The organism is Pseudomonas sp. MOIL14HWK12:I2 (assembly GCF_000510745.1).
GTDB lineage: Bacteria > Pseudomonadota > Gammaproteobacteria > Pseudomonadales > Pseudomonadaceae > Chryseomonas > Chryseomonas oryzihabitans.
Map to the genome: position 1 here is coordinate 157,086 of NZ_KI783314.1, position 55,380 is coordinate 212,465.

Below are 55,380 nucleotides of genomic sequence, written 5' to 3' on the forward strand. Positions count from 1 at the left end.
CCGCTTCCCGTAGGAGCGGCCCATGGCCGCGATCCAGCCGATGTCTGGCGTAGCGTGGAAAACCGCGCAGCGTTTTCCGCTGGGCGAACCTTCCCGCCATTCGTGGATAAGGCTACGCCGTTATCCACCCTACGCCTCCCAACCGCCCCCTCTCCCTCCGGGAGAGGGCTGGGGTGAGGGATGATCCGCTCGGACGCTGACCTCAGGTCCCTTCGATCAGATCGCGGATGCGCACCGCCAGGGCGTCCATGGCGAAGGGCTTGGTCATCACGTGCATGCCGGGCTCCAGGTGGCCATTGCCGACCACGGCGTTCTCGGCGTAGCCGGTGATGAACAGCACCTTGAGGCCCGGGCGGCGCTGGCGGGCGGCGTCGGCCATCTGGCGGCCGTTCATGCCGCCGGGCAGGCCGACGTCGCTGATCAGCAGGTCGATGCGCACGTCGGATTCCAGCAGGCGCAAGCCGGAGCTGGCATCCGCCGCTTCCAGGGCGGCGTAGCCCAGTTCCTCCAGCACCTCCACCACCAGCATCCGTACCGTGGGTTCGTCATCCACCACCAGCACCGTCTCGCCGTGGCCCTGGCGCGGCAGGCTCGGCTGGCTGGCGGCGAGGTCGACGCCGGTGGCCGCTTCGCGATGGCGTGGCAGGAAGAGGGTGACGCTGGTGCCCTGATCGACCTGGGAATGGATGCGCGCCTGGCCGCCGGACTGGCGCACGAAACCGTAGATCATCGACAGGCCCAGCCCCGTGCCCACCCCGATCGGCTTGGTGGTGAAGAAGGGATCGAAGGCCTTGGCGATCACCTCGGGCGGCATGCCGCAGCCGTTGTCGGTCACCGAGAGGGCGATGTATTCGCCCGCTTCCAGGTCGCGGACCCGGGCCATGCGCGCATCCAGCGCCCGGTTGGCGGTCTCGATGAAGATGCGACCGCCCTCGGGCATGGCGTCGCGGGCATTGATGCAGAGGTTGAGCAGGGCGTTTTCCAGTTGCGGCGGATCGACCAGGGTCGACCACAGCTCGCTGCTGGCCACCACCTCGATCTGGATCGCCGGACCCACCGTGCGGCGGATCAGGTCTTCCATGCCGGCCACCAGGCGATTGACGTCGGTGGGCTTGGGATCCAGCGTCTGGCGGCGGGAAAAGGCCAGCAGCCGGTGGGTCAGGGCGGCGGCGCGGATGGCGGCGCCCTGGGCGGCGGTGGTGTAGCGCTCGAGATTGTTCAGCCTGCCCTGGCCGATCCGTACCGTGAGCAGATCCAGACTGCCGACGATGCCGGCGAGCAGGTTGTTGAAATCATGGGCCAGGCCGCCGGTGAGCTGGCCGACCGCTTCCATCTTCTGCGACTGGCGCAACTGCTCTTCAAGCAGCGCCTGGGTCTCCGCGGCGTCCCGTTCCCGGGTGATGTCGCGCCCGGCGCCGGTGAGGCGATCCTGTTCGGTGTCCATCGACAGCGTCCAGGACAGCCAGCGCCAGCTGCCGTCCGCCGCCAGGACGCGGTTTTCCACCCGCGCCGGCAGGCCGCTGCGGCGCAGTTCGTCCAGCGCCACCAGCACCCCCGGCAGATCGTCGGGATGGATGAGTTCCCGGTAGGGGCGGCTGAGCAGCTCGGCTTCGGAATAGCCCAGGCCGCGCGACCAGGACGGACTCACCCGCAGGAGCTGTCCGTTGAAGTCTGCGGTCAGCAGCAGGTCTTCGCTGAGCGCCCAGAGCCGGTCGCGCTCGGCGGTGCGCGCCTGGACCTCCTGGCTGAGGCTGAGATTCTGCGCCTGGATCAGCGTCTGGGCGTCGCGCTGGGCGGTGACGTCCTGGGCGAAGACATAGAAGCCGTCCACCGCCCCGCGCGCATCGCGCCGCGGACGATAGTGGATGTCGGCGATGCGTCGGCGGCCGTCCGGCCAGGCCCAGGGCAGGTCCAGCCGCGCCGGGGTGCCGTCCAGGGCGGCCTGGATGGCCGGACGCCGAGCCGCGAACAGCTCCGGGGCGAAGACCTCGGCCATGCTGCGACCCAGGATGCTTTCCGGGGCGTCCTTGAACCACTTGGGCGCCTCGATGTTGGCGAAGCGATAGATCAGCTCGCGATCGACGAAGGCGATCAGGCAGGGCAGGGTGTCGGCCACCAGCCGCAGATTGAGTTCGCTGTCGCGCAGGGCCCGCTCCGCGGTCAGCCGCGCCGTCGCCGAGCGGGTGCGATTGGCGACCTCGCGGATGAATTGCACTTCGGCCGGCGTCCAGCACCGCGCTTGGCTGGCGCTGACATAGAGCAGGGCGATGAAATGGCCGTGCTCGAACAGCGGGGTGCTGACGAAGGCGCGGGTGTCCAGCCGTTGCATGGCGGCGAGGTTGTGGCAGGTGCGGGCATCCTCGCGCACATCCTCGATGGCCACGGTCTCGCCGCGCTTGAAGTCCTCGATGCAGCTGCCATAGTCGCGGAAATTCAGGGTGCCCATCAGGCTGCACCCGCCCGGGATCGTCCAGTCGTGCTCCACGCTGATGGTCTCGGCGTCGGCGTCCACCAGGCCGTAGCCCACCCGCTGGGCGTCCAGCAGGGTGCCCAGCACTGTGCAGGCCAGCTCGGTGACCGCCTCGATGTCGTTGAGATGGCTGAAGCCTTCGCCCAGCTCTGCCAGGGCGCGGCGATAGCGCTCTTCGTCGCGGGTCGCCTGGGCGGCCTGCTCGCGTTCGGTGACATCCAGGAACAGCACCAGGAAGCTCTCCGCGCCGGCCTTGTGCGCATGACCTTCGTACCAGCGCCCGTTGGCCTGGAATTGCCGCACGTAGCTGAACGACTGGCCGGTATCCACCACCCGGGTGAAATCCTCCACCCAGAGGTCTTCGAGTTCGGGAAACAGGGTCCGGGCGGTCTGGCCGATCGCCTGCTCCGCGCTCAGGCCGAAGTGCATGCACCAGGCTCGGTTGACCTGGTCATAGCGCCAGTCGCAGCCGCGACCTTGCTCATCGCGCAGAATGGTGCCGAGGATGAAGCCCTCGTCCAGTTGCTCGAACAGACCGCGCCAATAGCGCTCGCTTTCCGCCAGTTTCTGCTGCACCTCGCCCACGTGGCGCTGGCTGTCACGCAGGGCCTGGCCGGCCAGATGCTGGGGCGTACGGTCGCGCAGGATCTTGACGAAGCCGGTATGGCGGCCGGCGTCGTCGTGCAGCGGATGCATCTCGCCGCTGGCCCAGAAGCGGGTGCCGTCACGTCGCAGGTGCCAGCGTTCGTCTTCGGCGCGACCGTCCTGCAGCGCCAGCCGCATTTCCAGCGCGGCCCGGCCGATCTGGTTGTCTTCGGGGGTGAAGAAGCGCTCGACCGGCGCGCCGCGAATCTCTGCGGCGGTCCAGCCCAGCAGGCGTTCGGCGCCGCTGTTCCAGTCGGTGATCACCCCGGCCGGATCGAGCACGATCATGGCGAAATCGATGGCACCATCAAAGATCGCCAGACGCCGCTGGGCGTCCTGGGGCGGCAGCGCGGTGCACTGGTCGAGCGCGGCGCGGAGGCGACGGACTTCGGCCTGGAGTTCAGCGTGGGAGAGAGCGGATTCAGCCATGGGGTCGTTCGAACGCGTGAGCAGCGGAAGCGGACGGCGGTGACGTCCGGCGAGAGCCTTAGAGTAAGAGAGTCGGGCGATGGCTAGCGATCTGCCAGCACCTTTTTCCGACAGACAGGGAATTAAGTAGCCGTTACGGCATCAGACAAGTGCCGGCACCCGGCTGCCAGCCGCCCATCCGAGCCTTGTGATCCAATTCGAGAAATTTCGGTCTATTTAGTCGTACTAATGAAGTAGCGTTGCCATGACCGATGTAGTTTCTTCCGCTGCTGTTACCACCGTGCTGGTCGTCGAAGACGATCCGGTGCTGAGATCGCTGGCGACGGAGGTATTCGAGATGGAAGGTTATGCCGTCCAGTCCTTCGATACCGCCGACGCCGCCTGGGGTTGGCTCGAGTCCGATCCCTTACCGCCCGATCTCCTGTTCACCGACGTGCGCATGCCGGGTCGGCTGGACGGACTCGCCCTGGCCAAGCAGGTGCGTCAGCGCTTTCCACAATTGCCGATCCTGGTGTCCTCCGGCTATACCGGCCAGCAGTACGCCGAGCGCGAGGAGCGGGCGCTGTTCCTGCCCAAGCCCTGGACCATCGACCAGTTGCTCAAGGCCTGCGGCCAGCTGGGTGTCTAGCCCGCCGCCTGGCGCGCCCGTGCCAGGCGTACCGCCGAATCCACCTCGTCCAGCGTCCAGGGCTTCTGCAGGAAGATCACCTGCTCGGGCAGCGCCGTGGTGATCTCGTAGCCGTAGCCCGAGGTGATCACCATGGGCAGCGCGGGCCAGCGCTGCAACAGCATCTCCGCCAGTTCGCCGCCACGCAGCTGACCGGGCATCAGGTGGTCGGTGATCACCAGCCCGGGGCTTTGCTGCTGCTGGAGCAGATGCACCAGGGCGTCGTCGGCGTTGTCGAAGCGAACACAGGTCCAGCCCAGTCGCTCTTCGAGGTGATTGCTCAGCAGTTCGGCGAGCAGCCCGTTGTCTTCGATGACGACGAGATAGGGGAGGGGATCAGGCGAGGTCATCGGGACTTCCGGAACGCGATGAGACGATTCCGGAAGTCTAGCAGAGGCCTGCTGGGCTCAGTCTGGCTTTCGTCTGACCATTATCAGAACTCCAGGACGATCTTGCCGAAATGGCTGCCGTCCTTCTGGAAGGCGAAGGCCGCGGCGATCTCGTTCAGCGGGTGGCTGCGATCGATGACCGGCCTAATCCCGGTGCTTTCCAGGGCGCGGATCATCTCCTGCTGATGGCGACGACTGCCGACGATCAAACCCTGCAGTCGCTGGTGGCGGCGCATCAGGTTGGCGGTGGGGACCTGGCCCTCGACGCCGGTGAGCACCCCGATCAGCGCCAGGTGCCCATGGATGCGCGCGGCCTGGATGGACTGCGCCAGGGTCGCCGGACCGCCCACCTCCACCACGATGTCGACGCCACGCCCGCCGGTGATGGCCTGCACCTTGGCGCCCCATTCCGGCTCTTCACGGTAGTTGATCAGGTGATCGGCGCCCAGGGCATAGGCGCGCTGCAGCTTTTCGTCCGAGGACGAGGTGACGATCACCGTGGCGCCCATGGCCTTGGCCATCTGCAGGGCGAAGATGGAGACGCCGCCGGTCCCCATGACCAGCACGCTGTCACCGGCCTTGAGGCCACCGTCCACCACCAGGGCGCGCCAGGCCGTCAGCCCGGCGGTGGTCAGGGTCGCCGCCTCGGCATGGCTGTAGCCCTTGGGCGCGCGGGTGAAGGCGGTGGCTGGACGTACCACCACCTCGCAGGCGAAACCGTCGACGCCATCGCCGGGCGTGGTGGAAAAGTCATCGATGGGCGGCTCGCCGTCCAGCCAGTGGGGAAAGAAGGTCGAGACCACGTGATCGCCCACGGCGAATTCGCTGACCCCCGCGCCCACCGCCTCGACCACCCCGGCGCCATCGGACATGGGAATGCGCCCATCGGCGGTCGGCATCTTGCCCAGCACCACGCCCAGGTCATGGAAATTCAGCGAACTGGCCTTGATCCGCACCCGGATCTCGCCAGCCCCCGGCTGCCCGGGATCGGGCAGTTCGCAGGGCTCCAGCTGGTCCAGACCACCGGGTTTGCGTAGGCGTATGGCGTGCATGAGAAATCCTCCGGACTGTGGCGAGCAGGACGCTCGCGGGTCAGTAGAGGACCACGGCAAGGGGCGCAGGATTCCCGCCAAGGGACCTGCGCCCTGGACCTTACTTGATCGCCTTCTGCAGTTGCTGCAGCTGCTGGGTGCGGGTGTTCAGGCGGGCTTCGCCGCGTTCGGCGTCGACCTTTTTCAGCTCGGCTTCGGCCATGCGCAGCTTGATGGTCTGCATGGCGGTCTGGATGCGTTGCTGGGTCAGGTAGGCCAGCTGGTCGACGGTGCGCTCGTTCTCGCCGTCCTTGTAGGCCTTGTCGGCCTTGGCCAGCCAGGTGCCGGCGTCCTTGGTTTCCAACGCCGCCAGCTGGGTGGCCTGGGGCTGGGATTCGAGGGCGGCGTAGTCGTTGCGCGCCTTTTCCAGGTTGGGGTTGGGCGGGGTGGCGCAGGCGGCCAGGGTGAGGGTCAGCGCCGACATCAGCGGGAGCAGAAAACGTTTACGCATGGTTTCGTCCTTCAAGAGAGCGGGCAGCCTTACTGCTGCACCTTTTTCTGTAGATTCTGTTGCAGCTGGAGGTTGATCTGACCTTCCTCACGGATCTGCTGGATGCTGTTCTGGGCATCCTGCAGCGCCGCCTGGGCCTTGGCGGCCTGGGTCTTGCGGGTCGCCAGGCGGGCATCCCACTCGGCCTGCTCGGCCAGGCGCTTGGCCTCGTCGTACTTCTCGTTGGACAGGGCGGCCTGGGCCTGGGTCCACTTGTCCTGGGCCGACTTGGTCTCGATAGGGGCGAACTGGTTGCCGCCGCCGCTCACGGCTTCGTTGACGGCGGACTGGGTCACGGCCATCTGCGCGGTCGGCGGGTTGCCGGCGCAGCCCGCGAGCAGCAGACCGCCGCCCAGGACCAGGCTGGCGAGCAGCGCACGAGGCGCGGAGAACGAAGAGGCACGAGCGGGACCGGTTTTCATCCGAACATTCCTGGCAGGTCGCCCGGAATGGGCGACAGTGCCTTTGAGACGACGAAAACGCGGCGAGGTTCGCTGCAGAACCCCAGCCGAGGGCGGCTCGCTGCGGTCAGGCCCGTACCGCCTGGTACAGCGCGCGGATCAGATCCGACTGGGTGATGATGCCGACCAGACGGCGCGAGCCGTCGATGATGGGGATGTGGCGGTGGCCGTTCTCGGAAAACACCGGCACCAGATCGATCAGCAGGCGGTCGGCGCTGGCCACCCGCACGGTGCGGGTCATGATGTGGCCGACGCTGTTTTCCTCCTGGCGCGTGCGCGGGCGGACCAGCGATCTCAGGCGCCAGCCGAGGCCTTCGTGGACATCCAGATCGATCTGCCGCATGAAGTCGGCGACGGTGACGATACCCAGCAGATGGCCCTGGCGATCCACCACCGGCAGCGCCTTGATGCGCCGGGCGCGCATCAGCGCCCAGGCTTGCTGCAGCGGCATCTCGGCGCGGGCCGTCACCGGTTCGTGGCTCATGACGTCGGCGCAGCGCAACTCGCCCATCTTGCGCTGGTAGGCGCGCGCCTCCACCTGTTCGAGCAATTCGGCGAGGTCGTCGCGGCTGATGTCCAGCACTTGGTTGTAGCGTGCCAGCACGGCGTCGAGGTCGGCGCGCTGCAGGCGCGTCTCGCCACTCGGCTCGGCCGGGCGCGGCACATGGGGCCAGGGGCGGCGGGTCAGGTTGTTGTAGAGCAGGCCGGCGCTCACCAGCAGCAGCGAATCCAGCGCCACCGGACTCCAGGCGTAGCTGAAGTCCTGGGCGCCCATCAGCACCATCAGCAGCGCCGAGGCGCCACCCGGCGGGTGCAGGCAGCGCAGGGTGAACATGGCGGCGATGGCCAGGGCGACCGCCACGGCGGCGGCCAGGTTGGCCTCGGGAATCCACAGGGCGCAGGCGATGCCGATCAGCGCCGACAGGGTGTTGCCGCCCACCACCGACCAGGGCTGCGCCAGCGGGCTGGAGGGCAGGGCGAACACCAGTACGGCGCTGGCGCCCAGCGGCGCCACCAGCGCCAGTGCCAGGGCGCCGTGCTGATGCACCGGCTGGCCTTCCAGCCACCAGGCGGCGAGCAGGGCCGCGAGCAGGATGCCGAGGCCGGCACCGAGGCTGGCGCGCAGCCGCTCGCGTCCGTCGATGGGCAGCGGCGCCGGCCAGAAGGCGCGCAGGCCCTGGACCAGGCGGGCGAAGAGAGACGGCGAAGGCGAGGGCGTAAGGGGTTCCTGGGACATGGGAGAGGCAGCTGCTGGGCAGAACGAGGGCGCTGATGGTCCCTCCTGGACGCAGCCCTGGCAAGACCGGCGCGGCGCGCTCGGCGCCCGGGTCGACGGCCAGGCGGCGACCCAGAGCGGCTGCCGTCTCCAGGCGATTTTCTGCTGCGACCGCCGGGGCTGCCGTAGTAGGATCATCGGCTGGGTGTCGCCGCAGCCACGCGGTAGGACAGGTTGAATCGAGCGCAGGTCGGGCCGCCGCGCGGAGTACGGCTGCCCATGAACTCTCCCTTTTCTCCGGCCAGGGCCCTGGCCTATCTCAATCGCTTCGTCGCGGCCGAAGCGGCCGGTGGTGTCGTGCTGATGGTGGCCGCCGCCATCGCCCTGATCGTCGCCAACTCGCCGCTGGCCGAGGGTTATTTCGCCAGTCTGCACTGGTACGTCGGTGGCCTTTCGCTCGGTCACTGGATCAACGACGGCCTGATGGCCATCTTCTTCCTGCTGGTGGGGCTGGAGATCAAGCGCGAGATGGCGGTCGGCCAACTCGCCAGCTGGGGCGATCGCGCCCTGCCGGGGCTCGCCGCCCTGGGCGGCATGCTGGTGCCGGCACTGCTCTATGCCCTGGTCAATCGCCACGATCCCCAGACCCTCTCGGGTTGGGCGATTCCCGCCGCCACCGACATCGCCTTCGCCCTGGGCGTGCTGTCGCTGCTGGGTTCGCGGGTGCCGGTGTCGCTCAAGGTGTTTCTCTCCGCCCTGGCGATCCTCGATGACCTCGGCGCCGTGCTGATCATCGCGCTGTTCTACACCAGCGACCTCTCCAGCAGCATGCTGCTGGCCGCGGCCGGTCTGGTGGCGGTGCTGTTCGTGCTCAATCGCCTCAAAGTCACCGCCCTGTTGCCCTATCTGCTGGTGGGGGCGCTGCTATGGTTCTGCATGCTGCGTTCGGGCATCCATGCGACCCTGGCCGGGGTGATCCTGGCGCTGTTCATTCCCCTGGGCGATACCGAGGCCGACGACGCCTCGCCGCTGCTCAGGCTGGAGTCCGCGCTGCATCCCTGGGTGGCCTTCCTGATCGTGCCGCTGTTCGGCTTCGCCAATGCCGGGGTCTCCCTGGCCGGGATGTCGCCGGCCAATCTGCTGGATCCGGTGCCCCTGGGCGTGACCCTGGGGCTGTTCCTTGGCAAGCAGATCGGGATTTCCCTGATGGCGGTGCTGGCCATCCGCAGCGGTCTGGCGCGGCTGCCCGAGGGTGCCAGCTGGCTGCAGCTCTATGGCGTGGCGCTGCTCTGCGGCATCGGCTTTACCATGAGCCTGTTCATCGGCGCCCTGGCCTTTCCGGGAGCGCCCTTCCTGGTCGACGAGGTCAAGATCGGCGTGCTGCTGGGGTCGCTGCTGTCGGCCCTGGCGGGCGTTGCCGTCCTGCTCCTCGCCGCCCCTCGCCGTTGAGAGGAGTCTGAGATGCCCTATGCGCTGTTCGCGGTGATGTTTGGCGGTGCCCTCGGCAGCGCCTGTCGCTGGTGGGTCGGTCTGCGGCTGAATGCGCTGTTTCCGCTGCTGCCCCTGGGCACGCTGCTGGTCAATCTGGTCGGTGGCTTCGTGATCGGCCTGGCGCTGGGGCTGTTCTCCCGTTATCCGGGGCTGGAAGCCCAGTGGCGCCTGCTGCTGGTGACCGGCTTCTGTGGCGGCTTCACCACCTTCTCGACCTTTTCCGCCGAGGTGGTGGGATTGCTGCAGAGCGGCCGCCTGGGCTGGGCGGCGCTCACCGTGACCATCCATGTGCTGGGCTCGCTGCTGCTGACCCTGGCCGGTTTCGCCCTGGCCGGTCGCCTCGGCTGAGACGCCCGGCCAGCTGGCCTCAGGCCGGCGCCACCGGGGCCTGGCGCCGCGGCTTGAATCTCAGCGCCGGCGCCTCGATCAGGTGCCAGGAGAGCACCGCGAACCCCAGGGTCAGGACATAGCTCACCAGCAGGAAACCGGGCAGCGAGAAGCTGTCGGGAAACCAGTGCATGAGCAGTTGCTGGACCGGGAAGTTGAACAGGTAGAGGCCGTAGGAATAGTCGCCGAAGCGGCCGAAGCCATGCAGCACCGGTACCTGCACCTGGGCCAGGTAGATGATCACATAGGCCAGCGACACCAGGTGGATCACCGGCAGGACATGCCAGACGATGGCCGCCAGCGACAGCAGGCAGAGCGCCAGGGCGATCTCCAGGCGCCAGGGGATGCGCGGTCCCGCGAGTTGCAGCAGGGCGCCGGCGAAAAAGAACATGCCCAGGCTGAACACCTTGTGCAGCACGAAGCTGGCGATGCCCATCTGCGGCAGCAGCAGGAAGTTGCCCAGCACCAGCACCACCAGGGTGGCCATGACCACCGAGCGGGTCAGCAGCCCCAGCACGCCGATGATCAGCAGCGACAGGTACATGAACACCTCGTAGGGCAGGGTCCAGTAGCTGCCGTTCACCGTGTCCGGAAAGGGATTGCCGGTGAAGACGCCGGGCAGTTCGAAGCGCGTCATCAAGAGGATGTTCTTGAAGAAGCCCAGGGTCTGACGATCGCTGAAGTAGGCGCTCGTTTCCCGGCTGGTGGCCAGCCAGCCCACCACCAGCACCGAGAACAGCACCGAGACGATCAGCGCCGGAAAGATCCGCAGGGCGCGCTTGAGCAGAAAGTCCAGGGGATTGCGACTGCGCTGGAAGGACGCCGTGATCAGGAAGCCGCTGATCACGAAGAACACATAGACGGCGATGTTGGCCGCGTCGGTGAAGCCGGTGAAGTTGAGGATCGGCTCGGCGCCGATATGCCCCGAGAGCCAGAAGCCGTGGCCGATCACCACGGTGGAGGCCGCGGCGAATCTCAGGAAATCGAAGTTGTTGCGTCCCTGGGGGACGTGGGCGGTAGTCATGTCTGCTCCTCGCAGCCGTGGCCCATGCCGCGGCCACCCTCCGGGAGCGGACTCCGGCTGGACGGCGACGCGAACGGCATCGGCAGAGACGCCCGTCATAAGACGCGCGCAGGCAAAGGCCGCTGCCGGCTGGGCCGGCAACGAAAGGACGACAGCCGACACGATCAGCGAGATCGGCCGGCCGGCGAGGGCAGGGGTGCTATGGGGGGCTGAGCGGCGCGAAAGCGGGCGTCATGCGCCAGGACTCCGGAAAAGCGGTACCGCACGCGGGAACGGGGGCGGCGAGACGCGCGCAGGCGAACGGGGTCTGGGGCCTCCCGGCCGCCCCGGTCATTGCGTGCGCCTCGCTCATCAGGCGCTGGCCTGCAGCGGCTGGTCGTGCACGTCTTGCGACTGTTCCAGGGCGAAGGGTTCCTGGGCGAAGTAGAGGGCGGCGCTCTGGCGGGCGTGATCGCCGAATTCATGGGGATGGCGCATGACGATCCGCTCGAAGGCGCCCGGCTCCAGGCCGTCTTCATAGAAGCCGTTGTGGCACTGCAGGATGCCCGAGGCGCAGACGCTGCGCTCGACCGCGGCGATCAGGCCGCCGGCCCTGAGGCTCTTGACGATGTTGTGCGGCAGCCGCTGGCGGCGGCGCAGACTGGCGGCGGTGTCGCTGAGGGTATCGAGGATCTCGCTCTCGGCGGGCGTCAGCTTGCGTACGTCCAGCTTGGACTTCTGCACCAGGTAGCGACGGGAGAGCAGGCGGGCCTGGTCATTGAGGGCCTTGAGCACCGCGCCGCTGAGTTCACCCCGGGTGAACAGGCCGGTTTCCAGGGCGATCAGATAGGACCAATCGTTGATGAGCGGAATCTTGCTGATGTCACGTTCCATGTGAGTGCCTGCGTCCATTTAAGTTGGCTAATTGAGGATAGGACACCCTCAATGGTTCCAGATGGCCAGTATAAGGTGACGAGTGGCATGGAATTTGACGCTCCTGACAAGAATTGTCGGTTTTTTGTCGAAGTGGGTCACGCCTTGGGGATGCAACCTCAACGTTGCGCTTGGGGTCCCTTGCTGGAGACCTGGCGCGAGTCGGGTAACCCTTCACAACGTCAGGTGATGAGATGAGTGACCCTGCAGCCGCTACGACCCCCGCCGATCTCGAGTGCGATGTCGCCGTGATCGGGGCCGGAACCGCCGGCCTCGCCGCCGAACGCGCCGCCCGCCGCCAGGGCGCGCGCACCCTGCTGATCGACGACCGCTGGGCCGGCACCACCTGTGCCTCCGTGGGCTGCATGCCCTCCAAGCTGCTGATCGTCGCCGGGGAGGCTCATCATGCCGTCCGCCGCGCCGGCACCTTCGGCATCGAGGTGGGCAGCGTCAGCGTCGATGGCGCGGCGGTCATGGCGCGGGTGCGGCGCGAGCGCGATCATTTCGTCGCCGCCACCAAGGAGGGTTTCGCCAAGTTGCCCGAGGGCGTGGCCCAGCGCGCGACGGCGCGCTTCGTGGCGCCGGATCGCCTGCAGCTCAGCAATGGTAAGACGATCAGCGCGCGCAGCGTGATCATCGCCACCGGCTCCTACCCCCTGGTGCCGGAACCCTTCGACGCCCTCGGCGAGCGGGCGCTGACCAACGAGACGATCTTCGAACTCCCCGATCTGCCGCGCTCCCTGGCCGTGATCGGCACCGGTCCGGTGGGCCTGGAACTGGCCCAGGCCATGGCCCGCCTCGGTGTGGCCGTCACCCTGTTCGGCCAGGACGATGGCCTGGGCGCGCTGGAGGACCTGGAGGTCAAGGCCGAGTTGCGCAAGATCCTGGAACAGGATCTGACCCTGTACCTAAATGTGGAGGTGGATGCCCGGCGGGAGGGCGAAGGCGTGCGGCTGTCCTGGTCCGGCGCGGCGAGCGGCGGGGGCGAATTCGACTACGTGCTGGTGGCCGCCGGGCGACCATCGCGGCTGAAGGGCCTGGGGCTGGAGACCACCGGCATCGAGCTGGACGACCATGGCACCCCGGTCTACGACCCCGAGACGATGCAGTGCGGCGCCTCGTCGATCTTTATCGCTGGCGATGCCGACCATGACCGGCCGATCCTCCACGAGGCCTCCGACGAGGGCGCCATCGCCGGGCACAATGCCGCCTGCTATCCCGAGGTCCGACCGACCCCGAGATCGCCGCTGTTTTCGCTGATCTTCACCGATCCGCCGGTGGCGGTGCTGGGCAGTCCGCCCGATAAGGGCAGTCTGATCGGCACCTCTTCCTACCACGACCAGGGCCGCGCCCGGGTCGAGGCGCGCAACCAGGGCATCGCCCGCTTCTATGCCGAACCGGGTACCGGCAAGCTGACCGGCGCGGCCATGGTCGGACCGGGCATGGACCATATCGGCCATCTGCTGGTGCTGGCGCTGATCCACGGCGAGACCGCCAGCTCGCTGCTGGACATGCCCTTCTACCACCCTACCCTCGAAGAAGGCCTCAAGAGCGGCCTGCGCGAGATCTGCAAGGCTGCCCACAGCAACCTGCGCGGCGATCGCGACCAGGGTTTGCCGTCCGGGGCTTGAAGGGGGGGTCGATCCGCCAGTGGAAAAGGCTGCGCCGTTTTCTACGCTACGGTTTGGCTCAAGGCATCCTCACCCCAACCCTCTCCCAGAGGGAGAGGGAGCTGTCCTGCGCAGCGGGGAGGTTCAACGTCCGTAGGGTGGATAACGGCGCAGCCTTATCCACGCGTCCCGGAATCCCGGCCAACAAAAAGCCCCGGGGGATCACCCGCGGGGCTTCTGCTACCGCCAAACAGTCATCAGGCCTTGAAGCGCCGCACCAGGCCGTCCAGTTCGCCCGACAGTTGCGACAGCCGCGAGGAGTCGCGGGTAGTGGACTGAGCCAGGCCTTCCACCTGCTGGGCATCGTCGTGGATCTGGGCGATGTGGCGGTTGATGTCCTCGGCCACCTGGTGCTGTTCCTCGGCCGCCGCGGCGATCTGCAGGGCCTGGTCGCGGATCTCGTCCACCGACTGGCGGATGCCTTCGAAGCTGCCACGCGCCTCGCTGATGGAGGCCACGCTGGTCTGCGACAGCTCCAGGCTGGTCTCGATCTGGCGGGTGACCTCCTGGGTGCGCCGCGCCAGGCTGCCAAGCAGGCCGTCGATCTCGCCGGTGGAGTCGGCGGTGCGCTTGGCCAGGGCCCGCACCTCGTCGGCCACCACGGCGAAGCCACGCCCCTGCTCACCGGCCCGCGCCGCTTCGATGGCGGCGTTGAGCGCCAGCAGGTTGGTCTGTTCGGCGATGCCGCGGATGGTGTCGAGGATGGTGTTGATGTTGTGGCTGTCCTGTTCCAGCACCGCCATGGCCTGGGCCGACTGGGCCAGGCTGCCGCTGAGCTGGTTGACGTTGCCGGTGGCCTTCTCGATCTGGCCGTAGCCTTCCTGCACCTTGTGATGACCGGCGTCGGCGGAGGCCGCGGCCTGGCTGCAGGAACGCGCGACCTCGTTGGAGGTGGCGACCATCTCGTTGAAGGCGGTGGAGACCAGCTCCACGGCTTCGCGCTGGCGCCCGGCGACCTCGTTCATGCTGATCGCCGCCTGGGTGGTGGTCTGCGAGGCCTGTTGCAGGTCGTTGGAGGCCTGGCCGATGCGCTGCACCAGCTGGCGGATGCTGGCGAGGAACTGGTTGAACCAGCCGGCCAGGGTGGCGGTTTCGTCCTTGCCCTGGACGCTGAGACTCTTGGTCAGATCGCCTTCGCCCTGGGCGATGGATTCGAGGCCGGCGGAGACACCGCGGATCGGCCGCACGATCATGCCGGCAAAGGCGGCGCCGAGCACGGCGAACAGCAGCGCCAGCACCGCGGTGATGCCGGCGATCTGCCAGGTCAGGGCGGTGGCCTTGCCCATGACTTCGCTGCGCTCGATCAGGCCGATGAATTTCCAGCCCAGATCCTTGGCCGGATAGACGTTGACCATGTAGTCGGTGCCATTGAGGTTGACCTCACCCAGCCCGCTCTGGATGCCGCTGAGGGTCTGGTAGGCGTCACCCAGCTCCTTGAGCTGCTTGAAGTTGTGCTTGGGGTCGCGCGGGTCGACCAGCACGTTGCCGCTGTCTTCCACCAGCAGCAGGTAGCCGCTCTGACCCAGGGTGATGCTCTTGACCAGATCGGTGAGCTGCTTGAGCGAGATGTCCAGGCCCACCACGCCGCGGACCTTGCCGCTGGCGTCTTCCATGGTCCGCACCACACCCATCAGGGAGACGTCGTCGGTCGCCCAGTAGTAGGCCGGGGTGCGCACCACCTTGCCCGGATTGTTCATGGCCGCCTGGTACCAGGGGCGCACGCGCGGATCGTAGTTGGCCAGCTTGGCGTCGTCCGGCCAGCTGACGTAACCGCCATCGGCCAGGCCGACCGACAGGTAGGCGGTGGTGGGGTGGGTCTTGGCGAAGCGGGTGAAATAGGCCAGCGCCTGCTGGCCGGCTTCCGGCTGCGGCAACTGGGCGGCGTCGGCGCCGCTGTAGTTCTTCAGGCCTTGCAGCGCGACGATGTTCGGCTCCTTGGCGAGGAAGTCGACGTTCTGCTGGATGCCGGAGAAAAACTGCTGGATGTTGCGATCGATCTGGCGGATTTCGCGCCCGCTGCCGTCGAGGAAATCGCCGGTGGCCTGGCTGCGCACGTTCATGATGACCACGCCCGCCACCAGGATCACCGGGAGGCAGGCGGTTACCGCGAAAAGCGAGGTGAGTTTCTGCTTGATGTTCATCGAAAGCCCCGGTCGCGCCCTGGCGCGAAGAATGACGGCGACATGCCTTCACTCTGCATCGGCCCGGATAAGTCCGACTTGATACGGGATGAGAAATTATTCCATTTGGTCCGTAACAAGCCGGAAAATCGCCGATCGGTCGGCTAACGACCCGCTATAACTCTTTCTTCAGATGACGTTCGATTTCTTCCAGGGACTTGCCGCGCGTCTCCGGCAGGCAGAAATAGACGAACAGCAGCGAACCTAGGTTGATGGCGGCGAAGACATAGAAGGTGTAGTTGCCGATGGCTTCCAGGGCCACCGGAAAGCTGAAGGCCACGGTGGCGTTGCACAGCCACTGCACGGCCACCGCCACCCCGGTCAGCAGGCCACGGACCTGGTTGGGAAACAGCTCGGACATCAGCAGCCAGTAGACCGGCGCGATGCACATCTGCATGAACAGCAGGAACACTAGGATGCAGGCCAGCGCCAGGTAGCTCTGGGTGAGGTCCTGCGGCAGCCACAGCAGCACGCTGCCCAGCGCCAGCTGCGCCACGACCACGATCACCAGGCCGATCAGCAGCAAGGTCCGCCGTCCGGCGCGGCCGATGGCCCAGATGCCGAGCAGGGTGGCGATCACCGAGACCACGCCGTTACCGATGGTGGCAGTCAGGGCCGCGCTGGTGCCCATGCCGGTGCTCTTGAGGATGATCGGCGTGTAGTACATGAAGGCGTTGACCCCGGTGAACTGGGCGACGAAGCCTAGGCCGATGCCCAGCAGGAGCAACTTGACCACCCAGCCCTGGCTCAGCAATTCGCGCAATGGCGGCCGATGTTTCGCCTGTTCCTCGCTCTCGCGCATTTCCTCGACCTCGCGCTGCACCTCCTCGGGGGTGTCGCGTAGGCGTTCCAGCACGGCTTCGGCTTCTTCGATCCGACCCTTGGCCGCCAGCCAGCGCGGCGAGGTGGGCAAGAGAAAGGTACCGGCGAACAGCAGGATGCCCGGCACCATGGCGATGGCCAGCATGTAGCGCCAGATGCCGTTGTCGTGCACCAGCCAGGCGAGCAGGGCGCTGAGCACATAGGCCAGCAGCTGGCCGCTGACGATCATCAGTTCGTTGCGACTCACCAGGCGCCCGCGGCGCTTGGGGCCGGCGATCTCGGCGATGAACACCGGCACCGTGGCCGACCCGCCGCCCACCGCCAGGCCGAGCACGAAGCGTGCGACCACCATCAGTTCCACCGAGGGCGCCACCGCGGTGCCCAGGGCGCCGACGACGAAGAGGATCGACAACAGGCGCAGGGTGGTGCGGCGGCCATAGCGGTCGGCGAGATAACCCGCCGCCAGCGAACCGAAGGCCGCGCCGACGATCAGGGCGGCGGTGACCAGCCCCTCGGTATAGGCATTGAGGCCCAGGCCGCCCTGGTCGGGTGGCAGGGTCATGAAGGGCAGGGCGCCGGCGATGATGCCGGTGTCGTAGCCGAAGGCCAGGGCGCCCATGGTGGCGACCAGCACGGTAATGAAGATCAGCCGGCGGGCCGAAGCCTTCTGGTCGGGGTCGACGGCGGGGGAAGCGGAAGCGGACATGGCAGAGCGGGATCCTGGCAAGACACGAAGGGGGCCGGCAGCGGGCGCCTCCAGGCCAGCGAAGCGAACGAATGCAACGTTTCGAGTCAGCGAAGGGGCGCCGCGAGTGCAGGCGTGGGGGATTAGGGCGGGGATGCCGGCTGGAGTTCCCCAGGGCGCGTGGCAGTCCCGTTCCGACCAACGGGCCGCGCCGCAGGCGCGGCGCGAGGGGTTTTCGCGAAGGGCCCGCCTTGAGCCCCGCAAGCCCACCGGCGCTTGGCGTGCAGCCCGGCACGGGTGCGGCAGGCAGCCGTTTTGCGGCGCCGCTTCGACTGGAACTCGGGCGGCCGGCGCTGGCTCAGCTACCTCGAAGCCCGCCTGAGAAACGACCATGGATGCACCCTGCGCCGTCACCTACCAGCTCTTTCCGGAAATCGAGCAGCCCAACCGCAGCGGTCGGCTGCGGGTGAGCGCGTTGCACGAACTCTACTGGGAGGAATGCGGCAATCCCCAGGGCGTGCCGGTGGTCTACCTGCACGGTGGACCCGGCGAAGGGGCCGAGCCCAGCAAGAGGCGCTTCTGGGATCCGGACCACTACCGCATCGTGCTGTTCGATCAGCGCGGCGCCCTGAGATCCACCCCCCTGGCCGAAACCCGCGACAACACCACCCAGCACCTCATCGATGACCTCGAACGGTTGCGCGAGCACCTGGGTATCGAGCGCTGGCTGCTCACCGCCGGCTCCTGGGGCACCACCCTGGCGCTGGCCTATGGCGAGGCCCACCCCGAGCGCTGCCTGGGTTTCCTGCTGCGCGGCATCTTTCTCGGCACCGCCGACGAGGTGCACTGGTACCTGCACGGCATGCGCCGCTTCTTCCCCCGTGCCTACGAGGATTTCGTCAGCTGGATTCCGGAAGACCGGCGCGATGCCGCTCTGGACGCCTACCTCGAACGTCTGCTCGGCGAAGACCCGCAGGCGCGCCTGGACGCCGCCCGGGCCTGGGTGCGCTACTCGGCCAGCTGCTCCCTGCTGCGCCACGATCCGGAAGGCGTGGAAGCCCAGGCCGCCGACGAGCAGACCACGCTGGGCATGGCCGTGCTCGACGCCTGGTACTTCAAGCATCAGCTGTTTCTCGAAGAGGACCAGTTGATCCAGGGCCTGGCGCGCATCCGCCAACTGCCCTGCTACCTGGTCCAGGGCGGCCACGACATGATCGCCACGCCGAATTCCGCCTACCGGCTGCACAAGGCCTGGCCCGGCTCGGTGCTCAAGATCGTCAACGACGCCGGGCACGCGCCCACGGAGCCCGGCACTACCAGTGCCCTGATCGAAGCCACGGAGCGTTTCAAGAGGGACGGGCGCTTTGCCTGAGGGCGTCAGCTGCCCAGCCGCTCCACCAGGAAATCCACGAACACCCGTACCCGCGCCGGCATGGTCGAGCCGCCGACGAAGACCGCGTGGATGGGCTCCAGATCGCCCGGATTCCAGGCCTCCAGCAAAGGCACCAGGGCGCCGCTGCGCAGGTCCTCGGCCACGCTGAATTCCCCGATGCGGGCGATGCCGGCGCCTTCGCGGGCCAGCAGCGCCAGGGCCTCGCCGCTGTTGCACTCGATGTTGCCGCTGATCTTCAAGGCGAAGGCCTGGCCATCACGGACGAAGGGCCAGTCGGGCAGGGCGCGGCGAAAGTTGAATCTCAGGCAATTGTGCTCGAGCAGGTCTTCCGGCACCTGGGGTGTGCCGTGGCGGGCGAGATAGGCCGGCGAGGCCACCACCACCTGCCCGGTGACGCCGATGGGGCGGGCGCTCAGGGGGCTGTCGGCCAGCTGGCCGAAGCGGATCGCCACGTCGGCCTGGCCGGCGAGGATGTCCACCACCTCGTCGCCCAGCGCCAGGTCCACGACGATGTCCGGATAGCGGGCGCTGAAGGCCGCCACCAGCGGCACCATGGTCATGCGGCCATGGCCGAGGGCGGCGCTGACGCGCAGGCGCCCACGCGGTACGCCCTGGTCGGCGATGGCGTCTTCCACCTCGGCCAGGTCCGCCAGGATCCGTCGCGCCGCGCGCAGATAGGCCTCGCCCTCGACCGTGAGGGTGATGGCCCGGGTGGTGCGCAACAGCAGTCGCGTGCCGAGGCGCTGCTCGGTACGGGCGATGGAGCGACTCACCGCCGAAGGCGTCAGGTGCAGGGCTCTGGCGGCGGCGGACAGGCTGCCGGCCTCCACCACCTGGGCGAATACCGCCATCTCTCCCGAGCGACCATTCAGATCCACTTGTGACTCCAGGGCAAAGGTGCATGCCAAAACCGCCGTCTACCGGCGCTTGAGCGGGGAGCTTAGCATTCGCAGCATAGATAAGGAGCCTCTCCCATGCGTATCAATCCACCCCTGCTGGCCCTGGCCACCGGTGCCTTCGGCATCGGCGTCACCGAATTCGCACCCATGGGCATGCTGCCGGGCATCGCCGCCGATCTTGGCGTGTCCATTCCGGCGGCGGGCCTGCTGATCAGCGCCTATGCCCTGGGCGTACTGATCGGCGCGCCCCTGATGACCCTGACCACCGGCCGCATTCCGCGCCGTCATCTGCTGATCGGCCTGATGGCCATCTTCACCCTCGGTAACCTGATGTCGGCGTTGGCGACCGACTACACCAGCCTGCTGATCGCCCGGGTGGTGACCTCGCTCAACCATGGCGCCTTCTTTGGCGTCGGCGCTCTGGTGGCGGCCAGCGTGGTCGCCCCGGACAAGCGCGCCGGGGCGGTCGCCGCCATGTTCATGGGTCTGACCCTGGCGACCATCGGCGGGGTGCCCCTGGCCACCTGGTTCGGCGAGTTGCTCGGCTGGCGCCAGGCCTTTTGGGGCATCGCCGGTCTCGGCCTGCTGACCATGGCCGCGCTCTGGTTCGCCCTGCCCAACGTGGCCCTGCCGCCGAGCGACGGGGTACTGGCCGAGATCCGCGTGCTGGGTCGCCCGCCGGTGCTGGCGGCCCTGGGGCTGACCGTGGTCGGCTCCGGTGCCATGTTCACCGTCTTCACCTATATCGCGCCGATCCTTGCCCGCGAGACCCATGGCTCCACGGCCTTCATCACCGCCATGCTGGTGCTGTTCGGCGTTGGCCTGACCCTGGGCAACCTCTGGGGCGGCAAGGCGGCGGACAAATCCATCGACCGCACCCTGATCGCCTCCCTGGGCGTGCTCATCGTGGTGCTGCTGGCCTTCAGCGTGCTGATGCGCTGGCCGCTGGCGGCCGCCGTGGCCATCCTCGTCTGGGGCATCGCCAGCTTCGCCCTGGTGCCGCCGCTGCAGATGCGCGTGATGGAAGCCGCCAAGGACGCCCCCAACCTGGCTTCGGCGGTCAACATCGGCGCCTTCAACCTGGGCAATGCCCTCGGTGCGGCCCTGGGCGGCGCGGTGATCGACGCCGGTCTCGGCTATCCGGCGATCTCCCTGGCCGGCGCCGGCATGGCCGCCCTGGGCCTGCTGATGACCCTGGCGCTGGCCTGGCGCGGTCGGTCCGCAGACGCTGTGATGGCGAGATAGCCGCGCGTAGACCGATCCGAGGCCTGATGTCTGTAGGAGCGGTCGCTACGGCGCACCGGCATGGCCGCGATAGCCGACGGACCCGTAGTGTGGAAAACGGCGCAGCCTTTTCCACCGGGAGGTCGTCGATAGGGTTTTCCCTCACCCCAACCCTCTCCCTAAGGGAGAGGGGGCGCTACATCGTGTCTCTGTAGGAGCGGTCGCTCCGGCGCACCGGCATGGCCGCGATGAAGCGGGAACAGTGGAAATCCTGATAGTGGCCCATGCAACAGCCTGGCATCGATTCATGCCGATCAGTTACCAAAACGCCGCGTTCTTGCGAGGAGAGCAAGGCGTTTTGTCGTGTCATCAAGGAGCTGGAAGCGCAGTGTGGACTCTGACTGAAGGGCATTGGTCCGCGGCCTGCCTCATTCGGCGAAGGGAAGCGGCGCCTCGCCGCCTCTATCCACCGCGAAGGCATTGAGGGTCATGGCGACCAGGCTGTAGTAGCCATAGACGCCCACCAGTTCGACCATGCCGGCTTCACCGAACAGCGCCACCCCCTGGCGATAGAGGTCTGCGGGAATCCGCCGGGTGTCATAGAGCGCTGCGCCGATGGCATGGACACAGGCCTCCTCGGCGGTATCGAAGACCGGCGCGGTGCCCTGCCGCAGCGCCTCGATCAGCTGATCCGGCAACCCCGCCTGGCGGGCGATGGGTTCGTGGATCTGCCACTCCGCCTGGGAGCGCCACCAGGCCGCGGTGGTGAGGATCGCCAGCTCCGTGAGGCGCAACTCCAGCCGGGTGCCATAGCGGCAGAAGGCACCCAGCCGCTGGGCGTGATCGGCCAGCGCCGGGCTGTGCACCCAGGCCAGGAAGGGGCCGTCGAGATTGCCTCTGGGGCCGCTGAGGATGTCGTCCAGCACCCGCTGCTGCTCGGGCGTCGTGTTCTGCTCGGACAGGGGCGTCAGCCGCGACGAAATGGGCATGGTGAGCGTCCTCTAGAGACTGGCCAGTACGGAATCCAGGGTGTCCGCCAGCTTGTCGACGATCTCGTCGACATGGTGGTCCTCCAGGATGAAGGGCGGCGCCAGCAGGATGTGATCGCCGCGCCGGCCATCCAGGGTACCGCCCATGGGATAGCACATCAGGCCCAGCTCCATCGCGCGCTTCTTGAAGCGGGCGTGCAGCTTGAGTTCCGGCGCGAAGGGCGTCTTGCTCTCGCGCTCGGCGACCAGCTCGAGACCGCGGAACAGTCCGCGCCCGCGGATATCGCCGACATTGGCATGCTGGCCCAGCCGCGCGACCAGCTTGGTCTGCAGGCTGTCACCCAGGTAGTCGACCCGACTCAGCAGGCCGCGCTGCTCGACGGCCTGCTGCACCGCCAGGGCGGCGGCGCAGGCCGTGGCATGGCCGATGTAGGTATGGCCATGCTGGAAGAAGCCGGAGCCCTGGGCGATGGCGTCGCGAATGCGGCCGCTGAGCAGGGTCGCGCCGATCGGCTGATAGCCGGCGCCCAGGCCCTTGGCGATGGTGATGAGGTCCGCGGTGATGCCTTCCTGTTCGGCGGCGAACAGCGAGCCGGTCCGGCCCATGCCGCACATCACCTCGTCGAGGATCAGCAGCACGCCATGGCGATCGCAGACCTCGCGAATCTTCCTGAAGTAACCTGGCACGGCCGCCACCGCGCCCAGGGTGGCACCCACCACCGGCTCGGCGACAAAGGCCATGACCTCGTCGGCGCCCAGGCGCAGGATCTCCGCTTCCAGTTCCTGCGCCAGGCGGGTGGTGAAGTGCTCGTCGCTCTCGTCGGCGCGCTGTTCGCGATAGGCGTAGCAGGGGCTGACGTGGCTGACCTCGATCAGCAGCGGCTGGAATTGCTGGCGTCGCCATTCGTTGCCGCCGGCGGCCAGGGCGCCCAGGGTGTTGCCGTGGTAGCTCTGCCGCCGGGCGATCACGTGCCGGCGCCCCGGCTGGCCGATCTCGACGAAATACTGCCGGGCCAGCTTCAGCGCCGTTTCCACGGCTTCCGAGCCCCCCGAGACGAAGTACACCGACTCCAGGCCGGCCGGGGCGCGGGCGATCAGGAAGTCGGCCAACTCTTCCATCACCTCGGTGGTGAAGAAGGAGGTATGGGCATAGGCCAGGGTGCCGATCTGCCTGCGCACCGCCGCGATGACTTCCTGGTCGCTGTGCCCCAGGCAGGACACGGCGGCGCCGCCGCTGGCGTCCAGATAGCGCCGGCCGTCGCGATCGATCAGATAGGGCCCGTCGCCGGCGACCGCGGTGGGGTAGGTGTGGGTGAGGCTGCGGTGCAGTACGTGGCTCATAGACCCTCCTGGTGATGTGCAAATATTACTTGCATCGTTTTGCAAGGCAACGGATATTTGCATGCGAGCGATGCAGGAGTCCCTTGCGGATTCGCGGCCACCGGCTCGCCGCCCGCTCTGGCACGCCGCTGCCAACCAACAAGAATAGAGCCCACCCGACGCCCTTTACTGCCGCTTTCCCTCGCGCCGATTTGCGGTGACCGAGACTACCCCTAGCTGAGGAAAGACGATGAAGACCTTCTTCAAAGCATCGCTGGCCGCTATTGCCTTCACCCTTTCATGCACCACCCAGGCGGCGGGCAAGGAGCTGCTGATCGCCACCGACACGGCCTTCGTGCCGTTCGAGTTCAAGCAGGGCAACGAATACGTGGGGTTCGATATCGACCTCTGGGCTGCGATCGCCAAGGAGCTGGGGGTGACCTATCAGCTCAAGCCCATGGACTTCAACGGCATCATCCCGGCGCTGCAGACCCGCAACGTCGACGCGGCGCTGGCCGGCATCACCATCAAGGAAGAGCGCAAGCAGGTCATCGACTTCTCCGACGGCTACTACGACAGCGGCTTCCTGCTGATGGTCAAGAGCGACAACGACAGCATCAAGGGCGAGGCCGACCTGGCCGGCAAGACCGTCGCGGTCAAGAGCGGCACCTCGGCCGCCGACTACGCCAAGGCCCACTTCAAGGCCAAGGAACTGCGCCAGTTCCCCAACATCGACAACGCCTACCTGGAGCTGCGCACCGGCCGCGTCGACGCCGCCATGCACGACACCCCCAACGTCCTCTACTACATCAAGACCGCCGGCGACGGCCAGGTGAAGACCGTGGGCAGCCAGATGATGGCCCAGCAATACAGCATCGGCTTCCCCAAGGGCAGCGAGTTGCGCGAGCCGGTCAACGCGGCGCTCAAGAAGCTGCGTGAAGACGGCACCTATGCGCGCATCTACGCGAAGTGGTTCGGCACCCAGCCGCAGTAATCCGTCTTCGTCCCTGAGAGAGTCATCAGCATGCAATTCCAATGGAGCGCCATCTGGGATGCGCTCCCCGTCCTGCTGGACGGCGCCAAGCTCACGCTCTGGATCTCGATCCTGGGCCTGATGGGTGGCGCCGTGATCGGCGTGGTCGCGGGCTTCGCTCGCGCCTACGGCGGTTTCCTCAGCAGCCGGGTAGCCCTCGTCTTCATCGAACTCTTCCGTGGCACCCCGATCATGGTGCAGGTGATGTTCATCTACTTCGCCCTGCCGTTGATGATCCCGGTGCGGATCGATCCCTTCGGCGCGGCGGTCGCCACCATCATGCTCAACTCGGGCGCCTACATCGGCGAGATCACCCGCGGTGCGGTGCTGTCGATCAACCGCGGCTTCCGCGAAGCGGGCCTGGCCCTGGGGCTGTCTCGGCGCGACACCTTGAGATACGTCATCGCCCCGCTGGCCTTCCGCCGCATGCTGCCGGCCCTGGGCAACCAGTGGATCGTCAGCATCAAGGACACCTCGCTGTTCATCGTCATCGGCGTCGCCGAACTGACCCGCCAGGGCCAGGAAATCATCGCCGGCAACTTCCGCGCGATGGAGATCTGGACGGCGGTGGCGGTGATCTACCTGGTCATCACCCTGGTCCTCAGCTACGCCCTGCGCGTCATGGAAGCGAGGATGAAAATCCTATGATCGAATTCAAGAACGTCTCCAAGCACTTCGGCAGCACCCAGGTGCTGCACGACATCGACCTACGCATCGCCAGTGGCGAAGTGGTGGTGATCATCGGCCCGTCCGGTTCGGGCAAGTCAACCCTGCTGCGCTGCATCAACAAACTCGAAGAGATCACCTCCGGCGAGCTGATCGTCGATGGCCTGAAGGTCAACGACCCCAAGGTTGACGAGCGCCTGATCCGCCAGGAGGCGGGCATGGTGTTCCAGCAATTCCACCTGTTCCCGCAGATGACCGCCCTGGAAAACGTGGCCTTCGGGCCGATCCGCGTGCGCGGCGCGAGCAAGGCCGAGGCCCAGGCCCAGGCGCGGGAGCTGCTGGCCAAGGTCGGCCTGGCCGAGCGCGCCGAGCACTATCCGTCGCAGCTGTCCGGCGGCCAGCAGCAGCGGGTCGCCATCGCCCGCGCCCTGGCGGTCAAGCCGAAGCTGATGCTGTTCGACGAGCCCACCTCCGCGCTCGATCCGGAGTTGCGCCACGAAGTCCTCACGGTGATGAAGGCACTCGCCGAGGAAGGCATGACCATGGTCATCGTCACCCACGAGGTGGACTTCGCGCGCAAGGTCGCCAGCCGGCTGATCTTCATCGACAAGGGCCGGATCGCCGAAGACGGCGAGCCCAAGGCGCTGATCGCCAATCCGCCGAGTCCGCGCCTGCGCGAATTCCTCCAGCACGTTTCCTGAGGCCGACCCACGATGCTCGCTCGACTCCAGCTTTCCGGCAGCGCCCATGACATCGGCTTCGGCCTGGGCGAATTCGGTCGTGCCGCGGTGCATGCCAAGTTGCGCCCGCTGCCGCTCTGGCAGTGGCTGGCCAGTCAGGCCGATACGGACAAGGCCCAGCTGATGCAGGCCCTGGTGCGCCAGCACTTCCCCCGCTACTGGCAGGAACTCGAAGGCCTCGCCGCCGGCCTGCAACTGCCGCTGGCGGAAGTCTTCCTGTGGAATTGCCGCGGCGACTTCCCCGGGCTGCCCGCGGTGGACGGCTGCACCACGGTGTACGGCCGGACCGCCCAGGGCACCCTGATCGCCCACAACGAAGACGGCCTGCCGCAACTGCGCGATGACTGCGCCCTGGTCGAGGTCAACCCCGACGAGGGTGTGGCCTTCACCAGCTTCGTCTATCCGGGCTCCATCCCCGGCCACACCTTCGCGGTCAACGCCCATGGCGTGGTCGCCACGGTCAACAACCTGAGGCCCACCGAGATTCCGGCCGGCGTGCCACGGCAGATCCTCGGCCGCGCCTCCCTCGATGCCCGTTCGGTCGACGAAGCCATCGCCGCGGTCTCCTTCCAGCCACGCGCCGGGGCCTTCCACCACACCTTCGGCCAGGCCGGCTCGGCGCGGGTGGTCAGTGTCGAGGCCAGCGCCGCGGCTACCGCCGTGGTCGAGACCGAGCGGCCCGGCGGGCATGCCAACCATATCGTCCATGCCGCCCTGGACGGGGTAGGGCAGCGCATCACCGGCAGCTCCGGGGCACGGCAGCGGCAGGTGGAGGCGCGCCTGGCATCGCTAGGCACCGACCTCTCGCCGGCCCAGGCCCTCGACATCCTGCGCGACACCGCCGTAGCCGACCTGCCCATCTACCGCTGCGCCGCCGACGATCCGGACGACGAGAATACCCTGGCCACCGCCGTCTTCATCCTCGGGGCCAGCACGGTAGAATGGCGCGTGCACACCCGCGCGGCGACGGCAACGGCCGACGCGGCGGGCGTGGTCTCCATTCCCCGATGACGGAAGGTCGATGAGCAAAGCGAGCGCCCTGGCGCCTGACACGGTAGGCGGTTTGAAAGCGCTGCTGGTCGCTATCGAAGCAGGCGAGGTGGACATCGCCCTGGGCAGCAGTTCGGTGCGGGTGCTCACCGCCCTCATCGAGGCGCCGCAACGGGCCGCGGTGTCCTCTATCACCGAGCTGGCCGAGCAGGTCGACGTCAATGCCTCCACCCTGTCGCGGCTGGCCCGGCGCCTGGGCTACTCGGGCTTCAGTAAGCTGCAGGACGTGTTTCGCCGCGAGCTGACCGAGGGCCGCAGCTTCTACAGCGACCAGGCCTCGCAACTGGTGGTCGGCGCCGACGACAAGGGCACCCTGGCGCAACTCACCCGGCTCGGTCGCCAGGAGAGCGCCAACATCGCCAGCACCATCGAACAGGTCGATCCGGCCACCTTCGAAGCGGTGGTGGCCAGCCTCAGCCAGGCCAAGCGAGTGCGCATCCACGGCATGCGCCAGTTCAACTCCCTGGCGCTGTTCATGGCCTACGGCCTGGGCATGCTGCGCCCGGACGTCGGCGCCCTGGATTCCAGTCGCCAGGGCGTGGCCGATGCCCTGGCGCAACTGGAGACTGGCGATGTGCTGGTGGTCGCCAGCTGCTTTCCCTACACCCCCAGCGTGCTGGCCACCGCCGAGGTGGCGGCGCGCCACGGCATCACCGTCATCGCCCTGACCGACTCGGCCAGCTCGCCGCTGGCCAAGACCGCTCGCCACAGCTTCTTCGTGCCCAATCGCAGCCTGTTCTTCAGCAACAGCATGTGCGCCTTCATGCTGCTCGCCGAAGGACTGCTGAGCGCCGTCGCCAGCTCCCTGGGCGAGGCTTCGGTGGAGGCGCTCAAATACCGCGAAACCCTGATCGCCGAGCTCAATGCGTCCCTCTAAGGGTCGCAATCAGACTGGCAGCGCACCCCTGGGTCTGGTCACAATCGGCGCTGACCTTTTCCAGGGAGTCTTGGCGATGGACCGGACCTGCACCACCTTCTACCTCGAAATGACGGCCTCGACCGAGTTGCGCGAGAAGCCGCCACGGCCCGACCTGCAGATCGTCGAGTGCGAGGTGCCGCAACCCGAATTCAATCGCTTTCTCTATGCCCTGGTCGGCCAGGCCTGGGACTGGACCGATCTGAACGGCTGGAGCGACGCCCAATGGCGCGCGTTGGTGGAGCAGGACGGGCATCGCACCTGGGTCGCCTATCACCGTGGCGCCATCGCCGGTTACTACGAGCTGTACCGCCCGGACGGCCGCAATGTCGAGATCCGCTACTTCGGCCTGGTCGGCGCCTTCATGGGCCTTGGCTTCGGCGGTCCGCTGCTGAGCCATGCCCTGCGCTCCGCCTGGGAGTGGCCTGGCACCGAGCGCGTCTGGGTGCACACCTGCACCCTGGATCACCCGGCGGCACTGGCCAACTACCAGGCGCGCGGGCTGCGGATCTACCAGGAAGAAACGACCCCGCTCTAGGCCAGGTTCCTAACGCCCGGCAGGGGCGCTGGGCAGCTTTTCGACGAATTGCGCCAGCTCCGCCGCATAGAGCCTGGCGAGCCCGGTGGTGCCGTGCCCGCGCGTGTCGGCGCTGCCCGGGATCAGCAGGTAGCGGGCGCTCGGCACCTGCTTGAGCGCCGCCTGCATGAGGCCCGTCTCGGGTGGATTGCGCTCGTCGTCTGCCGCGTTGATGGCCAGCACCGGCACCTTGATCTTGCTCAGTCCCGGCTCGGCGTTGTAGTCGGCCGAGGACTCCCACTGGTAGATGAAGTCATTGGCATCGACGGCCACCGAAGCCGCCAGGCGCTTGTCGACCAGCGCATCGGCCTGGGCATGGGTGCCGGCGATCTCCTGGTAGTTCAGGGTGCCGCCACTGGTGGCGAATTCGAACATCGTCTTGGCCAGGCGCAGGGACGGCGGCTGGGTCTGGTAATTGCCCTGGTTCCAGGCCGGGTCCTGCCGGATGGACTCCACCAGCATGCGCCTCATGATCCAGTTGCGGCCGGCCATCTCCGTCGGCTGCGCCGCCATGGGCACCAGGCCATCGGCAAAGCCGGGGTGCAGGCCGCCCCACAGCCAGGTCTGCATGCCCCCCATCGAATTGCCGATGATCAGCCGCAGGTGCCTGATCCCTAGTCCCTGGGTGAGCAGCAGGTATTGCGCCTGCACCATGTCGGCGTAGTTGTAGTGGGGAAAGGCGGCGCGCAGGCCATCCGACGGCTTGGTGGAGTTGCCGGTGCCGATGGCATCCGGAATCACGATGAAGAACTTGCTCGCATCCAGCGGCTGCCCGGGTCCGAACAACTGGCCGCCGACATCCGTGCTCAGCATCGCCGCCGCCTGTTGCCCCGTGCCGTGCAGCACCAGGACTGCCGGGTTGCCGCGTTTTCCCAGCGTCAGATAGTGCAGGCGGAAGTTGTCGAGCGTCTGGCCGGTGTGGAAGGTGAAGCGTGGCACCACGAAGTCGCCTGAGACGGGCGTAGGCGAGTCGGCCGCCTGGACCGTCAGGGCGCTCAGCAGCACCAGCAGGGTCAAAGCGGAGCAAAGGGCGCCAACGACCTTGCGCGCCTTGAGGAATCTATCCATGGACGCCGTTCCTTCGCTGATAACGATGAGCAGTGGATTTTTATAAGGCCGAACGGCGCCGGTGACAACTCACCCCGGAGGCTTCGACTCAGCCGGCGGAGACGCCCGACAGCGCTCGCCAGGCAGGACGCCGTGCGGCCTGGCGAGCGAAGCGCCGGAACGCCGGCGCCTGTGGTCGAGTCGGAAGGAGCAACAGCATTTGGAGAACACCTGGCCCCATGCAAGCCCTCAAAAGCCAGTTGGCGGCGCTGGACCCGCCCATCAAGCACGAGATCCAGTCCCAGGGCGATAACCTGCTGATCACCCTCATCGATCCCGCCCGGCCGGCGCGGGTGTCGCGCGTGCTTAACCAGACCCTGGTGCGCAACACCGCGCTGCTCTACGAGGTGATCCGCGACGCCATCAACGAATTGCGCGCCATCGGCAGCCTGCCGGCCATCACGGCGGACGAGATCTATCCGGACGGTTAGCGCCAGCGGGCGGCCCGGGTCAGCGCCCGCTGACGCCGTTCTCCCGGTGCCTTGCCCATGCCAGAAGGAAAGCCTTCGATGAACGATGAACAGCGGGTCCAGGCCCTGACCCAGCGGCAGAAGCTGCTAGCGGACTTTGGCGACTTCGCGCTGCGCTGCGAGGATCTGGACGAGATCCTCATGCGCGCCTGCCACCTGGTGGGCGATGCCCTCGGCACCGAACTGTCCAAGGTGCTGGAGATCGAGCGCGGCGAGCACCAGGCGCTGGTCCGCGCCGGGGTCGGCTGGAAACCCGGGGTAGTGGGCCAGGCCAAGGTGTCCCTCGGCGAGCGCTCCTCCGAAGCCTATTCGATCAAGGTCAGCCGCCCGGTCATCACCCCGAACATCCACCAGGAAGAGCGCTTCGACCTGGCCGACTTCCTGCGCGAGCACGGCGTCCAGGCGCTGGTGAACGTGCCGATCTTCCTGCCCGGCGGCCGGCCCTATGGCCTGTTGCAGGTCGATGCCCGCGAGCCGCGGGACTTCGGCGAAGAAGACGTGGAATTCCTGCGCACCTACGCCACCATCCTCGGCCCGGTCATCGACCGCCTGCTCAAGAGCGGTGACCTCAACGACGCCCTGCAGGCCAACACCCGGCTGATGCAGGAGATGCAGCACCGCATCAAGAACCACATCGCCATCATCGCCGGCTTGGTCTGGCTGAGATCCCGCGCGGCCCAGTCCGACGAGGCCCGCCAGGAGCTACAGGGCATCGGTGCGCGCATCGACGCCCTGCGCCTGGTCCACGAGCAGCTCTATGCGGCCAACACCGCCCAGCAACTGCGGCTGCGGCCCTTCGTCATGCAGTTGCTGGAGAATCTCTGCCACCTGCACCAGGAGCACTCCGGCCAGGTGCGGCTGCAGATCAACATCGCCGACGTCGACCTGGACCCGGACACCGCCGTGCCCCTGGGCATGATCCTCACCGAATTCGCCTCCAATAGCCTCAAGTACGCTTTCGACGGCGAGGGCGGCCTGCTGGCGGTGGACATCGATCTCGCCGAGGACGACACCTGGCGTGTGCGCATCCAGGACGACGGCAAGGGCCTGCCGTTGCAGACCTCCGCCCGCAAGCCCGGCTCGGGCACCGGCATGAAGCTGATCGAGGGCCTCGCCGGCCAGATCGGCGCCCACGCCCAATGGTCCCGCGCCGGCGAGCGCGGCACAGAGTTGCAGTTGAGCTTCAGGGTGAAGGGCTAGGGGGCCTCGACCACCGCCGGCGTCACCGCCGAACCGGCCAGCAGGCCGCCATCCAGATTCAGCTCGCTGCCGGTCATGTAGGCGGCTTCATCGGACGCCAGCAGCAGCGCCACGGCCGCCACCTCTTCGGGGCGGCCAAAGCGTCGCAGTGGCGTGTCCCGTACCAGCGCCGCCATGCGTGCCGCGCGATCCGGGCCATCGCCCAGCATGGGCTCCCACATCGGCGTGAGGATGGCGGCGGGGTGGATCGAATTGCAGCGGATGGCGAGGCCCTGTTCCGCGCAATAGAGCGCCACCGTCTTGCTGTGATTGCGTACGGCCGCCTTGGACGAGGCATAGGCCGCCGCGCCGGGGATACCCACCAGCCCGGAGCGCGACGAGATATTGATGATGGACCCGGCCCCGGCCGGACGCATGGCGCGGATGCCATGCTTGCAGCCGAGAAAGACGCCATCGAGGTTGGTGCGATGCACCGCGTGCCAGTCTTCGAGCCGGGCGTGTTCCGGATCGTGGGCCGCCACACCCTCTTCGAAGCCGGTGATACCAGCGTTGTTCACCAGCACGTCGAGCCGACCGCGCTCGGTGAGGATCTGCCCGGTCACCCGCCGCCAGTCGGCCTCCAGGCGCACATCCAGGGGCCGATAGCAGGCACGGTCGCCCAGTTCGGCTGCGACGGCGTGGCCGAGCTCGGCGTTGAGGTCGGTGACATAGACGAAGGCGCCTTCCGCCACGAAGGCCCGGGCGATGGCGGCGCCTATGCCCTGGGCCGCGCCGGTGACCAGGGCGGTCTTTTCCTTGAGTTTGGCTGCCATGGGAATACGCCCTCCAGATCGTGACAGGCATCCGAGGGTAGTCCAGCCGGTCGGGTCAGGGGGCCAGCATCAGGCCTTGGCGCTCACTCCGCCAGTGCTTTCGCCGGCTTTCTTCAGGGCTTCGGTATAGGCGGCGTAGGCCGTCGTCAGGGCTTGGCTGGCGGCGGCGACATTGGCCTGGGCGGCTTCGCGCGCAGCCTGGCTGGCTTCCTGCTCGGCCTTGCTGCCGCCCTTGCTCTGGGCTTCCACCGCGCGCAATTGCTTCTGCGCCAGCTCCAGTTGCCGCTTGGCCATGTCGATGGCCTTTTGCAGGGTATCCAGGGTCTTGTTGCCGGTGCTGCCCTTCTCGCTGGCAGGGGCAGCGTCGGCTTCGGCCTGGTCCTTGATCTGGTTCAGCGGATTGGGCTTGCCGATGCCCTTGGGCTTCTTGGATTGCTCGACCTTGGCCGCCTCTTCTTCGGCAGTAGGCTTGGCCGTCGCGCCACCCAGCCGGAGCGTGGGCGCGCGCAAGATACCGTGGCCGATGCCATTCACCGACAGCGTGCTGGACATCGCGGACTCCTTGAAAGGTACATCTCAAGGGTAACGGCCGTGTGGGGCAGAGATTGAGTGAGCAGGGCGGCAGCAACCTCAGCCGCCGCCGGAGAGCGCGGGGGCTGGCCCCGCTGATCCCCTGATTACTGGCTGATGACCGCGTGGTTGGAAAAGCCGCTCTGGGTCAGGTTGATGGCATTGCCCGCGGTGTTCTGGGTGAGGTTGGCGGTGTGCTGGCCGCCGGTCTGGGCGACGGTGATGGTGGAGGCATTACCGGTCACGTAGGCCGTCACCCCGAGGTTGTCGCCCTGCTGATCGACCTTCAGCTGGCCGTCGTTGCCCAGGTAATAGGCATTGATGCCATTGGCGTCGCCATTGGACGCCAGATCCAGCTGGTTACCCTCGCCCGAGACGATGGCGGCGGCGCCATTGCCGTTACCCGTCTGCGCCAGGGTCACCTGGCTGCCCACGCCATAGACATTCACGTCGGCGCGGTTGAGATCGCCGCGTTGGGCGATGTCGACGGTGCTGGGCCGCGAGTAGCTGCTGGAGTGCCGAACCCGGGCATCGTTGCCGTTGCCCTCCTGCACCACCTTGGAATCCACCCGCTCGCCGCCTTGCTTGAGACCGATGTAGTTGTCGTTGCCGCGCTGCTCGACGATCGTGCTCGAGTCCTCGCCGGTCTGCCTCACCCAGGCCTCGTTGCGCAGGCCGAAGCTGGTCACCTGCAGGTCCTGGCGGTCACCGTGTTGAGCCAGATCCAGCTTGCCGTTGAGGCCATCCTGGCGGACCGTCAGGGTGTTCTGGCCCGCGGCGTAGCTGCTCTGCTCGATGTCGATCCGATGATAGCCACCGTCCTGATGGACATAGGTGTCCTGCCGCAAGCCGCTCTGGCGCACCACCGTCTCGTTGCCGCTGCCCGGTCCCTGATCGACCTGCACCCGGTCGTAGCCGCCATCGCGCTGCTCGATATCCACCAGGCGCTGCGACCCCCAGACCTGATTGACCTCGACCGCGCTCCTGGCATTGGTCTGCACCACCCGCACGCGGTCATCGGCATCGTTCTGCTGGGTTACCTGGGCATTGAGAAAGCTGCCGCTCTGCTGGATATCCGCCTGGTTGCGCGCCGACAGCTCGCTGCCCTGGTTCAGGTTCACCACATTGAAGCCGCCGTTCTGCTGGACGTTGGCCGTATTGGACGCGGCCCAGGCGGCACCGGTGTTGGCTAGCAGCAACGCGACCATGAGGGAGCGGGAGGTTTGCATGGGGACGGTCCTTGTGCGTTAGGAACAGTAGAATAAGAAATGGAGAGTGGGGTGACGCTATGTGAATTATCTAGCTTTCGGGAGGTGAATTTGTATCGGTCCAAAGTCTGATATTTTAAACGCTATGGTAGGCGAGTGAGATCGTGTTGCTAGATGTTAATGCTAATTATTTGGTGTTCGTGATTGTTGCAGATTTTATTCTGCGGAAAAGTTTGCTTCTAGGAAGGAGTAAGGAGTAGTTTTGTAGGAAAGAGCGCCGAAGGAATCGGCGCTTTTATATTCATTTTTGAAGTATTCGCAGTTGAGACTGCGTAGGCGCTGTTTGTGTAAAGCTTAGTTCCTGCGTCAGGAGTTCTTTCCAGAAGTTCGTGAGTTTTTCTGGTAGATGTTTTTTGTTTCTTTCGAGTTCATTTATTCCCTCTCCTGCCGAAATTCCAGTTGCCGCCTCAATTAATGCGCTGCATATTTCAGGCATTGATGTCTGTCGCTGGCCTTCTTGGCTTCCCAGGACAGATCCCTTCATTTTTAGAAGTAGCGACCTTGCATCTGGATATTTTTTTTCTTTAATTAAGATTTTGGCTGTTAGAAGTTGGGCTGGCGTGCTTTGTGGAATAATATTTAGAATTCCCTTGGCGGCCGCGGCATTCCCAGTTGCGTAATATAATTCGGCTCTCATTAAGTAAGCGGCTTTGCCGCCATGATTTTGGCTGCTTTCAAGTTTTTCAATTAGGCCTAGTATTTGGTGCTCGTCGTTAGTCAGATTTGGCTTGTATTTGTCTATTAGTATCCTAATAAGCATTTGTATTATATAAGAGTTATTTTCTGCCGTTCGGTACGCCGCCCTTATTAGTTCCTCGGCTTTTTTTAGGTCGCCTGATATGTAGTTAATAAAGCTTAGTTCTCTTAGGATATGTATGTCGCCCTTGCCGCCAGAGTTATGCGCGATCTCAAGCTCCTTTAATGCGTTGTCGAACTCTCCCGATAAGCGTAGATTAAATCCTTTTATGAATGCTTTTAGTCGTGTGGATTTGACTGAGTTTCTATGTTGTGAGAAGGAGTTTAGGACTTCGTTTAGTTCCGTTTGTTTGTTTAATCTCGCTGCTGAGAGCCCTTTGAATCTTAGTACTTCTAGAGATGATTCTTCTGTTAGCGCCAAGCGGTTTCTATAGGCTGTTTCGCATAGTTTAAACGATTCTTCGTAGTCTCGATTGTCATAGTATTCTTTTGCAAGTCTAAAGCACTGCGATGGCAGGATTAAACTCTCTACTCCGATGATGGAGTGCTGGCCTTTCCTAAGGCTGGCAATGCAGTAGTCCTCTATGATAGAAACGCTAGTTTTCTTAGAGTGGTCAATATTTTGGTTTGCGCTTATCAAATGCTCAAGAGCAGGATTTAATTTATTCTTGAAGTTTGGTTCGTTCAATAGGCGTCTAGCTGCTCTTGTAAGATATCCTGGGATTTTTATAGAGATGGAATCTTGAAGGATAAATCCATAGGAAAGTAAAAGTCCTAAAGATTGGTTGATTTTTTCCTCAGTTTCTTCTGGTATGGTTTTTATGGATTCGATAAGATCTACTTCGGAAATGTATCCACTATAGGCAACAATAGCTAAAGCGATGTTTGAGGTTGTGTCATTTTCTAGAACTTTTAGAAGAGAAGTTGCCTGTGTTTGAATGTCATTGGTAATGGCGTTCTTGTGTTTGGCTATTTGGCTAGGGTCAATTGTGGCAAGAGTCCTAGCAGCCATCTCGATGGATTTAGGACGTCCATCGACATACTCAATAAACTCGTTGAGTATGTCCGTCTGATTTGTGACTTCAAGTTTGGTAAGCCACCATGAAAATAATAGTTTTGACTCATCTCTGGGTAAAGGCTCAATTTTTTGTAGGTAAAGGAATTCTGTTAGTTGTGATGATAGGTAGATAGGCTTTCTTGCAGAAAATAGAATTAATCTTGGGTAGGTGTTGCGTGGTAGCTCTTTTAGAATATCTTCAAGCCAGCTGGCAATTCGGCCGCTGTCGTCCAGTCCTACAGAGCCAACATCTAGATAGAGCGCCTGTCCGGCTCTAGTAGCTTCTAATATATGGCTAGCTATAAGCGCGTATCGTTCTTTTGATGCGAGGCCTAAATATTCTTTGGTTTTTTCTGAAAGCTCTATTGGTGATAGTAGAGAAATTAAGCCGAGGATTTGTCTGTACAAGTTTACGTCTGAATCATGGTCTTTCAGCGAAAAAAACAATTTTCTTCGAGCGATACCAGGGTAGCGCCGTTTAAAAAGCTCATTGACTAGCTGTTTTCTACCATATCCATCAGTGCCGCAAAGCATAAGTGTTGTTGGTAATTTTCTTGGCTCGACCGACACATGCTTTTCGAGCTGTATTATTTCCTGATATCTATAAAATGGTGGCTCATTCCCATTCTTGCTTTCCCAGTCATCAAATGCACTAAGGATGCGGCAAGATATATGTTGAGCGGAAGGGTGTTCGATAATTACGTAGTCTTGAAGCCATTCGGGTACATGTGAACGCTCGCCGTCCTCTATTAAAAAAACCATCGCATGTCTAATTTGTGCTTTCATCCATAATGAAAAGGCACGCTTTAGTTCACCTTTCACCCAGCTCGATTCGAGCGCTTTTCTTGATGCAAATAAAACAAAATGAGTGCTTTCGTTGAGAGCTTCGTAGATCTGCTCTGGCAGAAATGATGTGTTATCAAATGTGGCTACATCATAATGGCATAAAGATGCACCTAATTGTTCGTACACTTTTTCGACAATGTGTTTGTCTGCTGAGCTGTGAGATAAGAAAAACTTCACATTTATTTCCTCGGTTTACAGTTTTGTTTTCTAGCTCACTGACATTAATTTACATCAGCTGAAGCGTCAAGAGTTCAATTTTCAAGATATTAAGCCGAAGTAATACTCGAATTTATGGGTGTCTCAGGTTGCATTGAGATGCAACAAGCTTGGAGGCAAAGAAAATGAGGCTTAGAGCCTCAGCCTAACGAACGGCCCTCGCGACCACTCAAGCGGTCGCGAGGGGCTACGACTTAATCCACCGCCTTGACCATCTCCTCAATGACCTTCTTGGCGTCGCCAAAGACCATCAGGGTCTTGTCCAAGTAGAAGAGTTCGTTGTCGAGGCCCGCATAGCCGCTGGCCATGGATCTCTTGTTAACGATGATCGTCTTGGCCTTGAAGGCTTCGAGGATGGGCATGCCGGCGATGGGCGATTTGGGGTCGTTCTTGGCCGCCGGGTTGACCACGTCGTTGGCACCGAGCACCAGCACCACGTCGGCTTGGCCGAATTCAGAGTTGATGTCGTCCATCTCGAACACTTGGTCGTAGGGCACCTCGGCTTCGGACAGCAGCAAGTTCATATGGCCGGGCATGCGACCGGCCACCGGGTGTTCGAAACGACGGGAAGCTTTTGGTAAAGCGACAGGTGCGCCGAGCCAGCGGCTCGTTTGGAACCTAGTTCGACTAGGGCATCCGGGGCAGGGCGGCGAACCAGTCCAGCGCGCGATCCCACAGGGGTTGGGCGCTGGCGCGGAAATAACCCATGTGGCCGATGGCGCCGCCGTGCTGGCGGGGGTCGAGGTCTTCGCGCTGGAGGTCGACGTTGCGATAGGCCTGCATGAAGGCATCGCGCGATTGCGGGGTGGCCCAGAGATCGTCCAGGGCGTTGACCGCGACGATGGGGGTGCGCACCGCGGCGTAGCCGGCTTCGATGCCCTGCATGGCCGGGTCGTCGAAGAAGTAGTGGGGATAGCTGCACCAGTGGCGCCACTGGCGATAGACGTCGCGCGGCAGGTCTTCGCCCAGGCCGAGGGCGCTCCAGGGGCAGTAGCCCTTCCACCAGGTCAGCACCGGCAGGACCAGTTTCCACATGGTCAGCACCTTGAGGCGCTCCAGTGGCGGCATGTAGCCGTACCAGCCGGCGCTGGTGCCGAAGACATAGAAGCCGGCCACCTTGGCGTGGTTGGGCAGGAGGCCGAAGGCATGGCCGCCATAGGAGTGGCCGACCAGGTAGAGGGGGATGTCGCCCTCGGCCATGCTGTCCACCGCGGCGGCGAGGTCCTGGCGAGCCCAGTCCAGCAGGTCCATGCGAAAGCCCTTGAGCGAGGCCGGCGCCGAACGGCCGATGCCACGGTAATCGAAGGTCAGGGTCTCGAAACCGCGGGCCGCGGCGTGCTGGGCGAAACGTCGATAGAAGCCCTGGGGCACGGCGGTGGCGCCGGCGACGATCAGCCGTCCCTGCAGCGGCCCCTGGGCGGGATAGCGACTGGTGCTGAGGCGATAACAGTCCGCGGTGATCAGCTCCTCGACGAGGGCGTCGCTGGGCATGGGGTGGTCCCTATTACAGTTGTTATAATGCCTGGACGGTAGATTATGACAGCTGTCATAGCAAGGAGAATGGATGACCGAGCAGTCGACGGTACGGGAACGGGTGGTGGTGGCGGCTTCGGCCATGCTGGCGCAGCACGGCCTCAACGCCACCAGCATCCGCGAGACCATCAAGCGCGCCGAGGCGCCGCTGGGGTCCACCTATCATCACTTCCCCGGTGGCAAGCACCAGCTGGTGGTGGAAGCGGTGGAGCTGGCCGGCGCCCAGGTCAGTCGCGATCTGGAGCGCCAGCTGCAGGCCGGAGCGCTGGCGGGAATCCAGGGCTTCTTGCGACTCTGGCGCGACATCCTGCTGGACTCGGACTTTCGCGTCGGCTGCCCGGTGATGGCGGTGGCGGTGGAAGAGCCGGTGGACGAGATCGCCCAGCGCGAGCTGGACGCGGCGGCGGGCATCTATCGCCGCTGGGAGGCTCGGCTGCAGGTGGCGTTGGTCGAGCATGGCCATGCGGAAGAGGCGGCGGCGGGATTGGCCACGCTGCTGGTGGCGGCGGTGCAGGGGGTGATCCCGCTGTGCCGCGCCCAGCGCAGCATCGAACCCTTCGACCGGGTCGCCGAACGTCTGGTGGCGCTGGTCTAGGGGGAACGCCGCCGGGGCCGGCGGACTCCACCAAGGGTGCCTCTACGAGCGGAGTACCCCATGAATCCCGAACCCGCGGATGATAAGCAGACCCCCCACGACTACGACGAATACGGCGACGTGCCGGATTCGGCGAATACCACCACCACCGAAGAGCGCGAGGACCTGGACGACAGCCCGTTGAGTCCGAAGCGCTAGTGGGTTGGGGGCTTGGGCGCGTGGACAAGGCTGCGCCGTTGTCCACCCTACGGGTGCTCGCTCTCGCCAACCTACGGCGGATGGGTAGGGTGGAAAACCGCGAAGCGTTTTCCACGTATCGATGATCCAACCGCTAACTCCGATACCGCCCCCTCTCCCCCGGGGAAAGGGCTGGGGTGAGGGTGGCCACAGCGGCAGGCCTGCACTCCAACGGCGGTTTTGGTGCCCTGCGCGTGGACAAGGCTGCGCGGTTGTCCGCCCTACGGGAGTTCGCTCTCGCCAACCTCGGCGGATGGGTAGGGTGGAAAACCGCGCAGCGTTTTCCACGTATCGATGATCTCGGCTGGCGCCAAACCCTGCCGCCATCACGATACCGCCCCCTCTCCCTCCGGGAGAGGGCTGGGGTGAGGGCGCCTTCCTGCTCCTCCGCTTCATTCCCTCACGTCAACGCCCGATCCAGATGCAGATAGCCGCCATCGACGCTCAGCCATTGCCCGGTGGTATGGCTGGAGCGTGGCGAGAGCAGGAAGGCCACGGTGTCGGCGATCTCCTCCGGGGTGGTCATGCGGCGGCCGAGGGGGATGCGCGCGGTGATGGCGGCGAGTTTGGCGGCCGGGTCGGGAAAGCCCTGCAGCCAGCGTTCGTAGAGCGGGGTCATGACCTCGGCGGGGATCACCGCGTTGACGCGGATGCCGTCGTCCAGCAGCGAGGCGGCCCACTCGCGGGTCAGGGCCAGCACGCCGCCCTTGGCCGCGGTGTAGCCGCTGGTGTCGCCCTGGCCGGAGAGGGCGGTCTTGGAGGCGATGTTGACGATGGCGCCGGTGCTGGCGCGCAGTGCCGGCAGGCAGAGGTGCGCCAGGTGATAGTAATGCACCAGGTTGCGTTCCAGGGAGGCGACGAAGGCGGCGCGACCGGCGCTGAGACTGACGCCATCGTTGACTCCGGCGTTGTTGACCAGTCCATCGATGCGCCCATAGGCGTCCTGCACGGCGGCCACGGTCCGCTCGCATTCGGCTTCGTCGCACAGCTCCACGGTGAAGGCCCGAGCCCTGGGTTGCCGTTCGGCCAGTTGCGCGGCGAAGTCGGCTGCCAGCGGCTCGCGGGCGAGGATCACCGGGACGGCGCCCTCGGCCGCCAGGGCCAGGGAGATGGCGGCGCCGATGCCGGAGCCGCCGCCGCTGACCAGGAACACCTTGTCGGTCAGGTGCAGATTCATGCCACGGCCTCCCGCGGCTGGGTGCCCAGGCCATAGAGCCGGGCCGCGTTGCCGCCAAAGACCGCCGCACGTTCACTGCTCGTGAGCTCCAGCAATGCCTGCTCGGTCAGGTCGACCACCTCGGCGTAGCTGGCGGCCAGGGTGCAGACCGGCCAGTCCGAGCCGAACAGCAGGCGCTCCGGCCCGAAGGCCTCCAGGGCGATACGGGCATAGGGCAGCAATTGCTCCGCCTGCCAGCCCTGCCAGTCGGCCTCGGTGACCAGCCCGGACAGCTTGCAATGCACATGGGGCAGCCGCGCCAGGGGCGCCAGCAGTCGAGCGTAGTCGGCGGGCGCGACCCGGCCCGGCGGCTTGCCCAGGTGGTCCAGCACCAGCACGCCGTGGTCATGGCGGGCGGCGAAGGCGGTGGCGGCGGGTAGGGTCTCGGCATGGATCAGCAGTTCATAGAGATAGCCGTGCCGCTGCAGGGTGGCGACGCCCCGGTTGGCGGCGGCATCGGCCAGCCAGGCGCCGGGATCGGCCTCGTCCTGCACCGGATGGCGGAAGCCGCGCAGGTGACGACTGCCCTGGCGCCGTTCCAGGCGCGCCACCAGGTCGGCGGCGCGCAGATCGGTCCAGCCGACCACCGCCTGCACCCAGGGCGTCTGGGCGGCGAGGTCGAGCAGAAAGTCCGTCTCCTCTTCCTGGGTGCGCGCCTGGACGGCGATGCAGCCGTCGAAACCGGCCCGCTGCAGGTGCGGCTCCAGGTCGGCCGGCAGATGGTCGCGTTGCAGCCCGGCCATGCGCCCGTCGATCCAGGCAAATTCGGCCGGCCGATAGCGCCAGAAGTGCTGGTGGGCATCCAGGCGCGGGCTCATGACGGCTGCCCTCCGGCATGGCGATAACGTGCCCGGGAGGCGGCCTTGATGGCGATGGAGAACCCCGGCGCCTGGGGCGCGAGATAGGCGGCGCCGCGCACCCGGCAGGGATCCTCGAAGTGTTCGTGAAGGTGATCGACGTATTCCACCACCCGGCCCTCGTGGGTGCCGGCGACGCAGAGGTAGTCGATCATCGCCAGGTGCTGCACGTATTCGCAGAGGCCCACGCCGCCGGCATGGGGGCAGACCGGCAGGTCGTACTTGGCGGCCATCAGCTGCACCGCCAGCACCTCGTTGAGGCCGCCCAGGCGGCAGGCGTCGAGCTGCACCACGTCCAGGCCGCCGCGCATGATGAATTGCTTGAAGAGGATGCGGTTCTGGCACATCTCGCCGGTGGCCACCTTGACCGGTGCTACCGCCGCGCGGATGGCGCGATGGCCCTCCACGTCGTCGGGGCTGGTGGGTTCCTCGATGAACCAGGGCTGGGCGAAGGCCAGCTCGCGTACCCAGTCGATGGCCTCGCCGACTTCCCACACCTGGTTGGCGTCGATCATCAGGTGGCGCTCGGGGCCGATCACCTCGCGGGCGATGCGCACCCGGCGGATGTCGTCGGCGAGATCGCGACCGACCTTGAGCTTGATGTGGGAGAAGCCGGCGTCGATGGCCTCCTGGCAGAGGCGGCGCAGCTTGTCGTCGGGATAGCCGAGCCAGCCGGCCGAGGTGGTGTAGCAGGGATAGCCCTCGGCTTCCAGGCGCTGCAGGCGCTCGGCCTTGCCCTCGGCGCGCTGGCGCAGCAGGGCCAGGGCTTCCTCGGGGGTTATGCAGTCGGTGAGGTAGCGGAAGTCGATGCAGCGCACCAGCTCTTCGGGACTCATCTCCGCCACCAGGCGCCAGACCGGCTTGCCCACGGCGCGCGCCCAGAGGTCCCAGGCGGCGTTGACCACCGCGCCGGTGGCCAGGTGGATGGCGCCCTTGTCCGGGCCGATCCAGCGCAGCTGGCTGTCGCCGGTGATGTGGCGCCAGAAACGGCCCGGGTCTTCCTGGATCCACTCCAGGGTCAGGCCTTGCACCCGTGGTTCCAGGGCGCGCAGGGCGGCGCAGCAGATTTCGTTGCCGCGGCCGATGGTGAAGGTGAGGCCGTGACCCTCCAGCCCCGGCTGGTCGGTCTGCAGGATGACGTAGGCGGCGGAGTAGTCCGGATCCGGATTCATGGCATCGGAGCCATCCAGCGCCTGGCTGGTGGGAAAGCGGATGTCTTCGATCTGCAGGCCGGTAATTGTTGTTGGCATGGCGCTGTCCTCGAGGGGTTTTCGCGGGCTGAGCGAACCCGGCCCCGTGCCCGCTCGATGAAAAGCGGGCGCGGGGGTTTGCTAGGTTTGGGCGGGGGTGGCTTGCCCTAGTCGGCGGCGATGGTGCGTTGGTGCTGCTCGCCCAGGCCCTGGATGCCCAGGCGCATTTCCTGGCCGGGCTTGAGGTACACCGATTGCGGCTTGACGCCCATGCCCACGCCCGGCGGCGTGCCGGTGGAGATGACGTCACCCGGTTGCAGACTCATGCAGCGGCTGAGGTAGGCGATGATCTGGGCCACCGTGAAGATCATGGTGCGGGTGTTGCCGTTCTGGTAGCGGTGGCCGTCCACCTCCAGCCAGAGGTCGAGGTTCTGCGGATCGGCCACCTCGTCGGCGGTCACCAGCCAGGGGCCGAGCGGGCCGAAGGTGTCGAAGCCCTTGCCCTTGTCCCAGGTGCCGCCGCGTTCGAGTTGCCACTCGCGCTCGGAGACGTCGTTGACCACGCAATAGCCGGCCACGTGATCCAGGGCGTTGGCTTCGTCGATGTAGCGCCCGGCCTTGCCGATCACCACGCCCAGCTCCACTTCCCAGTCGGTCTTGATCGAGTCGCGGGGGATCTGCACGGCGTCGTTGGGCCCGCAGATGGCGCTGGTCCACTTGTTGAACACCACCGGCTCCTTGGGCACGTCCAGGCCGGATTCGGCGGCGTGGTCGGCGTAGTTGAGGCCGATGCAGATGAACTTGCCGACCCGGCCCACGCAGGGGCCGAGGCGCGGGGTGCCGTCCACCAGCGGCAGGCTGTTTGGGTCCAGCTGACGCAGCCGGACCAGGGATTCGGCGCCGAGCGCCTCGCCGGCGAGATCGGCCACCTGGCCGGAGAGATCGCGAAGCCGGCCCTGGGCATCCAGCAGACCGGGTTTTTCCTGGCCCTGGGGGCCGTAGCGCAAGAGTTTCATCGGAGCTCCTATGAGGGGAAAAGGGTGCGGACGAAAAACGGCGTCAGACGCTCCAGCCACCATCGATCACTTGGGCGGTCCCGGTGACGAAGGCGGCGGCGTCGGAGGCAAGATACAGGGCGAGGGCGGCGATCTCCTCCGGCCGGCCCACGCGGCCCATCGGCTGGCGGGCGGCGAAGGCGGCCTGGACCTCGGCTTCGCTGCGGCCTTCGCGGGCGGCCTGGTCGGCGATGCGCTGGTGCAGCGAGGGGGAATCCACGGTGCCGGGGCAGATGGCGTTGCAGCGGATGCCCTGGCCGACATAGTCGGCGGCCACCGACTTGGTCAGGCCGATCACCGCCGCCTTGCTGGCGCCATAGGCGCAGCGATTGGCCACGCCCTTGAGGCTGGAGGCGATCGAGGCCATGTTGATGATGCAGCCGCCGCCCTGGGCCAGCATGCCGGGCAGCACGGCGCGGATCATGCGATACATGGCGGTGGCGTTGAGTTCGAAGGAGAAGCGCCAGGCGTCTTCGTCGCAGTCGAGGATGCTGCCGGCGTGGACGTAGCCGGCGCAGTTGAACAGGACGTCCAGGCTGCCCAGGTCGGCGACCAGGGCGGTAACCGCCGCCGCATCGGTGACGTCCAGCACCCGGGTGTGCAGCCCTTCGAGGCTGTCCAGGGCGGCGGCATTGATGTCGGTGGCGATGACCTCGGCACCGGCGCGATGGAAGGCGAGGGCGGTGGCCCGGCCGATCCCCTGGCCGGCGGCGGTGACCAGGACGCGTTTGCCTGCATGACTCATGCGGGAGACCTCTTGGCTGATTATTGTTGTGAGTCGCCTGACCGCCAGCGGTCAATGGTCAGGCCATTGGTCCTATTGTTTAGACCCTGCTAGGCTCTCAGGCAAGGATTTTTTCGCGGCAGACTGCGCGACCTGCATGAGACGAGACCGCCATGCCCCTTCAGGTGATTGAAAAACCACGGCTTTACCGGCAGATCGCCGATCAGTTGCGCGCCCTCATCGACGGCGGCGAATATCCGCCGGGCAGTTGCCTGCCCGCCGAGCGCGAATTGGCCAAGCAGCTGGGGGTGAGTCGCGCCTCGGTGCGCGAGGCGCTGATCGCCCTGGAGGTGATCGGCCTGGTGGACGTGCGCGTCGGCGACGGCGTGCGGGTCTGCGCGCCCAGCGCCCCGCCGCCACCGGACACCCCGGTGCTGGAGCTGGCCGGGCGTGGCCAGTGGGCGGAGATGGATCCGGAGTTGAGCCTGGCGCTGGATCTGGACGCCGAGATCCCGCCCTTCGCCCTGTTGCAGGCGCGCCGCCTGGTGGAGCCGGAGGCCGCCGCCCTGGCCGCAAGCCATGCCAGCGCCAGCGAACTGGCCGGCATCCGCGCGGCCTATGGGCGCAACGTCGAGGACAATCGCCTGGGGTCGACCACCCATCCCGGCGACCGGCTGTTCCATATCCGCATCGCCCAGGCCAGCGGCAATCCGGCCTATGCGCTGCTGCTGCGCCATCTGCTCGGGCATCGCTACGGCAGCATGTTCCAGCTGCTGCAGCGCCGCTACACCCCCGAAGACATGCCCGACCGCTCCCAGCAAGAGCACCTGGCCATCCTCGAAGCCCTGGAAGCCCACGACCCCGACGCCGCCCGCCAGGCCATGGCCGCGCACCTCGATGCCGTGACCCGCATCTTCGCGCGGCCGGCGGTGGAGTGAGGAGCTGCCCCGCTCCCTCGGGGAGAGGGTTGGGGTGAGGGCGCCGTGTCCGCGTTGGGCTTCGCTGCGCTCAGTGCCAACCTACGGGTGAGCGATGATTCGTGGACAAGGCTGCGCCGTTGTCCACCCTACGCAGGGCGCTGACCCCGCGCGGAACCGCCCCCTCTCCCTTGGGGAGAGGGCTGGGGTGAGGGGGGGCGTTGGGCTTCGCTGCGCTCAGTGCCAACCTACGGGTGAGCGATGATTCGTGGACAAGGCTGCGCCGTTGTCCACGCTACGCAGGGCATTAACCCCGCGCGGACCCGCCCCCTCTCCCTTGGGGAGAGGGCTGGGGTGAGGGTGGCTATTGCCCGTTGGGCTTCGCTGCGCCCAGCGCCAACCTACGGGTGAGCGATGATTCGTGGACAAGGCTGCGCCATTGTCCACGCTACGGCACGGCGCTACCCCTCCGCACGGACCCGCCCCCTCTCCCTTTGGGAGAGGGTTGGGGTGAGGGCAAACCCCGCGACGATGCCGTAGGGTGGAAAACCGCGCAGCGTTTTCCACGCGAATCCCGCGCGCAACGCCCGTCTGTACGGCCATTTAGCGACCCGGCTGTGGCTGGCCCCACCGGCGCCCGGCCGCGGACAATCGGCGCTTTGCCCAAGGAGTCCGCCGCCATGTCCCTCGTCTTCCATCAGGTCGATGTCTTTGCCCAGCGCCCCCTGGAGGGTAATGCCCTGGCGGTGGTCTGTGGCGCCGATGCGCTGTCCACCGAGCAGATGGCCGCCCTGGCGCGCTGGACCAATCTGTCGGAAACCACCTTCCTGCTGCAGCCCACCGATCCGGCGGCGGACTACCGGGTGCGCATCTTCACCCCGCAACGCGAGCTACCCTTTGCCGGCCATCCGACCCTGGGCAGCTGCCATGTCTGGTTGCGCGAAGGCGGGCGGCCCAAGGGCGGCGAAGTGATCCAGGAATGCGGCGCCGGCCTGGTGCCGATCCGCGCCGCCGGGGAGGAGCTGGCCTTCGCCGCACCGCCGCTGGTGCGAGGTGGCGCGGTGGAGCCCGAGATACTGGCGCGCATCGCCCGGGGCATTGGGCTGGCACCTGAGCGTATTCAGGCCAGCCAGTGGGCGGACAATGGTCCCGGCTGGGTGGCGGTGCTGCTGGAGAGTCGTGAGGAATTGCTGGCGATCCGCCCGGATTACGCTGTCCTCGAAGAAATGAGTCTGGGACTGATAGCGCCGTGGAAGGGACCCGAGGCTGAAGCCCAGTTCGAAGTCCGAGCGTTGATGGGAAGACAGTTGGGTGAAGACCCCGTCACCGGCAGCCTCAACGCCAGCCTGGCGCAGTGGCTGATCCCGGCGGGCCTGGCGCCGGAGCGCTATCTGGCCAGCCAGGGCACGGTTCTCGGCCGGCGCGGCCGGGTGCGGGTAGCCCGCATCGCCGACCGCATCTGGGTGGGCGGCGCGGTGCAGGACTGCATCCGCGGCACCCTCAGCCTCTAGGCGCGGATCACAGCCCGACCGAGCGACCCTTGAAGCCGGCGGCATCGAAGTAGCGGGTGTCGCCGACGTTCTGGGTCTTGAGTTCGGTGACCAGCCCGCCCGCCGCCGGTGCCGAGCGCTGCACCCGGTGGCTGGCCTTGACCGGCTTGCCGCCTTCCAGGCTCTCGCCGATCACCCGGCCGACCAGTTGCCCCTTGGCCGGGATCTCCAGGTGCAGCAGGTGCGCCAGGGTCTGGCCGACGTCGGCGTTGCTGACCGGACTCAGATCGACGAAGCCCTTGCGGAAGTCCGGGCCGATGGCCGCCATGAAGTTGTGGGTGTCGCCGCGGCTGAAGCTGCCGTGCATGCCCTGGCCCTGCTGCAGCCCGGTGTCGGCCACCTCGACGGCGCAGACGTCGGGCTTGCCGCAGCCGCTGTCATAGGAGCGGAAGTTGACCACGATGGCCGGGTAGGGGGTGAGCGCCGACCCCTTGAGGTTGATCGCCGAGAGCGGCAGGGTGCCGGGGATCTTGCCCAGGTCGTCGTCGACGAACAGGCCGCTGACGTAATCCTGCTTGAGCAGCGCCGCGACCACCTTGGGCGCCAGCGTCTTGGCATCGCCCTGCGGCAGATAGACCAGGTCCGAGCCGCCGTTGGCCGCCACCACCACCTCCGGCTTGGCCGCGTCCGGGCCGATCAGGCCATTGGCCTTGCTCGGGTGCTGGCCCTGGTCCATCGCCACCGCGGCGCCCTTGGCGTCCGGATCGAGCAGCGGCAATTTCAGCGCGGCGGCGAGATCCAGGGCGAGGAAGCCGGGCGGCAGCTGCCCCTTGGGCACGTCGGGGTAGCTGGCCTTGGCCGCCGGACTGGTCTTGCTCTCCTTGGAGATGGTGGAGAAGCCGTGGTCGGCGCTGACGAAGATGTCGGTGTTGCCGTCCAGGCCCAGCTCCTTGAGCCGGGCGCGCAGGGCGCCGAGGTTGGCGTCGACGTTGCGGATGGCGGCCAGGCTGGTGGGGCCGTTGATGCCCGGGGTGACCTTGCCCAGGCTGTCGCCCTGGTTGTGCTGGGTGCCGTCGGGGTCGCGCGACCAGAACACCAGCACGAAGGGCTTGCCGCTCGCCTTGAAGCGCGGCAGCAGCACCTGGTTGGTGACGTCGAGGAAGTAGCGCTGCTGCTCGACGTTGGCGCTCAGGGTGCCGGGCGTGGTGGCGTTGCCGGCCTTGCCGTTGGCGCCCCGGCTCGGGGCTTCCAGCGGCAGACCGGCCTGTTTCAGGGCGTCCTGCATGGCCGCGCTCAGGGGAATGCCGGTGGGGTGACCGGTGGAGTCGTCGACGATCACCGTCTTTTCGCCGTCGCGAGCGGTCACGTCCTGAATGGCCACCGGGCCGAGCTTGCCGACGGCGGCGGTGGACAGGCCCGCCTGGCGCGCGGCGGCCAGCAGGGTTTCCTCGTCCAGGTAGTTGCCGGCGAAATGCTCGTCGACGTCGCCCAGCACCTCGTCGTTCTCCAGGAAGGGCGTGACGCTGTTGTTGGCGCCCGGCACCGGGAAGCCGGTGTAGATGGTGTTACTGAAATCCCCGGTGTCGCCCAGGTAGTGCCCGGTGGCCAGGGCCGAGGCATTGGGCGTGGTGAAGGTCGGGAACAGCGAGTGGCTGTTCTGGAAATTCACGCCCTCGCGGCGCAACTGGGCCAGATTCGGCGCGGTCTGGGCATCGACGATGTTGGCGCGCAGGCCATCGGGGATGAAGAGAATGACGTTGCGCGCCGGCTCCGCGGCCATGACGGCCGAACTGGCGAGAAGGGCGAGGCTGCAGGCACGGGCGAGACGGGTCGGAAGGAAGGCCATGGAAAACTCTCTACAGGGAGGAAAGATGGCAGAGATGTAACAAGAGATTGCTGCAATTTTATGATGACAGCGCCATGACAGGGGGCGGCATCCTTTGTGCAGCACTCCGGCCTCTTTCCAAGGAGCACCCCTATGGCCCACGCCTTCGCGAGTACCACTGCCGCTGCCCGTCACCTCGATCTGGACACCCCGGCCATCCGCCAGGCCCGCATCGATCTCGCCGCCTGCTTCCGCATGGCTGCCCGCCTGGGCCTGGGCGAGGGGATCTGCAATCACTTCTCCTTCGTGGTGCCCGGCCACGACGAGCTGTTCCTGGTCAATCCCTATGGCCTGGCCTTCGCCGAGGTCACCGCATCCTCGCTGCTGATCTGCGACTTCGCCGGTGGCGTGGTCATGGGCGAGGGTGCCCCCGAGGCCACCGCCTTCCATATCCATGCCCAGCTGCACCGCCTCAATCCCGGGGCACGGGCGGCCTTCCATACCCATATGCCCAATGCCACGGCGCTCTGTCTGCTGGAGGGCGAGCCCTTCGTCTGGGCCGGGCAGACCGCGCTGAAATTCTATGACCGTCTGAGCGTGGACGAGGACTACAACGGCCTGGCGCTGGACGCCACGGAAGGCGAACGCATCGCCCGGGCGGCGGGGGACGCGGCGGTGGTCATGCTGAAGAATCACGGACCCCTGGTACTGGGGCCGAGCATCGCCGAGGCCTGGGACGACCTCTACTACCTGGAGCGCGCCGCCGAGGTGCAACTCAAGGCCATGGCCAGCGGCCGGCCGCTGAAGCCGGTGGCACCGGCCATCGCGCACGCCGCCTGCCAGCAGATGCTGCAGGGCAACGCCGACAGCGCGCGGCTGCACCTGGAAAGCGTGAAGCGCCAGCTGCTGCGGCTGGAGCCGGATTACCGGGACTGAGCGGGGCGGTCAGCCGCCGTGGCTGCGGCGCTGGGGCACGGCCTGCACCTGCGGAGCGGAGAGCTCCAGCGCGGCTGCCGCGACCACGGGCAGCTGGGCATCCAGCTGCTCGACCAGGCGCTCACGCAACTGGCGCTTGAGCGCGCGACTCATGTCGAGCTGGCCATGATGATCCAGGGCCAGAAAGCCCTGCTGGAGGATCTCGATGGACAGGGACGGGACCTCGGCGCCCAGGGGGCAGACATCGAAGGCGAGCGACTGAGCGTGGGCTGACGGCATCCTGGTGATCATGGCTGTCCCTCCTGGACCAGAGCCCCATCATGCCAGGCCCGGCGGAGAGCGCTGGAGTGGCAAAACGCGGACCCGTGGACTGTTGCGCATTTTGTCGGCGCGAAAAAAAGCCCGGGATCCTCCCGGGCTAAAAGCGCAGATGTCAGCTTCTACGATGCCTTTCGGCATGGAAGAGAGCTTGCCACCGCCCGGCTTATGGCTGGCTTAACGTCGCTAGCGGATCAGCGAGGCCAGCAGGGCCATGCAGGCGATGGCGGTAAAGATCAGCAGGAGGTGGAGCAGGGAGAGCTTGTCCATGAGCGAGGGCACGGGTAGCGACGCGGAGGGCCGATGATAGCAAAGAGACATCACGGCACGCCTGACCTGCTCGCGACTCAGGCCCTTTGCAGCATCGCCTGGATCCGCCGCTCCAGCGTATCCAGGGTGAAGGGCTTGGTCAGCACCCGCATGCCGGTTTCGAGATGGGCGTCGTCGATGACCTGGCTTTCCGCATAACCGGTGATGAACAGCACCGGCAGCTCCGGTCGCAGTCCGCGCAGGGCGTCGGCCAGCTGGCGGCCGTTGAGGGCGCCGGGCAGGCCGACATCGGTGATCAGCAGGTCCAGCGGGGTATCGGGCGAGAGCAGGGCCAGAGCGGTGGCGGCATCGGCCGCCTCCAGTACCCGGTAGCCCTGGGCGAGCATGACTTCCACCAGCAGCGTACGGATGGTGGGTTCGTCGTCGACCACCAGGATGGTCTCGCCGTGGCCTGGGGCGTGAGGCTCCGGTTCGGCCGGCAAGGCGCTGTCGGCCAGCGGCGCCAGGTGATGACGCGGCAGATAGAGGTGTACCCAGGTACCGGCGCCGGGCGCGGAGTCGATGCGGATCTCGCCACCCGACTGCAGTACGAAGCCATGCACCATGGACAGTCCCAGGCCGGTGCCCTGGCCAATGGGCTTGGTGGTGAAGAAGGGATCGAATACCCGGGCGAGGACCTCGTCGCTCATGCCGCTCCCGGTATCGCCCACGCTCAGGCGCACGAAGTCGCCCACGGGCAGGGCCTGGCGCTCGGCCTGGGTCGCGTCCAGGCGCTCGTTGCTCAGGACGATACGGATGCGCCCGCCGTCGGGCATGGCGTCGCGGGCGTTTAGGCAGAGGTTGAGCAGGGCGTTTTCCAGCTGCAGGCCGTCGATGTGGGTCAGCCAGAGCCGGGGATCGGCTTCGCGCTCCAGGGCGATCTGCGGACCTATGCTGCGCTGGATCAGGTCTTCCAGGCCGATGACCAGTTGCTCCAGCGCCACCGGTTGCGGATCCAGGGTCTGGCGCCGGGAAAAGGCCAGCAGCCGGTGGGTCAGGGCGGCGGCGCGCTGGGCGGCGCTGCGGGCGGTGCCGGTGTAGCGCTCGAGGTCCTGCAGCCGGCCCTGGCGCAGGCGCAGGTCGAGCATCTCCAGCGAGCCGAGGATGCCGGTCAGCAGGTTGTTGAAGTCATGGGCGATGCCGCCGGTGAGTTGGCCGACGGCCTCCATCTTCTGCGACTGGCGCAGGGCTTCTTCCATCAGCCGGATGCGCTCCTGCTCGTTGAGGCGCTCGGTGACGTCGTAGGCGAACTGATAGGCGCCGATGCGCTGGCCGTCGGCATCGAGCAGCGGGCTGAATTGCAGTTCGTAGTGGCGCTGCAGCGGTGCCTCACCGACCGAGACGATCTCGTTGAAGGCTTCACCGGTAAAGGCGCGTTGCCACTGCGCGGACAGCCGTTCGCTGATCTCCGGGCGACTGTCCAGGGCCGAGCGGTAGGACGCCCCCAACTGCGGGCGGACGCCAAAGACGTGTTCGAAGAGATCGGCGCCGGAGCCATTGACCGCCAGCCAGCGGAAATCGAAGTCCAGTACATGGATCATTGCACTGGCGGCGTCCACCACCTTGGCCAGGATGCGGTTGGCGGCCAGCGCCGCCTGCACCCGTTCTTCGAGGGTTTCGTTGAGTTGCCGCAGGGCGATTTCGGCGCGCTTGCGCGCGGTGATGTCCTGGAACAGCACCGCGACCTGGCGGCGGCTGGCCGGCTCGATGCGAAAGGCGGCCAGCTCCAGGTAGCGCCCGGTGGCCACCAGTTCCTGCTCGAAGCGGATGGCTTCGCCGGTGCGCAGCACGTGCCCATAGCGGTCGAGCCAGGCCTGAGCCTCGTCGCCGACCATGTCGCGCAGCTTCTGGCCCACCACATTGGGGATACCGGCATGGGCCGCATAGGCCGGATTGGCCTCGATGTGGATGTAGTCGCTCAAGGGGCCGTGGGGCCCGTCGAGGAATTCGATGATGCAGAAGCCCTCGTCCATGGCGTTGAACAGGAACTGGTAGCGTTCGCTGGTCAGGGTCGCGCTGTTTTCCGCAGGCACGGCGCGGGCATCGAGCTGCTGGCGCAGCTGCTGATTGCGTTGCTCCAGCTCGGCAAGGCGCGCCAGCAGGGAAGGGATGTCGGCGACAGGCACGGCAGGCTCGGCGAGAAGAGATGAGACGACGGCTTCGCCTCAAAGACCGGCATTAGACGGCTTGGGGCGAAAAAGTGCCGGGCGCGTCACAGATTCTTTAAGGTAGGGTTCAGGGGCCGGTCAGAGAGGCTGAGGTGAGCGCGAAGACCGAGTCGGGTGGCCAGGGACTAGCTACTTGAGAGATGTCTGACCACTCTGCTTTGGGTGGATTGACACCTGCCAAAGTCACTCATACGATGTCATATGAATATCTGGTAACAGCTTTCCAACGACCCCGGTTCACACCGGTCAATAACAACAAGTCAGGAAGCCTATTCGATGACTATCCAGGTCACTCCCGAGACGGAGTCCGCCCTGCGGCCGCAGGACACGCCCGTCGCCGCTACCCCGCAAGTCTCCCGCTTCACCCGCTACCGCTGGCTGATCTGCGCCCTGCTGTTCATCGCCATCGGCATCAACTACATCGACCGCCAGATGATCGGCATCCTCAAGCCCACGCTGCAGGCGGACCTGGGCTGGACGGAGACCGACTACGCCAAGATCGTGTTCTGGTTCCAGTGCGCCTACGCCATCGGCTTCCTGACCTTTGGCCGCATCATCGACAAGGTCGGGGTGCGCATCGGCTACGCCCTGGCCTTCACCATCTGGACCATCGCCAGCATCGGTCACGGCATCGCTCATACCGTCACCCACTTCGTGCTGGTGCGCTTCACCCTCGGCTTCGGCGAGTCCGGCAGCTTTCCGGCCAGCCTCAAGGCGGTCTCGGAATGGTTTCCGCAAAAGGAACGCGCCCAGGCCACCGGGCTGTTCAACGCCGGCACCGCCATGGGCCCTATCATCACACCTTTGCTGGTGCCGGCCATCACCCTGGCCTGGGGCTGGCGCGCGGCCTTCATCTCCATCGGTCTGGTCACCGCCCTGTGGCTGATCGCCTGGCTGCTGATCTATCGCCGCCCCCACGAACACCCCAAGGTGAGTCGCGAAGAGCTGGCCTACATCCAGGCCGACGATGGCTCCCCGGTATCGGCCAAGCCGGCCGTCGCGGCCAAGATCTCCTGGTTCAAGCTGCTGACCTTCCGCGAGACCTGGGCCTATGCCGCCGGCAAGTTCCTCACCGATCCGATCTGGTGGCTGTACCTGTTCTGGCTGCCGGACTTCCTTGGCAAGACCTACGGCCTGAATCTGAAATCCTTCGGTCCGCCGCTGATCGCCATCTATATCCTGGCCGACATCGGCTCGGTGATGGGCGGTTGGGGCTCCTCCAAGCAGATGAAGCTCGGCCGCAGCGCCAACCTGGCGCGCAAGACCACCATGCTGCTCTGCGCCCTGGCGGTCGTGCCCATCGTCACCGCCCAGTTCGTCTCCAGCCTGTGGCTGGTGGTGGGCATCATCGGTCTCGCCGCCGCGGCCCACCAGGCCTGGTCGGCCAACCTGATGACCCTGCCGTCGGACCTCTTCCCCAAGGAAGCCGTGGCCTCGGTGATCGGCATCGGCGGTACCGCCGGCGCCATCGGCGGCATGCTGATGACCACCTACAACGGCTACATCCTGGAAATCTTCAAGTCCTACCAGCCGATCTTCATCGTCGCCGGCAGTGCCTACCTGGTGGCCATCGTGGTCATCCATGTGCTCACGCCGCGGCTCAAGCCGGTACCGCTGGAGCGCATCTCGGTGGGCTGACCGCGGGTCGCTGACAAGCAAGCCGCCGGGTCATCCCCGGCGGCTTTTTGCATGCCGCGGGCTGTCCGGATCGCGCAGGGGGCTGTCCTGCTCGCGAGCGCAGCGGACCGGCGGGGCGCTCAGACTCGGGGACCCAGTCCTGGAGTCCCCCATGCTCAAGCAACCCCAGACCAAGTACCGCGCCTTTGCCGTGCCCCCGTTGCCCGACCGCCAATGGCCGGGCCGTCAGCTGACCCAGGCACCGCGCTGGTGCTCCACCGACCTGCGCGATGGCAACCAGGCGCTGATCGAGCCCATGGGGCTGGAGCGCAAGCGGCGCTTCTTCGCCCTGTTGCTGGCGATCGGCTACCGGGAAATCGAGGTGGCCTTTCCGGCGGCGTCCCAGACCGATTTCGATTTCGTGCGCGAACTGGTCACCGCGGACGGATTGCCGGACGATCTCTGGCTGCAGGTGATGACGCCGGCGCGCAGCGAGTTGATCGAGCGCACCTTCGCGGCCCTGGTCGGGGCGCCCCGTGCCATCGTGCACCTCTACAACGCCACCGCGCCGCTGTTTCGCCGCGTGGTGTTCGACCAGGATCGCGCCGCCACCCTGGCCATGGCGGTGGCCGGTACCCAGCGCGTGCGCGCCCTGTGCGACGCCCAGCCGGAGACGGCCTGGACCTATCAGTATTCGCCCGAGACCTTCTGCTTCACCGAAGCCGACTTCGCCCTGGAGATCTGCCAGGCGGTGCGCGAGGCCTGGCAGCCCTCGGCGGAGCGCCCGTTGATCCTCAATCTGCCGGCGACGGTGGAAGTGGCCACGCCCAATGTCTATGCCGACCAGATCGAGGGCTTCATCCGCGGCCTGGGTCCGGCGCCCCACGTGACCATCAGCGTCCATCCGCACAACGACCGCGGCACCGGCGTCGCCTGCGCCGAACTGGCCCAGCTGGCCGGAGCCACGCGGGTGGAGGGCTGTCTGTTCGGCAATGGCGAGCGCACCGGCAACGTCGATCTGGTGACCCTGGCGCTGAATCTCTACAGCCAGGGCATCACGCCGGGAATCGACCTCTCCCGCCTGGAAGAGGTGGCCAGCGTGGTGGAGGCCTGCAACCAGCTGACCATCCATCCGCGCCATCCCTATGGCGGTCGCCTGGCCCTGGCCGCCTACCCAGCGCAGGCCGCGCCGCTGGGGATCATAGATCCGGCCGATCTGGGCCGGGTGGCGGGCTAGGGACGGGGGGCAACTCCGTCTGGCCGCGATAGGCGGAAGGGGACACCCCCAGCACCTGGCGGAAGCGGGTGGCGAAGGCACTGGGGCTGGCATAGCCGTGGTCCAGGGCGACGTCGACGATGGCGTGGCCGGCGGCCAGGGAAGTCAGGCTGGAATCCAGCCGCGCCCGCTGCAGCCACTGGCCGAAGGTCAGGCCGGTTTCCTTGAGGAACAGCCGGCTCAGGGTGCGCTCGCTGACCGCCAGCCGCGCGGCGGCGCGGGTCAGCGTCCAGCGCTCGCCCGGGTGCTGGCGCAGGTGGCGGCAGAGTGCGGCGAGGGTGGCATCCACCGGCCAGGGCAGGTGCAGGCCGGCGGTGGGCGAGCCCTGCAACTCGTCGAGCATCAGCTGCAGGATAGAGCGGGCACGCCCCTCGGCCGGTCGATCGGCAGGCAGGGGCAGGGCGGCCAGGATGAGTTCGCGCAGAAGCGGCGAGACGGCGATCAGCTGGCAGCGCGTCGGCAACTCGGCGCGCGCCTGGGGATCGACGAACAGGGTGCGCACCTCGACCCGGCCCAGCAGGTGCAGATCGTGCTCCTCGCCGGCGGGCACCCAGACGCCGCGCCCGGGCGGCACCACCCAGCGCCCCTGGGCGGTATTGACGATGACGATGCCGCAGAGGGCGTGAATCAGCTGCGCCTGGCGATGACGATGGGGCGGCACCCGCTCGCCATGGGCATAGTCCTGGGCCACGGCGTGGAGGCCATTGCACGAGCTGAAGTCGAGGTACATGGCCGTCAGGACGGCGCGCGGCCGGCCAGCCACTTGCCCAGCAGGGCATCCAGCTGCCGCTGCTCGGCCTCGCTGAGGGTGGCCAGGGCGCGGCGTTCGTTGTCGACGTGGGCGGCCATCAGGCCGTCGATCAGGGCGAAGCCGTCCGTGGTGAGGGCCACCAGGGTGCTGCGGCGATCCTCGGGATTTTTGCGCCGCTCGATCAGCCCGGCGCGCTCCAGGCGGTCGAGGCGATTGGTCATGCCGCCCGAGGAGATCATGGCCGATTCATAGAGGACGGTCGGACTCAGGGCATAGGGCTCGCCGGCG

50 protein-coding genes and 3 pseudogenes (1 of these 53 cut by a window edge) are annotated in these 55,380 nt (G+C 66.2%); 21 read left to right on the forward strand and 32 right to left on the reverse strand.

What is annotated here, in order from left to right:
- Window positions 1-202: 202 nt before the first annotated feature.
- Complete coding sequence (locus tag PSK12I2_RS25335; protein WP_027600076.1) at window positions 203-3,544, reverse strand: PAS domain S-box protein; 3,342 nt, start codon at window positions 3,542-3,544, stop codon at window positions 203-205.
- A gap of 244 nt (window positions 3,545-3,788) precedes the next feature.
- On the opposite strand from PSK12I2_RS25335, the gene PSK12I2_RS0121845 reads away from it, so the two are divergent.
- A complete protein-coding gene (locus PSK12I2_RS0121845) occupies window positions 3,789-4,172 on the forward strand; it encodes a response regulator (protein WP_007160682.1) in 384 nt (127 codons plus the stop codon).
- Here PSK12I2_RS0121845 and PSK12I2_RS0121850 read toward each other — a convergent pair.
- From PSK12I2_RS0121850 to PSK12I2_RS0121870, 5 genes and pseudogenes are all read right to left on the reverse strand, one after another.
- A complete protein-coding gene (locus PSK12I2_RS0121850) occupies window positions 4,169-4,561 on the reverse strand; it encodes a response regulator (protein WP_007160683.1) in 393 nt (130 codons plus the stop codon). The genes PSK12I2_RS0121845 and PSK12I2_RS0121850 overlap by 4 nt on opposite strands.
- Before the next feature lie 83 nt (window positions 4,562-4,644).
- Complete coding sequence (locus PSK12I2_RS0121855; RefSeq protein WP_027600078.1) at window positions 4,645-5,652, reverse strand: NAD(P)-dependent alcohol dehydrogenase; 1,008 nt, start codon at window positions 5,650-5,652, stop codon at window positions 4,645-4,647.
- 106 nt (window positions 5,653-5,758) lie between these two features.
- A pseudogene (locus PSK12I2_RS0121860) lies at window positions 5,759-6,142 on the reverse strand (DUF4398 domain-containing protein); the annotation flags it as partial.
- Window positions 6,143-6,171: 29 nt separating this feature from the next.
- Window positions 6,172-6,603, reverse strand: a complete 432-nt coding sequence (locus tag PSK12I2_RS0121865) for a DUF4398 domain-containing protein (RefSeq protein ID WP_027600079.1) — start codon at window positions 6,601-6,603, stop codon at window positions 6,172-6,174.
- Window positions 6,604-6,709: 106 nt separating this feature from the next.
- Window positions 6,710-7,879: an HPP family protein gene (locus tag PSK12I2_RS0121870; protein WP_037008021.1), complete on the reverse strand. Its 1,170-nt coding sequence runs from the start codon at window positions 7,877-7,879 to the stop codon at window positions 6,710-6,712.
- A gap of 258 nt (window positions 7,880-8,137) precedes the next feature.
- Between PSK12I2_RS0121870 and nhaA the strand changes: the two genes are divergently transcribed.
- Both nhaA and crcB read left to right on the forward strand, forming a co-directional pair.
- Window positions 8,138-9,307 carry a Na+/H+ antiporter NhaA gene (nhaA, locus tag PSK12I2_RS0121875; protein WP_027600081.1) on the forward strand — a complete coding sequence of 390 codons (1,170 nt, stop codon included), beginning with the start codon at window positions 8,138-8,140 and terminating at the stop codon, window positions 9,305-9,307.
- Between the two features lie 12 nt (window positions 9,308-9,319).
- Entirely contained in the window at window positions 9,320-9,697 is a 378-nt protein-coding gene (crcB, locus tag PSK12I2_RS0121880) for a fluoride efflux transporter CrcB (protein WP_027600082.1), read from the forward strand.
- Window positions 9,698-9,716: 19 nt separating this feature from the next.
- Here the strand turns inward: crcB and PSK12I2_RS0121885 are convergent, their stop codons facing one another.
- Both PSK12I2_RS0121885 and PSK12I2_RS0121890 read right to left on the reverse strand, forming a co-directional pair.
- Window positions 9,717-10,760 carry an acyltransferase gene (locus PSK12I2_RS0121885; RefSeq protein WP_027600083.1) on the reverse strand — a complete coding sequence of 348 codons (1,044 nt, stop codon included), beginning with the start codon at window positions 10,758-10,760 and terminating at the stop codon, window positions 9,717-9,719.
- Window positions 10,761-11,111: 351 nt separating this feature from the next.
- Window positions 11,112-11,633, reverse strand: a complete 522-nt coding sequence (locus PSK12I2_RS0121890; protein WP_027600084.1) for a hypothetical protein — start codon at window positions 11,631-11,633, stop codon at window positions 11,112-11,114.
- Between the two features lie 233 nt (window positions 11,634-11,866).
- Here PSK12I2_RS0121890 and PSK12I2_RS0121895 point away from each other — a divergent pair, with 233 nt between their 5' ends.
- Entirely contained in the window at window positions 11,867-13,303 is a 1,437-nt protein-coding gene (locus PSK12I2_RS0121895; protein WP_027600085.1) for a dihydrolipoyl dehydrogenase, read from the forward strand.
- A 236-nt stretch (window positions 13,304-13,539) separates the two neighbouring features.
- Here the strand turns inward: PSK12I2_RS0121895 and PSK12I2_RS25670 are convergent, their stop codons facing one another.
- From PSK12I2_RS25670 to PSK12I2_RS0121905, 3 genes and pseudogenes are all read right to left on the reverse strand, one after another.
- Window positions 13,540-14,307: a methyl-accepting chemotaxis protein gene (locus PSK12I2_RS25670; RefSeq protein ID WP_371099676.1), complete on the reverse strand. Its 768-nt coding sequence runs from the start codon at window positions 14,305-14,307 to the stop codon at window positions 13,540-13,542.
- Between the two features lie 87 nt (window positions 14,308-14,394).
- Window positions 14,395-15,483 (reverse strand): annotated as a pseudogene (locus PSK12I2_RS25675) (cache domain-containing protein); the annotation flags it as partial.
- 154 nt (window positions 15,484-15,637) lie between these two features.
- Window positions 15,638-17,050 (reverse strand): sugar porter family MFS transporter, encoded by a 1,413-nt coding sequence (locus PSK12I2_RS0121905; protein ID WP_027600087.1) that lies wholly within the window; start codon window positions 17,048-17,050, stop codon window positions 15,638-15,640.
- A gap of 370 nt (window positions 17,051-17,420) precedes the next feature.
- Between PSK12I2_RS0121905 and pip the strand changes: the two genes are divergently transcribed.
- On the forward strand, window positions 17,421-18,401 hold the full coding sequence (pip, locus tag PSK12I2_RS0121910) for a prolyl aminopeptidase (RefSeq protein WP_027600088.1): 981 nt from the start codon (window positions 17,421-17,423) through the stop codon (window positions 18,399-18,401).
- A gap of 5 nt (window positions 18,402-18,406) precedes the next feature.
- On the opposite strand, the gene PSK12I2_RS0121915 is transcribed toward pip, so the two are convergent.
- On the reverse strand, window positions 18,407-19,300 hold the full coding sequence (locus PSK12I2_RS0121915) for a LysR family transcriptional regulator (protein WP_027600089.1): 894 nt from the start codon (window positions 19,298-19,300) through the stop codon (window positions 18,407-18,409).
- 96 nt (window positions 19,301-19,396) lie between these two features.
- Between PSK12I2_RS0121915 and PSK12I2_RS0121920 the strand changes: the two genes are divergently transcribed.
- Window positions 19,397-20,566 carry an MFS transporter gene (locus tag PSK12I2_RS0121920; protein WP_027600090.1) on the forward strand — a complete coding sequence of 390 codons (1,170 nt, stop codon included), beginning with the start codon at window positions 19,397-19,399 and terminating at the stop codon, window positions 20,564-20,566.
- Window positions 20,567-20,973: 407 nt separating this feature from the next.
- Here the strand turns inward: PSK12I2_RS0121920 and PSK12I2_RS0121925 are convergent, their stop codons facing one another.
- Complete coding sequence (locus PSK12I2_RS0121925) at window positions 20,974-21,534, reverse strand: carboxymuconolactone decarboxylase family protein (RefSeq protein ID WP_027600091.1); 561 nt, start codon at window positions 21,532-21,534, stop codon at window positions 20,974-20,976.
- A 12-nt stretch (window positions 21,535-21,546) separates the two neighbouring features.
- Window positions 21,547-22,875 (reverse strand): aspartate aminotransferase family protein, encoded by a 1,329-nt coding sequence (locus PSK12I2_RS0121930; RefSeq protein WP_027600092.1) that lies wholly within the window; start codon window positions 22,873-22,875, stop codon window positions 21,547-21,549.
- A 229-nt stretch (window positions 22,876-23,104) separates the two neighbouring features.
- On the opposite strand from PSK12I2_RS0121930, the gene glnH reads away from it, so the two are divergent.
- The 6 genes from glnH (at window position 23,105) to PSK12I2_RS0121960 (ending at window position 27,797) form a co-directional block, all read left to right on the forward strand.
- A complete protein-coding gene (glnH, locus tag PSK12I2_RS0121935) occupies window positions 23,105-23,848 on the forward strand; it encodes a glutamine ABC transporter substrate-binding protein GlnH (protein ID WP_027600093.1) in 744 nt (247 codons plus the stop codon).
- A 30-nt stretch (window positions 23,849-23,878) separates the two neighbouring features.
- The gene (gene glnP / locus PSK12I2_RS0121940) at window positions 23,879-24,535 is read left to right on the forward strand and encodes a glutamine ABC transporter permease GlnP (protein WP_027600094.1); all 657 of its coding nucleotides are present in this window, start codon (window positions 23,879-23,881) and stop codon (window positions 24,533-24,535) included.
- Window positions 24,532-25,254 carry a glutamine ABC transporter ATP-binding protein GlnQ gene (gene glnQ / locus PSK12I2_RS0121945; RefSeq protein ID WP_027600095.1) on the forward strand — a complete coding sequence of 241 codons (723 nt, stop codon included), beginning with the start codon at window positions 24,532-24,534 and terminating at the stop codon, window positions 25,252-25,254. Before glnP ends, glnQ begins: the two co-directional genes overlap by 4 nt.
- A gap of 12 nt (window positions 25,255-25,266) precedes the next feature.
- Window positions 25,267-26,304 carry an acyl-CoA--6-aminopenicillanic acid acyl-transferase gene (locus tag PSK12I2_RS0121950; RefSeq protein ID WP_027600096.1) on the forward strand — a complete coding sequence of 346 codons (1,038 nt, stop codon included), beginning with the start codon at window positions 25,267-25,269 and terminating at the stop codon, window positions 26,302-26,304.
- Between the two features lie 10 nt (window positions 26,305-26,314).
- The gene (locus tag PSK12I2_RS0121955; RefSeq protein WP_027600097.1) at window positions 26,315-27,220 is read left to right on the forward strand and encodes a MurR/RpiR family transcriptional regulator; all 906 of its coding nucleotides are present in this window, start codon (window positions 26,315-26,317) and stop codon (window positions 27,218-27,220) included.
- A gap of 76 nt (window positions 27,221-27,296) precedes the next feature.
- Window positions 27,297-27,797: a GNAT family N-acetyltransferase gene (locus PSK12I2_RS0121960; protein WP_027600098.1), complete on the forward strand. Its 501-nt coding sequence runs from the start codon at window positions 27,297-27,299 to the stop codon at window positions 27,795-27,797.
- A 9-nt stretch (window positions 27,798-27,806) separates the two neighbouring features.
- Here PSK12I2_RS0121960 and PSK12I2_RS0121965 read toward each other — a convergent pair whose 3' ends face one another.
- On the reverse strand, window positions 27,807-28,904 hold the full coding sequence (locus PSK12I2_RS0121965; RefSeq protein ID WP_027600099.1) for an alpha/beta fold hydrolase: 1,098 nt from the start codon (window positions 28,902-28,904) through the stop codon (window positions 27,807-27,809).
- Window positions 28,905-29,122: 218 nt separating this feature from the next.
- Between PSK12I2_RS0121965 and PSK12I2_RS24285 the strand changes: the two genes are divergently transcribed.
- Both PSK12I2_RS24285 and PSK12I2_RS0121975 read left to right on the forward strand, forming a co-directional pair.
- Window positions 29,123-29,374: a hypothetical protein gene (locus PSK12I2_RS24285; protein WP_051398784.1), complete on the forward strand. Its 252-nt coding sequence runs from the start codon at window positions 29,123-29,125 to the stop codon at window positions 29,372-29,374.
- 78 nt (window positions 29,375-29,452) lie between these two features.
- Window positions 29,453-30,613: a sensor histidine kinase gene (locus PSK12I2_RS0121975; protein ID WP_027600100.1), complete on the forward strand. Its 1,161-nt coding sequence runs from the start codon at window positions 29,453-29,455 to the stop codon at window positions 30,611-30,613.
- Here PSK12I2_RS0121975 and PSK12I2_RS0121980 read toward each other — a convergent pair.
- From PSK12I2_RS0121980 to PSK12I2_RS0122005, 6 genes and pseudogenes are all read right to left on the reverse strand, one after another.
- The gene (locus PSK12I2_RS0121980; protein WP_027600101.1) at window positions 30,610-31,425 is read right to left on the reverse strand and encodes an SDR family oxidoreductase; all 816 of its coding nucleotides are present in this window, start codon (window positions 31,423-31,425) and stop codon (window positions 30,610-30,612) included. The genes PSK12I2_RS0121975 and PSK12I2_RS0121980 overlap by 4 nt on opposite strands.
- Window positions 31,426-31,494: 69 nt before the next feature.
- Window positions 31,495-31,977: a hypothetical protein gene (locus PSK12I2_RS0121985; RefSeq protein ID WP_027600102.1), complete on the reverse strand. Its 483-nt coding sequence runs from the start codon at window positions 31,975-31,977 to the stop codon at window positions 31,495-31,497.
- Between the two features lie 125 nt (window positions 31,978-32,102).
- The gene (locus PSK12I2_RS0121990; protein ID WP_027600103.1) at window positions 32,103-33,224 is read right to left on the reverse strand and encodes a PPE repeat-containing protein; all 1,122 of its coding nucleotides are present in this window, start codon (window positions 33,222-33,224) and stop codon (window positions 32,103-32,105) included.
- A 280-nt stretch (window positions 33,225-33,504) separates the two neighbouring features.
- Window positions 33,505-36,039, reverse strand: coding sequence for a toll/interleukin-1 receptor domain-containing protein (locus tag PSK12I2_RS24725; protein ID WP_177324669.1), 2,535 nt, complete (start codon window positions 36,037-36,039; stop codon window positions 33,505-33,507).
- 233 nt (window positions 36,040-36,272) lie between these two features.
- Window positions 36,273-36,632: pseudogene (locus PSK12I2_RS0122000) on the reverse strand (NAD(P)(+) transhydrogenase (Re/Si-specific) subunit beta); the annotation flags it as partial.
- A gap of 73 nt (window positions 36,633-36,705) precedes the next feature.
- Window positions 36,706-37,569, reverse strand: a complete 864-nt coding sequence (locus PSK12I2_RS0122005; protein ID WP_027600105.1) for an alpha/beta fold hydrolase — start codon at window positions 37,567-37,569, stop codon at window positions 36,706-36,708.
- 73 nt (window positions 37,570-37,642) lie between these two features.
- Between PSK12I2_RS0122005 and PSK12I2_RS0122010 the strand changes: the two genes are divergently transcribed.
- Both PSK12I2_RS0122010 and PSK12I2_RS25130 read left to right on the forward strand, forming a co-directional pair.
- Complete coding sequence (locus tag PSK12I2_RS0122010; RefSeq protein WP_027600106.1) at window positions 37,643-38,206, forward strand: TetR/AcrR family transcriptional regulator; 564 nt, start codon at window positions 37,643-37,645, stop codon at window positions 38,204-38,206.
- A 60-nt stretch (window positions 38,207-38,266) separates the two neighbouring features.
- A complete protein-coding gene (locus tag PSK12I2_RS25130; protein WP_169742428.1) occupies window positions 38,267-38,404 on the forward strand; it encodes a hypothetical protein in 138 nt (45 codons plus the stop codon).
- Window positions 38,405-38,843: 439 nt separating this feature from the next.
- Here PSK12I2_RS25130 and PSK12I2_RS0122020 read toward each other — a convergent pair whose 3' ends face one another.
- From PSK12I2_RS0122020 to PSK12I2_RS0122040, 5 genes are all read right to left on the reverse strand, one after another.
- Window positions 38,844-39,620, reverse strand: a complete 777-nt coding sequence (locus tag PSK12I2_RS0122020; RefSeq protein ID WP_027600107.1) for an SDR family oxidoreductase — start codon at window positions 39,618-39,620, stop codon at window positions 38,844-38,846.
- Window positions 39,617-40,477: an amidohydrolase gene (locus PSK12I2_RS0122025; protein WP_027600108.1), complete on the reverse strand. Its 861-nt coding sequence runs from the start codon at window positions 40,475-40,477 to the stop codon at window positions 39,617-39,619. Before PSK12I2_RS0122025 ends, PSK12I2_RS0122020 begins: the two co-directional genes overlap by 4 nt.
- On the reverse strand, window positions 40,474-41,766 hold the full coding sequence (locus tag PSK12I2_RS0122030; RefSeq protein WP_027600109.1) for an L-fuconate dehydratase: 1,293 nt from the start codon (window positions 41,764-41,766) through the stop codon (window positions 40,474-40,476). The genes PSK12I2_RS0122025 and PSK12I2_RS0122030 overlap by 4 nt, the downstream gene beginning before the upstream one ends.
- Window positions 41,767-41,873: 107 nt before the next feature.
- Entirely contained in the window at window positions 41,874-42,722 is an 849-nt protein-coding gene (locus PSK12I2_RS0122035) for an ureidoglycolate lyase (protein WP_027600110.1), read from the reverse strand.
- Between the two features lie 43 nt (window positions 42,723-42,765).
- Complete coding sequence (locus PSK12I2_RS0122040; protein WP_027600111.1) at window positions 42,766-43,506, reverse strand: SDR family oxidoreductase; 741 nt, start codon at window positions 43,504-43,506, stop codon at window positions 42,766-42,768.
- 152 nt (window positions 43,507-43,658) lie between these two features.
- Between PSK12I2_RS0122040 and PSK12I2_RS0122045 the strand changes: the two genes are divergently transcribed.
- On the forward strand, window positions 43,659-44,423 hold the full coding sequence (locus tag PSK12I2_RS0122045; RefSeq protein WP_027600112.1) for a FadR/GntR family transcriptional regulator: 765 nt from the start codon (window positions 43,659-43,661) through the stop codon (window positions 44,421-44,423).
- Between the two features lie 659 nt (window positions 44,424-45,082).
- Window positions 45,083-45,913 (forward strand): PhzF family phenazine biosynthesis protein, encoded by an 831-nt coding sequence (locus PSK12I2_RS0122050; protein ID WP_027600113.1) that lies wholly within the window; start codon window positions 45,083-45,085, stop codon window positions 45,911-45,913.
- A gap of 7 nt (window positions 45,914-45,920) precedes the next feature.
- On the opposite strand, the gene PSK12I2_RS0122055 is transcribed toward PSK12I2_RS0122050, so the two are convergent.
- The gene (locus PSK12I2_RS0122055) at window positions 45,921-47,738 is read right to left on the reverse strand and encodes an alkaline phosphatase family protein (RefSeq protein WP_027600114.1); all 1,818 of its coding nucleotides are present in this window, start codon (window positions 47,736-47,738) and stop codon (window positions 45,921-45,923) included.
- A 132-nt stretch (window positions 47,739-47,870) separates the two neighbouring features.
- Here PSK12I2_RS0122055 and PSK12I2_RS0122060 point away from each other — a divergent pair, with 132 nt between their 5' ends.
- Window positions 47,871-48,653: an aldolase gene (locus PSK12I2_RS0122060; protein WP_027600115.1), complete on the forward strand. Its 783-nt coding sequence runs from the start codon at window positions 47,871-47,873 to the stop codon at window positions 48,651-48,653.
- Between the two features lie 9 nt (window positions 48,654-48,662).
- On the opposite strand, the gene PSK12I2_RS0122065 is transcribed toward PSK12I2_RS0122060, so the two are convergent.
- The 3 genes from PSK12I2_RS0122065 to PSK12I2_RS0122075 form a co-directional block, all read right to left on the reverse strand.
- Window positions 48,663-48,944: a hypothetical protein gene (locus tag PSK12I2_RS0122065; protein ID WP_027600116.1), complete on the reverse strand. Its 282-nt coding sequence runs from the start codon at window positions 48,942-48,944 to the stop codon at window positions 48,663-48,665.
- Window positions 48,945-49,157: 213 nt separating this feature from the next.
- Window positions 49,158-49,292, reverse strand: coding sequence for a hypothetical protein (locus tag PSK12I2_RS25340; protein WP_256204021.1), 135 nt, complete (start codon window positions 49,290-49,292; stop codon window positions 49,158-49,160).
- A 26-nt stretch (window positions 49,293-49,318) separates the two neighbouring features.
- Window positions 49,319-51,406: a PAS domain-containing protein gene (locus PSK12I2_RS0122075; RefSeq protein ID WP_037008026.1), complete on the reverse strand. Its 2,088-nt coding sequence runs from the start codon at window positions 51,404-51,406 to the stop codon at window positions 49,319-49,321.
- Between the two features lie 318 nt (window positions 51,407-51,724).
- On the opposite strand from PSK12I2_RS0122075, the gene PSK12I2_RS0122080 reads away from it, so the two are divergent.
- Entirely contained in the window at window positions 51,725-53,086 is a 1,362-nt protein-coding gene (locus PSK12I2_RS0122080) for an MFS transporter (protein ID WP_027600118.1), read from the forward strand.
- Between the two features lie 151 nt (window positions 53,087-53,237).
- Complete coding sequence (locus tag PSK12I2_RS24290; RefSeq protein ID WP_037008028.1) at window positions 53,238-54,302, forward strand: 2-isopropylmalate synthase; 1,065 nt, start codon at window positions 53,238-53,240, stop codon at window positions 54,300-54,302.
- Here the strand turns inward: PSK12I2_RS24290 and PSK12I2_RS24295 are convergent.
- The gene (locus PSK12I2_RS24295; protein WP_051398795.1) at window positions 54,265-55,071 is read right to left on the reverse strand and encodes a helix-turn-helix transcriptional regulator; all 807 of its coding nucleotides are present in this window, start codon (window positions 55,069-55,071) and stop codon (window positions 54,265-54,267) included. The two genes, PSK12I2_RS24290 and PSK12I2_RS24295, sit on opposite strands and share 38 nt — an antisense overlap.
- A 5-nt stretch (window positions 55,072-55,076) precedes the next feature.
- Window positions 55,077-55,380, reverse strand: the 3' portion of a protein-coding gene (locus PSK12I2_RS0122095; RefSeq protein WP_027600119.1) for a MarR family winged helix-turn-helix transcriptional regulator. It continues 191 nt past the right edge of the window; the window shows 304 of its 495 coding nt (coding positions 192-495); its start codon lies off the right edge, out of view; it ends in the stop codon at window positions 55,077-55,079.

Coding starts and splice junctions, on each gene's coding strand:
- PSK12I2_RS25335 (WP_027600076.1), bottom strand. CDS start 3,544: ATGGCTGAATCCGCTCTCTCCCACGCTGAACTCCAGGCCGAAGTCCGT.
- PSK12I2_RS0121845 (WP_007160682.1), top strand. CDS start 3,789: ATGACCGATGTAGTTTCTTCCGCTGCTGTTACCACCGTGCTGGTCGTC.
- PSK12I2_RS0121850 (WP_007160683.1), bottom strand. CDS start 4,561: ATGACCTCGCCTGATCCCCTCCCCTATCTCGTCGTCATCGAAGACAAC.
- PSK12I2_RS0121855 (WP_027600078.1), bottom strand. CDS start 5,652: ATGCACGCCATACGCCTACGCAAACCCGGTGGTCTGGACCAGCTGGAG.
- PSK12I2_RS0121865 (WP_027600079.1), bottom strand. CDS start 6,603: ATGAAAACCGGTCCCGCTCGTGCCTCTTCGTTCTCCGCGCCTCGTGCG.
- PSK12I2_RS0121870 (WP_037008021.1), bottom strand. CDS start 7,879: ATGTCCCAGGAACCCCTTACGCCCTCGCCTTCGCCGTCTCTCTTCGCC.
- nhaA (WP_027600081.1), top strand. CDS start 8,138: ATGAACTCTCCCTTTTCTCCGGCCAGGGCCCTGGCCTATCTCAATCGC.
- crcB (WP_027600082.1), top strand. CDS start 9,320: ATGCCCTATGCGCTGTTCGCGGTGATGTTTGGCGGTGCCCTCGGCAGC.
- PSK12I2_RS0121885 (WP_027600083.1), bottom strand. CDS start 10,760: ATGACTACCGCCCACGTCCCCCAGGGACGCAACAACTTCGATTTCCTG.
- PSK12I2_RS0121890 (WP_027600084.1), bottom strand. CDS start 11,633: ATGGAACGTGACATCAGCAAGATTCCGCTCATCAACGATTGGTCCTAT.
- PSK12I2_RS0121895 (WP_027600085.1), top strand. CDS start 11,867: ATGAGTGACCCTGCAGCCGCTACGACCCCCGCCGATCTCGAGTGCGAT.
- PSK12I2_RS25670 (WP_371099676.1), bottom strand. CDS start 14,307: ATGAACGAGGTCGCCGGGCGCCAGCGCGAAGCCGTGGAGCTGGTCTCC.
- PSK12I2_RS0121905 (WP_027600087.1), bottom strand. CDS start 17,050: ATGTCCGCTTCCGCTTCCCCCGCCGTCGACCCCGACCAGAAGGCTTCG.
- pip (WP_027600088.1), top strand. CDS start 17,421: ATGGATGCACCCTGCGCCGTCACCTACCAGCTCTTTCCGGAAATCGAG.
- PSK12I2_RS0121920 (WP_027600090.1), top strand. CDS start 19,397: ATGCGTATCAATCCACCCCTGCTGGCCCTGGCCACCGGTGCCTTCGGC.
- PSK12I2_RS0121925 (WP_027600091.1), bottom strand. CDS start 21,534: ATGCCCATTTCGTCGCGGCTGACGCCCCTGTCCGAGCAGAACACGACG.
- PSK12I2_RS0121930 (WP_027600092.1), bottom strand. CDS start 22,875: ATGAGCCACGTACTGCACCGCAGCCTCACCCACACCTACCCCACCGCG.
- glnH (WP_027600093.1), top strand. CDS start 23,105: ATGAAGACCTTCTTCAAAGCATCGCTGGCCGCTATTGCCTTCACCCTT.
- glnP (WP_027600094.1), top strand. CDS start 23,879: ATGCAATTCCAATGGAGCGCCATCTGGGATGCGCTCCCCGTCCTGCTG.
- glnQ (WP_027600095.1), top strand. CDS start 24,532: ATGATCGAATTCAAGAACGTCTCCAAGCACTTCGGCAGCACCCAGGTG.
- PSK12I2_RS0121950 (WP_027600096.1), top strand. CDS start 25,267: ATGCTCGCTCGACTCCAGCTTTCCGGCAGCGCCCATGACATCGGCTTC.
- PSK12I2_RS0121955 (WP_027600097.1), top strand. CDS start 26,315: ATGAGCAAAGCGAGCGCCCTGGCGCCTGACACGGTAGGCGGTTTGAAA.
- PSK12I2_RS0121960 (WP_027600098.1), top strand. CDS start 27,297: ATGGACCGGACCTGCACCACCTTCTACCTCGAAATGACGGCCTCGACC.
- PSK12I2_RS0121965 (WP_027600099.1), bottom strand. CDS start 28,904: ATGGATAGATTCCTCAAGGCGCGCAAGGTCGTTGGCGCCCTTTGCTCC.
- PSK12I2_RS24285 (WP_051398784.1), top strand. CDS start 29,123: ATGCAAGCCCTCAAAAGCCAGTTGGCGGCGCTGGACCCGCCCATCAAG.
- PSK12I2_RS0121975 (WP_027600100.1), top strand. CDS start 29,453: ATGAACGATGAACAGCGGGTCCAGGCCCTGACCCAGCGGCAGAAGCTG.
- PSK12I2_RS0121980 (WP_027600101.1), bottom strand. CDS start 31,425: ATGGCAGCCAAACTCAAGGAAAAGACCGCCCTGGTCACCGGCGCGGCC.
- PSK12I2_RS0121985 (WP_027600102.1), bottom strand. CDS start 31,977: ATGTCCAGCACGCTGTCGGTGAATGGCATCGGCCACGGTATCTTGCGC.
- PSK12I2_RS0121990 (WP_027600103.1), bottom strand. CDS start 33,224: ATGCAAACCTCCCGCTCCCTCATGGTCGCGTTGCTGCTAGCCAACACC.
- PSK12I2_RS0122005 (WP_027600105.1), bottom strand. CDS start 37,569: ATGCCCAGCGACGCCCTCGTCGAGGAGCTGATCACCGCGGACTGTTAT.
- PSK12I2_RS0122010 (WP_027600106.1), top strand. CDS start 37,643: ATGACCGAGCAGTCGACGGTACGGGAACGGGTGGTGGTGGCGGCTTCG.
- PSK12I2_RS25130 (WP_169742428.1), top strand. CDS start 38,267: ATGAATCCCGAACCCGCGGATGATAAGCAGACCCCCCACGACTACGAC.
- PSK12I2_RS0122020 (WP_027600107.1), bottom strand. CDS start 39,620: ATGAATCTGCACCTGACCGACAAGGTGTTCCTGGTCAGCGGCGGCGGC.
- PSK12I2_RS0122025 (WP_027600108.1), bottom strand. CDS start 40,477: ATGAGCCCGCGCCTGGATGCCCACCAGCACTTCTGGCGCTATCGGCCG.
- PSK12I2_RS0122030 (WP_027600109.1), bottom strand. CDS start 41,766: ATGCCAACAACAATTACCGGCCTGCAGATCGAAGACATCCGCTTTCCC.
- PSK12I2_RS0122035 (WP_027600110.1), bottom strand. CDS start 42,722: ATGAAACTCTTGCGCTACGGCCCCCAGGGCCAGGAAAAACCCGGTCTG.
- PSK12I2_RS0122040 (WP_027600111.1), bottom strand. CDS start 43,506: ATGAGTCATGCAGGCAAACGCGTCCTGGTCACCGCCGCCGGCCAGGGG.
- PSK12I2_RS0122045 (WP_027600112.1), top strand. CDS start 43,659: ATGCCCCTTCAGGTGATTGAAAAACCACGGCTTTACCGGCAGATCGCC.
- PSK12I2_RS0122050 (WP_027600113.1), top strand. CDS start 45,083: ATGTCCCTCGTCTTCCATCAGGTCGATGTCTTTGCCCAGCGCCCCCTG.
- PSK12I2_RS0122055 (WP_027600114.1), bottom strand. CDS start 47,738: ATGGCCTTCCTTCCGACCCGTCTCGCCCGTGCCTGCAGCCTCGCCCTT.
- PSK12I2_RS0122060 (WP_027600115.1), top strand. CDS start 47,871: ATGGCCCACGCCTTCGCGAGTACCACTGCCGCTGCCCGTCACCTCGAT.
- PSK12I2_RS0122065 (WP_027600116.1), bottom strand. CDS start 48,944: ATGATCACCAGGATGCCGTCAGCCCACGCTCAGTCGCTCGCCTTCGAT.
- PSK12I2_RS25340 (WP_256204021.1), bottom strand. CDS start 49,292: ATGTCTCTTTGCTATCATCGGCCCTCCGCGTCGCTACCCGTGCCCTCG.
- PSK12I2_RS0122080 (WP_027600118.1), top strand. CDS start 51,725: ATGACTATCCAGGTCACTCCCGAGACGGAGTCCGCCCTGCGGCCGCAG.
- PSK12I2_RS24290 (WP_037008028.1), top strand. CDS start 53,238: ATGCTCAAGCAACCCCAGACCAAGTACCGCGCCTTTGCCGTGCCCCCG.
- PSK12I2_RS24295 (WP_051398795.1), bottom strand. CDS start 55,071: ATGTACCTCGACTTCAGCTCGTGCAATGGCCTCCACGCCGTGGCCCAG.